This window comes from Pseudomonas sp. AN3A02 (assembly GCF_011765255.1).
Lineage (GTDB): Bacteria > Pseudomonadota > Gammaproteobacteria > Pseudomonadales > Pseudomonadaceae > Aquipseudomonas.
Genome location: NZ_JAARNI010000005.1, coordinates 1 through 57,671 on the forward strand (window position 1 = coordinate 1; position 57,671 = coordinate 57,671).

Below are 57,671 nucleotides of genomic sequence, written 5' to 3' on the forward strand. Positions count from 1 at the left end.
GGGGTGGGGGGTGACATGGGAAGCGGGGACAAAGCGGTTGGCTTTGGGGGCGTGTCGTATTTTTTGGAGTGGTTTGGAGGGGGGCATATCCGTTGCTGCGGTCACTTTTGAAAAGCGCAAAAGTAAGCAAAACGCTCTTGCAGGTATTGAGGAGCGGGTAAACCGGCAGGACGCCGGTTTAGCCGCGCCGGGCCATGGATGGCCCGTCGCGGCGGCCCGCGGAGCAATGCCGGAGCTGAGGGCACACCGAGCCTAGGCGAGGTGCCGACAGGCGGGGCAGAGCGTTTTGGTTACTTTTGCGCTTTTCAAAAGTGACCCGCTGTAAGAGCGGAACCATAAGTAGCCGTTACCTAAACAACGGATATGTACCCAACACCACCCCTCAAATCCTCCGCCTGCGACCAAGCTCCGGAATCCCCACCGCAGGCGCCACCTCCACCCGCTCCACCCTCCTCCCAACTACCCCCGCCAACCCCACCACCGTCGGCTGACTGAACAACGAGCGAGCATCCACCTCCAACCCCGCCTTACGCATCCGCGCCACCACCCCCACAGCCAACAACGAATGCCCCCCCAACTCAAAAAAGTGATCCTGGCGCCCTACCCGGTCCAGCTTCAAAACCTCCGCCCAAACCCCCGCAATCACAGTCTCCACCTCCCCCCGAGGCGGTTCATAGGCACGACTCAAAACCGCCTCAACCCCAGGGTCCGGCAGCCCCTTGCGATCCAGCTTCCCCGCCGGGTTAAGCGGCCACACCTCCACCCGCACAAACGCCGAAGGCACCATGTACTCAGGCAACCCCTCCACCATGTAACGACGCAACGCCTCAAGCCCCGGCACCGCATCACGAACGGTGAAATACGCCACCAACCGCTCATCCCGAATCAACACCGCCACCTCCCGCAACGCAGGATGCGCCGCCAACCGCGCCTCAACCTCCCCCAGCTCCAGCCGCACCCCGCGCAGCTTCACCTGAAAGTCATTACGCCCCAAAAACTCCAGATTCCCATCCGGCAAATACCGCACCAGATCCCCGGTTCGATACAACCGATCCCCCCCCACAAACGGGCTTTCGATAAACCGCTCGGCAGTCATCTGCGCCAACCCCAAATACCCCCGGGCCACGCCTACCCCGCCGATGTGCAACTGCCCACTGCACCCCAGCGGCACCGGGCGGTCATGCTCGTCCAGCACATACAACCGGGTATTGCTGATCGCCCGCCCAATCGGCAACTGCAACCCAGGCACCGACGCACCCGGCTCCAGGGTCCAGGCGCTGCTGTCCACCGTCGCCTCGGTCGGCCCGTAAACGTTGTGCAAACGCACCCCGGGCAACCGCGCCTGAACCCCACGAGCCAAGGCCTCGGTCAACTCGCCGCCGCCGCATAGGACGTCGGTAAGGCTGGTGCAGTGAGCGGACTCTTCCAGCTCCAGAAACTGCTGCAACATCGCCGGCACAAACTTGATCACGCTGATCTGTTGCTCACGAATCACCTGCGCCAGGTACGCCGGTTCACGGTGGCCATCGGGCCGTGCCAGGACCAGGCGCATGCCGTTGGTCAGCGGCCAGAACAGCTCCCACACCGAACCGTCAAAACTGAACGGCGCCCGCTGTAACAACGCGCCACCCTCGGCATTCGGGCACAGTTGCGAGCCCCAGTGCATCAAGTTACCCAGGCCGCGATGCTCGATCATCACGCCCTTGGGCGTGCCGGTGGAGCCGGAGGTGTACATCACGTACGCCAGGTTGCCGACGCTCAACCCCGGCACCAGCGGATTGCCTTCGGGCGCGTGCTGCCAGGCACCGTGGTCGAGGTCGATCACCGGTATCGACACTTCCCCCGGCAAATCGCGGGTCGCGCCGTGTACCAGCAACGCCACCGGCGCGCTGTCTTGCAGCATGTAGGCGAGACGCTCGCGGGGGTAGCCCGGGTCCAGCGGCACATAGGCGCCGCCTGCCTTGAGGATCGCCAGCAAGCCCACCACCAGGTCCAGCCCGCGCTCGACACACAGCGCCACCCGCGAATCCGGCTGCACCCCGCGCTCGCGCAGGTGATAGGCCAGGCGGTTGGCGCGTTCGTTGAGTTGGCGATAAGTCAGCTGTTGCTCACCGGCCTGCACCGCCACCGCGTGGGGTGTTTGCCGGGCATGGGCTTCGAACAGGGCGTGAACGGTCAGGTCCACGGGGTAGTCGGTTTCGCTGGCGTTGAAGTCCACCAGTTGCTGTTGCAGTTCCGTCGCGGGCAACACCTCCACGTCGAATAGCAGCGCTTCTGGGGTCTCCATCAATCCCGCGAGCACCGTGCCGAGGTAGTCCAGCAGGCGCTGGGCACCGACCTTGCGGGGCGCCTTGGCCTTGAGCCGGAAACCGATGGGCAGGTCGTCCACCGTGAGCATCAGCGGGTAGCTGAGGATGTCTTCGCTGCTGAGCAATTCGATGCCGGGCTGCAGCGCCTGGAGTTCCTCGGCCGAGACATGTCGGTAATTCAGCAGGCTATTGAACAACGGCGTGACGCCGCTGCAACGCTGGGCCAACGCCAGCGAGGCTTGCTCATGGGCGAGCAAGGCGCTGAGTTGCTGCTGCGTCTGCTTGATCGCCTCACGCACCGTCAACCCGGCCAGGCGTACCCGCAGCGGCAAGGTGTTGATGAACATGCCCAAGGCACGGTCGGCGCCCTCACCTGCTTGCAAACGTCCCAGCAGCACCGTGCCGAAGACCACATCGTCACGGCCCGAGACGCGCCCCAGCACCTGGGCCCACGCCAAGTGAAACAGGCTCGCCGCACTGACACCCAAGGTGCGCGCCTGCTCCCGCAGCCGCTGGCCGAGTGCGTCGGGGAGCAGCACATCGGCCTCCTCGGTCGCGTGGCGATCCGCCTGGCGCTCCTGTAACCCGAAGGCCAGGGTCGGCTCATCGACATCCGCCAGCCGCTCGCGAAAGAACGCTTCGTGCGCGGCCTGGCGTGCCGGCGAACGGGTCTGGGCGACCACATTGCGATAGGGCACCGGCTCCGGCAGTTGCTGTCGCTGGCCGAGCAGATGTGCCTGGATTTCCGCCATCAGTACCTGAGTCGATGTGGCGTCGTTCACCAGATGATGGAAACGCAACATGCCCACCCAGCGGCGGTTCTGCGGATCTTCGGCATAATCCAGCGCCATCAGCGGCGCCTTGCGCAAGTCCAGTGGGCGCTGGCGTTCGCGCAGCTGTTTGAGGATTGAACCTCCCTGAAGGGCCACCGGTTCCACATCCAAAAGCGCCTTGCGCCACACCACTTGCATCGGTTGCTCGATGGCATCCCACGCCAGGCTGGTGCGCAGGATGTCATGGCGGTCGATCACCTGTTGCAGTGCCTGGGCGAAGGCATCCAGCTGTTCACGGCAAGCAAAGCTGAACATCGCGTGTTGCTGGTACGGATCGCGCTCGTCAGTGATGTGGTGATAGAGCAGGCCTTCCTGCAACGGCGCCAGCGGATAGATCTCCTGCACATTGGCGGCGCCGCCGGGGATGGCGGCGACGATGCGCTCGATCGTCGGTGGGTCCAGCTCGGCCAGTACCAGCAGGTCCGGGGTAATCAATGTGCAACCTGCAGGAACGCGGTTGGCCGGCACATCAAGCTCCGTACCTTTGCCGACCGCTGCCGCCAGCGCGGCCAATGTCGGTTGGCCGAACAGCACCTGCACATCCGCCTGCAACCCGACCTGGCGCATGCGCTGCACCAGCTGCACCGCCAATAACGAATGGCCACCCAACTCAAAGAAGTGATCATGCCGCCCCACCTGCTCGACATGCAGCACCTCGGCCCAGATCTGCGCCAGAGTAATTTCCGTGGCGCCTTGGGGAGCTTCGTAGATTCGGCTGATAAACGCATCGGCACCGGGTGCCGGCAAGGCCTTGCGGTCGAGTTTGCCGTTGGCGGTCAGGGGCAACGCGTCCAGTTTTACGTAGGCCTGCGGCACCATGTAATCCGGCAAGCGTGATCTGAGATGGGTACGAAGCAGGTCAATCGTCACCGGCGCGTGCTCGGTGAACCAGGCCAATAGCTGCCCCTCACGCACCAGGACCACAGCTTCAGTGACCCCCTCATATCCCGCCAGGGCGGATTCGATTTCACCCGGTTCGATACGCACGCCACGGATTTTTACCTGGTCGTCGTTGCGCCCCAGGTATTCGAGATTGCCGTCCGGCAGCCAGCGCGCCAGGTCGCCGGTGCGGTACATGCGGCCCGGGTTGAAGGGATCATCGAGGAAGCGCTCGGCGGTCATTTCCGGACGGTTCAAATAGCCGCGCGCCACACCTTTACCGCCGACGTACAACTCGCCCGCGATCCCGATGGGCACCGGCCGCTGCTGCTCATCCAGCAGGTAGACCGTGGCGTTCGCGACGGGCTTGCCGATGTGCAGCGGCTGCCCGACCTCAACCAGGCCAGAGGTGGCAACTACGGTCGCTTCGGTAGGCCCATAGTTGTTGATCACCGCGAAACTGCGTGCCTTGTTGAACTGGCGCAGGCGGTCGCCACCGATCAGCAACGTGCGCAAGGTCGGATGCTCGATGTTCTGGCTGAAGGCGTACTCGGCCACCGGCGTGGGCAGGAAGCACACGTCCAGCGGCTGAGCGCGCCACCAGTCCAGCAGCGCGTCGATGTCTTCCGCGCCGTCGTGGGCCGGCGGCAGGTGCAAGGTCGCGCCCACGCACAGTGCCGGCCAGACTTCCCAGGCCATGGCGTCAAACCCGAAACCGGCAACGCTGGCGGTATGGCTGCCCGCGTGCAAGTCGAAGGCCTGGCAATGCCAGTCCACCAGATTGGCCACGGTGTGGTGTTCCACCATCACGCCCTTGGGCAGGCCGGTGGAGCCCGAGGTGTAGATCACATAAGCGAGGTTGGCGGGCGTCATCACCACGTGTGGGTTGCTCGCCAACTGCGCCGTGGCTTGATCCAGATTGATCACCGGCACCGTCAGTTCCGGCAAGCGCTCAAGCAAATCCGTCTGCGTCAACACCGCCACCGGCGCGCTGTCATCGAGCAGGTAGTTCAGGCGTTCGGCAGGATGGGCCGGGTCCACCGGCACATAGCAGCCACCGGACTTGAGAATGCCCAGCAACCCCACCAGCGTTGCCAGGCCACGCCGGGCGACGATGGCCACTCGGTCGTCAGGCTTTACCCCAAGCTCCAACAGTTGATGAGCCAAGGCATTGGCCCGTTGATTCAACTCGGCGTAGGTCAGTCGCTGGCCCTGGTACACCGCGGCTACCGCATGCGGGGTCAGCGCGGCCTGGGTTTCGATACGCCCGTGCAGGGTTTGTGCAGCCGGGTACGCTTGGGCCGTGGCGTTCCAACGTTGCAACTGCGCGGTTTCCTCAGGCGTGATCAATGAAAAATCAGCCAGGGGCAGCGCTGTATTTTCCAGGCCCTGTTCCAGCAGATACACCAGACGTTCCGCCAGGGCCTGCACCTCGTGTTCCTGGAAATACGCCTCGTTGTAGACGCAGTGCAGGCACGCCGTGCCGTGGTAGCGATTGCTGCGCAGGTGAATCGCAAGCGGCAATGGCTCATGGTGATTGGAGACTTTGATCGCCCGCGCGGATGCCTGGCCGTAGCGAAATTCATGGTCGTCCTGTTCATAGGACACCGACAGGTCGAACAGCTGGCCACGGTCGGTGCGCAGCAGACCCAGCTCGCGGTTCATCTCGCTCAGGGGGAAGCGCTGATGCCGGAAATCCTGCTTGAGCTGGTCGCGTACGCCACGCACTAACGCGCTGAACGGCAGGTCGTCACTGAACTGCAAGCGCACGGCACTGACCTGAGTGAACAGTCCCAGGGTCGAACGAAAGCGCGCATTGGAACGGTTGAGAATCGGCAGCCCCACCACCCATTCCTGGCGCTGGCCGGTGCGGCTGAAGTACAGGTACATCGCGGCCAATAGCACATGGAACGCGGATGCCTCGTAGTGGTTCGCCACCCGCGCCATACGGTTGAGCAGCGCCGCCGGAAAGGGTGCCACGTAGGTGTTGCTCGGTGCCTGGCCCTTGGCATGGTAACGGGGCGTCAGCAGCGGCTCGGGCAGCGCCTGGTATTTGTCCAGCCAGTAACTGCGGTCGCGGGCGTAACGGGCCGACTCGCGATAGCGTTCATCGCTGTCGATAAAGTCTACATAGGACGGTGCCGACAGGTCTGGTTGCCGTCCCTGCTCCAGGGCGCTGTAGATACCGGCCAGCGATTGCAGCATCTGGCCGAAGCCCCAGCCGTCGAGAATCAGGTGATGGGCCTGGGTGCCGAGGCGGTAATGCTGCTCGTCGAGCTTGACCAGGAAGAAGCGGAACAACGGCTCGTCGACCAGCCCATAGGCCCGGGCCATTTGCGCCTGCAGCAAGGCCTCGGCCGCCGCCTCGGGGTCCGGCTGCCGCGAGACGTCATGCCGGGGCACCGATACCACCATCGACTCGGCAAACGCCTGCCGGGGCAAGCCATCGTCCGCCACCTGCAACACCGTACGCAACGCGTCGTGCTTGGCCACCAGTTGCTCAATGGCGCGCTGGATCAATGCGGGGTTCACCGGGCCTGTGAGGTCGACATACCCGCCGATGTTGTACAGCGGCGAATCGCCGAGGCGCAGTTGGTCCAGCCAGATATCCCGCTGGGCGGCGGTCAGAGGGAAATACGTCATAAGATCCTTCTCATGTGAGGTGTCGATAAGGCGCACAACGCCCCATTGAGGCGAAATCAACGGAATTTAAGCATCGCCCCCAAGGGCCGTATGTCACCCGAAACCCGGACAGCCAGATACCGTGCCGGGGTTGGCTGATGGTTCAGTGCTGAATCGATTAAATGGGTGTAGGAAATTGGCTATCCCTGGCCGCTGCCTTGCAGACGAGACTTTTCCTAAAGACAAACAAAACTGTTCTATATCAACTAGTTAACAAACTCTAAAACACCCTCCCCGTGTAGCCCCGCGTTATTTGCCCGTCAGAAATGACGAAATAATGGCGCGTTTTTTATGGCAGCTTGTGTCCCTCGTTTCCGCTACATACGTAGGACAAATCCCCGTGGCTAAATAAAGCCTCGAGCACCGACCCAGGTTCAAGGAGAACGGGAGGCCTGCAGACGAACGGGGGCAACCGTCGACGGTTTTCGACATCAAGGATGAGATGGCTATGAGTCTGACCAGCAGTATTCGGAATATGGAAAGTCCGCATTTTTATTTCGAGTTGGGGGAATTGATTTCAAGCACTGGCACTGAACACTTCGCAGCGAACATGCTGCAACTGGTCAACAAGCTGGTACCGGTTCACCTGGTGGACCTCAGTGAATGGACCCTCGACGAGCACCAGGCCTGCGTGCTCGACATCACGTTACTCGGCAGCGATGGGTTGAAACAGGACTTGCCGCCACCGCGCACCCTGCATCACCGCGACGATCATCCGCTGCTGAAGAAAATGCTCGGCATGAACGACCCGCTGTTGATCCAGATGAATGCCAAGGCCAACAGCACTCACATCCGCGGCACCTCTCATCAGTGCAACCTGGTCTCGCGCCAGGCCAATCGGCGTTGCGTGATTTCGTTCTATCGGCCCCATACCCAACGCGCCTTTTCCCTGGCGGAGTTGTCGTTTCTCAAGAGCCTTTCGGAAACCTTGCTGCCCTTGATCGAGCGCCACGCGCAGATCAATCGACAGGCGCCGCGGGTGGCTCCCGAGCCCTCTAAAACCCTGTTGGAGCAGTCGCAATTGCAGCGCGAATTCTACAAACGCCTGTCACTCAGTGACATCACCTTATCGGCGCGGGAGCAAGAGGTGTGCCTGGGACTGTTGACCGGCGGAACCGTGCCGCAGATGGCCGAGAAACTCAGCGTGAAAAACAGCTCCATCGAAACCTACCTCAAGCGCGCGGCGGCCAAATTGGGCGTGAGTGGCCGCCATGGCCTGGCCAAATGGATGGTTGGCGCGTGATGAAAAAACTGATGCTCGGCGTGGCGTGTGTGCTTGGCGGGTGTTCGCTGATCCCGGACTATCAGCGGCCCGAGGCACCAACGCCGACGCAGTACCCGGTGTACAACGCGGACAAGATAGGCCCCTCGGCCGCCGGGCCTGACTGGCAACAGTTGTTCCGTGACCCGGTGATGCGGCAGTTGATTGGCCAGGCACTGGTGAATAACCGTGACCTGCGGGTGGCGGCGCTGAATGTCGAAGCGTTCCAGGCGCAATACCGCATCCAGCGTGCGGACCTGTTCCCGGCGGTGTCTGCCACGGGCGCCGAAAACCGGCAGAAAGTCCCACGGCGTGCCACGGGCACCGGCAAATCGACGATCACCTCCACCTACTCTGCAACGCTGGGCGTGAGTGCCTATGAGCTGGATTTTTTCGGCCGGGTGCGCAGCCTCAGTGAGCAGTCGATGCTGCAATACCTCGCCACTGAAGAAGCCAGGCGCAGTGCGCAACTGAGCCTGGTGGCCAACGTGGCCAACGCCTACCTGACCTGGCGCGCCGACCAGGAACTGCTGGCCCTGGCCCAGCAGACGCTGGCTTCGGACGAGCACAGTCTGCGCCTGACGTCGCGCAGCAAAACGGCAGGCAAAGCGACGTCGATCGATGTGATCCAGGCCCAGACCAGCGTCGAGAGCACGCGAGCAAGCATTGCCCGCTACCAGCGCCAGGTGGCCCAGGACCTCAACAGCCTGGCGTTGCTGGTGGGCGGGCCGGTGCCGGATTCTTTGCCGGCACAGCCGCTGTCCGCCGACCTGGTGGCGCGCGTGCCGGCCGGGTTGCCGTCGGACCTGCTGCAACGGCGGCCGGATATTGTTCAGGCCGAATATCAGTTGCAGGCGGCCAACGCCAATATTGGCGCGGCGCGGGCGGCGTTTTTTCCTTCGGTTACGCTGACGGCCAACGCGGGGACCTCCAGCAAGGATTTGTCGGGATTGTTCCAGGGGGGGTCGGGGAGTTGGGCGTTTCAGCCGCAGATCAATCTGCCGATCTTTAATGCGGGGAGTCTGAGGGCGAGTCTGGATTACGCGAAAATCCAGAAGAACATCTTTGTCGCGCAGTATGAGAAGTCGATTCAGACGGCGTTTCAGGAGGTCTCGAACGGGTTGGCGGCGCGCCAGACGTATAACGAGCAACTGGCGGCGCAGCGGGATTTTGTTCGGGCTAACCAGAAGTATTACGACCTGGCTCAACACCGCTATCGCAGTGGGGTGGACAGTAATCTGGTGTTTCTGGATGCGCAGCGGTCGTTGTTCAGTTCGCAGCAGGCGTTGATTGTGGATCGGTTGGCGCAGTTGGTGGCGGAGGTGAATTTGTATACGGCGTTGGGTGGGGGGTGGGATTTGGGTTCCGCTGGGGTTGGGGGTGGGGGTGGGGGCATATCCGTTTCTTCGGTAACGGCCACTTATGGTTCCGCTCTTACAGCGGGTCACTTTTGGCAAACGCCCCAAAAGTAACCAAAAGGTCTTTGCCCCACCACTCGGTGCCTCGCCTTGGCTCGGCATGCCCGCACTCCGGCTCGGTTCCGCGGGCCGCCGCGACGGGCCATCCATGGCCCGGCGCGGCTAAATCGGCTTCCCTGCCGATTTACCCGCTCCACCGTGCCTACTTGCGGCCATCGTGGTTGACGGGGCCCGCAGATCAAAATCAAAAGCAGATCAAGGGCACAGCGGCCTACCGGCCGGCTTGAGTGTTAGAAGCAGAGGCAAGATCCAGAGCGAAAGCAGGGCTGCTTTTCTGTGGGAGCGGGCTTGCTCGCGAAAAACCTGAGAACGCCGCGTTGAATCAGGATACCCGCGTCATCGTTAACCACCTTCGCGAGCAAGCCCGCTCCCACATTTGGACCGTGCCCGCTTTAGCTTCTGATCTTGCTGTTGCTTCACCACACTCAAGCCGGCCTGTAGGCCGCTGTGCCCTTGATCTGCTTTTGATCTTGATCTTAGGCGCCCCGTTAAACCACGCTGGCCGAACGCAGGCTTTGGAGCGTGGGTAACCCGGCAGGACGCCGGGTTAGCCGCGATGGGCCAAGGATGGCCCATCGCGGCGGCCCACGCTCCAAAGCCGGAGTGAGGGCACACCGAGCCTAGGCGAGGTGCCGAGTGGTGGGGCAAGAGCGTTTTGCTTACTTTTGCGCTTTTCAAAAGTGAGCCGCTGTAAGAGCGGAACCATACGCGGCCCTGACCCAAATAACGGATATGCCCCCAACATCAGCAAACCCCTAAGGCTTCACCCGCGCCACCCGCCACACCTTGTTCCCCACATCATCCGCCACCAGCAAAGCACCCTGCCCGTCCAGCGTCACACCTACCGGCCGACCCTGAGCCTCTCCATCACCATTCAAAAAACCGGTCAGAAAGTCAACAGGCTGACCCGAAGGCTTACCATCCCGGAACGGCACAAACACCACCTTGTACCCCGCCTGCGGATTACGGTTCCAAGACCCATGCTCCCCCACAAACACCCCATCAGCGAACCCCGCCGGCATCCCCCGCGCATCCGAAAAGGTCAACCCCAACGGCGCCACGTGAGTCCCAAGGGCGTAGTCCGGCGCGATAGCCTGGGCAACCTTGTCCGGACGCGGCGGCTGAACCCGCGTATCAACATGGGCCCCGTAATAACTCCAAGGCCAACCGTAAAAAGCGCCCTCCCGCACCGAAGTCAGATAATCCGGCACCAGATCGCTGCCGATCTCATCGCGCTCATTCACCACCGTCCACAATTGCGAGGAACCAGGCTTCCACGCCAGCCCATTGGGATTGCGCAACCCACTGGCGAACAGACGCTTCTGACCACTGGCAAGATCCAACTCCCAGATCGCCGCACGCCCGTCCTCGGCCGCAAGCCCGTTCTCACCCACATTACTGTTGGAGCCCACGGTCACATAAAGCTTGGTGCCCTCAGGATTGGCCAGAACGTTTTTGGTCCAGTGATGATTGATCCCGGCCGGCAGATCGGTGACCTTCACCGGCGTGGCATCGATGTGAGTCTGGCCCGGGACATAAGGCACCTTGACCACCGCATCGGCATTGCCGATATACAACGCATCACCCACCAACGCCATGCCAAACGGCGACGTCAGCCCACTCAGAAACACGCTCTTCACCTCGGCATGCCCATCACCATCGGCATCCCGCAGCAGCGTGATTCGGTCTGCACTCGGCGTGTCGGCACCCACCCGCCCCATCACAAACCCCATCGCCGTACGACGCGCCCAAGCGAGCAGGCCGGTGCCGCCATCCGTGGCGCCTTCAGGCATGGGCGGATGGTTACTCTCGGCGACCAATACGTCGCCATTGGGCAAGGTGTACACCCAGCGTGGATGGTCCAGGTTCTCGGCCAATGCCGTCACCGCAAACCCTTCCGGCGCCGTCGGTTGGGCATCGCCTGGCCAACCAACTGCCTTGGACACCTTGAGTGTCGGGATCAGCGATTCGGTGGCTTCGGGCAGTTGCGGGCTTGGCCCTACCCCGGCCTGAAACGGCAGTTTGGAGGATTCGCCACAGGCGCTCAGGGCAGCAGTGGCAGTGATCAGCAGCGCAAGGCGGCTTGGTGCATTCATTGGAAAACCTCGGGACAGCCCATCATTGGGCAGGCAAAATCCCGACGGAGTATTGCGTCATTCCCCGGCACCAAACACCGCCTCCCGCGCAATTGAGTTTTAACTCAGTCGCACGAGTGGCTCGCCAGCACCTCTCAGGTTCTCCAAGGTCCCAATGACAGGCTGTAGGGCGAAAACGCTTCGAACTGCCAACGCAGCGCCAGCGCCGCCTCCCGCCGAACCACATGCTCCACGGTCACCCGCCATAACCGCTCGGCGCCCTGGAACGCCGTCACCTCGGGCCCTTCAAGAATCACCTCGGCACGCCCGGCAACCTGCAACACATCACCCGTGGCAAAATCCACAAACAACAACCCGGCAACCGGGTTGAGCTGCAAATTGCCCAAGGTGTTGAAAAACGAGTTGCCGGTAAAATCGGGAATCGTCAGCACGTCCCCGTCCACTCGCACAAACCCACGGTCGCCACCCCGGTGCGAAACGTCCACCGAACGCTTGGCCGCATCCCCATCCAGGTCCACATAACTGGCGACGAAGAACGTATCCGCGCTACGAATCAGCGCTCGGGCAGACTCATCGAGCGAGTTGGCCCTCTGCACCGCACCTTCAGCAGAACGCTGCCCCCGAACACCCGGGTCCACTGCACGCAACTGGATGTACTTCGGACAATTGCCAAAGGTGTGCACCACGTCCACCGCAAAACCATCAGCGCCAGCCGTCCCCACAACCCCATTCATACGGTTGCGCCGCCGCGTATTCAGATCAATGCCCAACAGCCCCACCGCCGCACCTTTCTTCAGCCCCGCCCCGGCGGGATCAGCCACCGCAGGCAGGCTGTCGATACGCAAGCTGTAGGGGTCGGGCGAATACACAAACCCCGGCGCCCCCTCCAGCAGCGTGGCCCACGCAAGCCCCTGATCATCCACGGCGCCCACCACCAGATAGGGCAACAACTCATAAAACGCCCGATGCTGCTCCGGCAAGTGATCCCGTATGACCTTCGCGCCGATCACCTCCATGCGCTCGGCCACGCCGGCACTTTGCTGCAATTGCCGCTCGCCGGCATGCCATGGCGAGACGGGGGACGCGTCCTGGTAATTCATGATCAAGCCCTCGGTGGATGAAACGCCGGATGTTCACGCAAAGCCGCCACACTGAAATCAACAAAACTGCGCACTCGCATCGAAGCGTTGCGCCCTTCGCGGTAGACCACATGCACCGGCAGCGGCGGCGGTTCATGGGCCTGCAATACCCGACGCAGTTCGCCGCTCGCCAGGTGATCGTGGACCGGATAACTCAAGCACCGGATCAACCCTGCGCCCTGCACCGCCGCATTGATCGCGCCCTGCACGGTGGTGCAACCGAGACGCGCGCGGGCCTTGATGCTGGAGGCCTGGAAATCCCATTGCACCCAGTCCGAATAAGCTTGGCTGGCGACCAGTCGATGCTGTTTGAGCGCTTCGGGTTGCAGCGGTTCGCCATGGGCACGCAGATAGCCAGGGCTGGCGCAGACGATGTTGCGTACATGACCCACGGGCCGCGCAATCAGGGATGAACCGGGCAACTCTCCCACCAGGATTGCCACGTCCAGACCGTCTTCATTCAGGTTCGGATAGTGATCGTAGTAGTGGGCAAACACCCGGACCCCGGGATAGAGATCCAGGTAGTCGGCCAATAGCGGGGCCATCACATAACGGCTGAACAAGAACGGAAAAAACACCCGCAGATTGCCCTCGGCCTGCGCATGCGCGCCCTTGGCAGACGCTTCGGCGGCGCTCACGCCGTCTAGGATGCGTGAACAGTCCGCCATGAACGTCGCGCCGGCTTCGGTGAGGCGAATGCCCCGGGTGCTGCGCTGAACCAATGGCACCCGCAAGCGCGCCTCCAGCCGGTCAATCGCACGAATCACTGTAGGCCCAGAGACGCCCAGGCAGCGGGCAGCCGCAGCAAGGCTCGGCTGCAGGGACAACGCCTGGAAAATCTGCATGTCGCGATAGCGGTCCATCAGGCAGGCTGCTTTATCACGGGGTTGAGCGCGGCGTCCTGCCCGAGCCGACTGACCAGAAAGTCCACGAAGGTATTGATTTTCGCCGGCACCCGGGCGCTGTTCTGGAACACCACCTGGATCGGCAACGCCGGCGGCTCGAAGTCTTGCAGGATGATTTCCAGTGCGCCTGCACGCACATCGCTGGCCACCTGATAAGACAGCACCCGCGTGACGCCCCAGCCCAGGCGCGCCAGGTTGATTGCCGCGTTGTTGGCGGTGACCACCAGGCGTGGCTCAACGGCCACGCTCAATGGCTGGCTGCCCTCCCTGAACTGCCATTCGCTGACCAACTGGCTGGAAGACGAGGTGACAATCTTCGCCTCCCGCAGTTGCCCGGGATGCAGTGGCCGACCGTGCCGCTCAAGGTAAGCCGGCGCGGCGCATACAACGCGGCGCACTTCGCCGACCTTGATCGCCTGCTGGCCGTTTTCCTGCAAATGCCCGATGCGCACGGCCACGTCGACACCTTCGTCGGTCATATTGACCACACGGTCCACCAGCAAGGCGTTGATGCTGACCTGGGCAAACTGGTCCAGGTACTCCCCCAGGATCGGTGCGACGAACAACTCACCAAACAACACGGGTGCGGTGACCGTCAGGTGCCCCCACGGGATCGAGAAGCTGCCGGCCGCCGCCTCTTCGGCCTCGGTCAGTTCGGCGAGGATGCGCCGGCAATCGTCAAGGTAACGCTGGCCTGCCTCGCTCAGGTGCAGGCTGCGGGTAGTGCGCGAGAGCAACTGCGTGCCGATACGCGCTTCCATCGCGGCAACCGCGCGGGTCACGCTGGGGGGCGAGATTTTCAGGCGCCGGGCCGCCGCGGCAAAACCCTGCTCTTCGGCAACTGCGAGGAAAATCTGCATTTCCTGGAAACGGTCCATGAGCCCCCTTAATCGAATGTAGTACACCAAACCAGTGGCTTGGGAGCGTTGTGGCGAGGGAGCTTGCTCCCGCTGGAGCGCGCAGCGCTCCCAGGATTTTGGGGCCGCTACGCAGCCCAGCGGGAGCAAGCTCCCTCGCCACAAAGTCTTCAAGCCTTCGCCAGGCCCACGGCGGTGCGTTGCATACCGACAAAACCCGGCAGCGCCTCGATACTGCCCAGCCAGGCGCGAACCTGCGGATAGTCGTCCAGCGAGACGTTACCTTCCGGCGCATGGGCGATGTAGGTGTAGTGCGCGATATCGGCAATCGTCGGCAGGTCACCGGTGAGAAAACGGCCCTGTCGCAACTGTTGCTCCACCACGTTGAGGAACCCATGGGAACGGCTGATGGTCGCCTCGGCATCCAGTGCGGCACCGAACACAGTCACCAATCGAGCAGCGGCCGGTCCTGTATGCAGCGGGCCCGCAGCCGCCGAAAGCCAACGCTGCACACGGGCCAACGCCAAAGGCTCGGTCGGCAGCCACTGGGTGTTGCCATATTTGCCGGCGAGGTACACCAGGATCGCGTTGGAATCCGCCAGCACCACACCGTTGTCATCGATCACCGGCACCTGGCCGAAGCTGTTGAGGGTAGCGAGGAACTCAGGGGCTTTATGTGCGCCTTGCTTCAGGTCCACCAGCACCAGTTCGGCGGGCACGCCCAGCAGCGACAGCATCAGCTCGACCCGATGGGAATGGCCAGACAAGGGGTAACGGTACAGTTTGATCATGACAGGCTCCGCGATGTGCCAGGGACTCGACCCGGTGATCGTGTCGATGGCGCTATCTTCCGCCGCTACGGCACGCAGCAGAATAGCCAGTTTTTACAATCCAGCATTTCACCGGATGAAACAATCATTCACCAAACAACTCGCAGATCAGGTTGAACACGGTGGTTTTCACTGCGCTGTCGAGTTTGGTCCAGGCCAGGCCGGTCCTGGCCCTGAACGCTCCCAATTCCAGGTGCCTGGATACACAATTGGCCGGCAACGCCCGGGCCGCCTGCTGCGGCAACACCCCCACACCCAACCCGGCCGAGACCAGCGCCAGCATGGTGGTGAATTCGCCGAGTTCAGAGGCGATCTCCAGGGGCACGCCCACGGCCTGGACGAACTCGTCATAGAACCCCGGGGCATACCGTCGGGCCAGGATAAAAACCGGGACTTTGAGCAAATCCGCCGGTTGTATTGATTGCTGCGATGCCAACGGATGATCCGCGGGCAAGGCAACCACAAAACTTTCTTGCAACACAGCGCGGGTCTGCACGCCGGGATAGGCCGCCGGTAAACGCATCAGGCCGAAATCCAGCTGGCCGTTTTTCAACGCCGCCGCCTGGTCCGGGCCGGGCATGTCCTTGAGTTCCAGTTCAATTCGCGGGTAGCGCTGATGCACCGCGCGAATCAACCCCGGCAGCAATTCCGGCAACACCGAGGAGACAAATCCCAGGCGCACTCGGCCGATTTCCCCACGGTTTGAAGCACGGGCGGCATCGGCGGCACGGGCTGCCTGATGCAGCGTGGCCTGGACTTCGGGCAAAAACACCCGACCGGCTTCGGTCAGCGTCACCGAGTGCCGGTTGCGGTCGAGCAGGCGCACGCCCAGGCCGCTTTCGAGCAGCTTGATCTGCATGCTCAGCGCCGGTTGCACGATCGACAGCTGCGCCGCTGCCCGGCCGAAATGCAGTTCCTGGGCGAGCACGACAAAGGCGCGCAGGTGCTTGAGTTCCATCAGAAGGCTCCTGTTATCACGGTTTTTGATCACGGGATCACAAATGAAAATTGGACGCTGAACCCGTGCTGCGGTGAAGTAAGGCCCGTCATGCACGATATGACAGGGTTTGGCCTATAACAATAAGGACGGCGCCCCGTACTCGGATTGTTAGGGTTGATCACTGTCGCAGCCTCCGGAGATTGATCCATGCAAAGCGTTTTAGACAGCTTCCGCCTCGATGGCCGCCTGGCCTTGATCACCGGCTCCAGCGCCGGTATCGGCCTGGCCATCGCCCGTGGCCTGGCTCAGGCCGGCGCGCGGGTGGTGCTCAACGGGCGCAACCGCAGCACCTTGCGTGACAGTGCCGCGTTGCTGGCGGCGGAAGGCCTGGAGGTGCACACCCAGGCATTCGACGTCACCGACGGCGCGGCGGTGCTGGCCGCCGTGGCGGATATCGAAGAGCGCCTGGGCCCGCTGGAAATCCTCGTGAATAACGCCGGCATGCAGCGGCGCGGACCGCTTGAGGATTACAGCGAAACCCACTGGCGCGAGTTGATGAGCACCAACCTCGACAGCGCCTTCCTTGTCGGCCAGGCCGTGGCCCGGGCGATGATCCCGCGCAAGCGTGGGCGCATCATCAATATCTGCTCGGTGCAAAGCGAACTGGGGCGCCCGGGCATCGCCCCGTATGCCGCCAGCAAAGGTGCGTTGAAGATGCTCACCAAAGGCATGGCCATCGATTGGGGCCCACACGGGCTGACGATCAATGGCATCGGCCCCGGCTATTTCAAGACTGAACTGAACGCCAACCTGGTGGCCAACCCCGAGTTCAGTGACTGGCTGGTGCAACGCACGCCGAGCCGGCGCTGGGGCGACGTCGCCGAACTGGCGGGCGCTGCGGTGTTCCTTGCCAGCGACGCGGCGAGTTTCGTCAACGGTCATATCCTGTACGTGGACGGTGGCATCACCGCCTCGCTGTAACCCGGAGAATTCATGCACGCTATCGTCTGCCATGCCTCGAAAGACCTGCGGATAGAACCGCAAACCGAACCTCACACCCTCGGCCCCGACCAGTTACGGGTGCGCATTGCCCGGGGCGGAATTTGCGGCTCGGACCTGCATTACTACCAGCACGGGGGTTTTGGCACAGTGCGCCTGCGCGAGCCGATGGTGCTGGGCCATGAAGTGTCGGCGGTGATCGATGCCGTGGGCAGTGAGGGCGGCCCGTTCAAGGTCGGCCAACGCTTGTCGGTCTCGCCATCGCGGCCTTGCGGGGGTTGCCGTTATTGCCATCAAGGGCTGCCGAACCATTGCCTGAACATGCGCTTTTACGGCAGTGCGATGCCCTTCCCCCACGTGCAAGGCGCGTTTCAACAGTCCCTGGTGATCGAGACGCAACAGGCGCACCTGTTGGCCGATCACGTCAGCCTCGCCGAAGGTGCGATGGCCGAACCGTTGTCCGTGGGTTTGCATGCGATCCAGCGCGCCGGGGCGATCTTCGGCAAGCGTGTGCTGGTGACCGGCTGCGGCCCTATCGGCAACCTGTTGATCGGCAGCCTGCGGGCAGCGGGGGCGGGAGAAATCGTCGCCGTGGACCTGGCCGCCGGGCCGTTGGCCTGCGCCGAGAAAATGGGTGCCAGCCGTACCCATAACCTGGCGGAAGACGCCGACGCGTTGAAGTGCTATACCGCCGAAAAAGGCTACTTCGACGTGATGTTCGAAGTCTCTGGCAGCGCCCAGGCCCTGCGCAACGGCCTGGAATGCATGGCCCCGCGCAGCGTGCTGGTGACCGTTGGCCTGGGCGGTGAAGTCTCGCTTCCGCTGAATATGCTGGTGAGCCGTGAGATCGACCTGCGAGGCACCTTCCGCTTCCATTCGGAGTTCGCCCAGGCGGTGGATTTGCTGAATCGCCAGGTGATTGATGTGCGCCCGGTGATCTCCCACACCGTGCCGTTCAGCGAGGCGGTGACGGCGTTTGAACTGGCGGCGGACAAGAGCCGGGCGATGAAGGTGCAGCTGGATTTCGGTGTGGGTGATTGAACCGGACTGGAACGGCTCCCATGGTGGTCTACGCGCTGACCTGAGTGGAGCAAGGAGTCGTTCCAGTCGCTCCACGGGGGCGTGTCAGCGCCTTATTTGCGCAAGGACAGGTGAAGCTGTGGGAGCTGACAGATATCTACGGAGCTGTTAGGGCTGAGGAAGTGGGTTGGTGGAGATGGACCGGGTGTATATCCGTTATTTGGGTAACGGCTGCTTATGGTTCCGCTCTTACAGCGGCTCACTTTTGAACAGCGCAAAAGTAAGCAAAACGCTCTTGCCCCACCACTCGGCACCTCGCTTGGGCTCGGTGTGCCCTCACTCCGGCTTTGGACCGTGGGCCGCCGCGATGGGCCATCCTTGGCCCAGCGCGGCTAACCCGGCGTCCTGCCGGGTTACCCACGCTCCAAAGCCTGCGTTCGGCCAGCGTGGTTTAACGGGGCGCCTAAGATCAAGATCAACAGCAGATCAAGAGCACAGCGGCCTACAGGCCGGCTTGAGTGTTGTAAATCAACAGCAAAAGCTGAAGCGGGCACGGTTCAAATGTGGGAGCGGGCTTGCTCGCGAAGGTCGTTAACGATGACGCGGGCATTCTGGATGAACGCGGCGGTCTCAGGTTTTTCGCGAGCAAGCTCGCTCCTACAGAAAAGCAGCTCTGCATTCGCTCTGGCTTCTGATCTGGCTTTTAACACTCAAGCCGGCCTGTAGGCCGCTGTGCTCTTGCTTTTGATCTGCTGTTGATCTTGATCTGACTGCCCCATTCAGCCCGAGGCCGAACGCAGGTATTGCGGAGCGGGTAAACCGGCAGGACGCCGGTTTAGCCGCGCCGGGCCATGGATGGCCCGTCGCGGCGGCCCGCGTAGCAATGCCGGAGTGAGGGAACACCGAGCCCAAGCGAGGTGCCGACAGGCGGGGCAGAGCGTTTTGGTTACTTTTGCGCTTTTCAAAAGTGAGCCGCTGTAAGAGCGGAACCATAAGCTGCCGTTACCGCAGCAACGGATATGTACACAGTTCCCGCCTAAAAAATGCTACCCCCTCACCATCAAGGTCACACCCGCTCTTCAAGCCGGTAGCGCAAAAACCGATGCCCCGGAGAAAACAACCGACGGTAGGTAAGCAACACCGCACCTACCGTGCCCAGCGCCGACGCCGCAGCGATCAAAAACATAATCACGATCTGGTAACGCACCGCGTCCACCGGGCTTTCTCCCGCCAGCACCTGGCCGGTCATCATGCCCGGCAGGCTGACAATCCCCACCACCGTCATCTGGTTCAGAGTCGGGATCATCCCCGCCCGCACCGCCTGGCGAATCGCATCCTGCGCCGCTTCCCAACGTGAACCACCCAGGGCCAGGATCATCTCGATGGTGTTGCGCCCCGAGGTCAATTCCTGGGTCATGCGCTCAATGCCCAAGGACACGCCCGTGAGCGTATTGCCGAGAATCATGCCGAGGATCGGAATTGCATACTGCGGCTCGTACCACGGGTGAATCCGGATGATCGCGAACAAGCCGATGGCCGTCACCAACCACGAACTGCCCCACACCGACACAATGCTGTCGGCCCGCTGGCCGGCGTAGGTCCGCTTGCCGCGCCCGGCGGCCGAGAGCCCGGCGATCAGGGTCATCAGGCACATCAGCGGCAACACCACGTACCAGTAGGCGAACTCGAACACCCAGCCCAGCAGGTAACCAATCGCCAGCAGTTGCACCACCGTGCGCACGGCGGCCCAGAACAGCTGACGTTCCAGGCCCAGGCGCAACAGCAGCGACAGCGCGCCGTTGATCAAAATCAGCGAGGCGGCAATGGCCATGTCCAGTGCCGTAAGGTCGTGATAGTTCATGGCTGCACGGCTCCCGTCAGCACGCCGGCGTCCATATGCAGGCGGGTGGTACTCATGCGTTGTGCCTGCTCAAGATCATGGGACACCCAGATATAGGCGTGGTCGTTATCCGCTTCGGCCCAGGCGTTGATCAACGCCTCGACTTCCCGGGATGACGCCGGGTCGAGGGCTGCGGTGGGTTCGTCCAGCAGCAGTACATCGGGATTGAGTTGCAGGGTGCGGATCAGCGAAACCACCTGGGACTCGCCGCCGGATAAATCGCCGGCATTTTTTGCCAGGAAGCCAGGTTCTTTTCCCGCGTGGGCCAGCAGTGCCTTGACCGCATCCGGATCGAAACTCAGGTGGTGCAGGGCCTTTAGGCTGTAGGGGAAACGCAGGTTGTCCTCCACCGAGCCTTCGATCAGTGCCGGGCGTTGGGAGAGGTAGCTGATACGGCTGCGGTACTGCGGGATTTGCGCGTTGGCGATGGGTTGCCCGTGCCAGAAGATGTCCCCTGAGGTGGGCGCGTCGAGCAAGGCAAGTGCCCTAAGGAATACGCTTTTGCCGGAACCGGATGAGCCGGTAATGGAGATGCGGTCGGCACGGTGCAACTGGAAATCCGTAGGCTGCAGCAGTTGAAGCTGACGGCGCTCGTCCATACGCGTGAGCGCACGGGTTTCTACTAATACGCTCATGGACTTGATGATCCTTGTTCCTGATTTATGCGCAATGGTAAGACAGGGTACGTCCCCCGTGGCGAGGGAGCTTGCTCCCGCTGGGCTGCGCAGCAGCCCCAAGAAATTAACGGTGTTTTTTCAGGTGTATCGCAGTGACTTTATTGGGGCCGCTTCGCATCCCAGCGGGAGCAAGCTCCCTCGCCACAACAAGCCCCCTCGCCACAGGTGCCTCAGCGCTTGGGCTCAAGCGACACCAGGCGTGGCTTGAGCGATTTCTCCTGCACCTCAAGCAGCGCCAGGGTCACCGGCAACTTGAAGCGGCGCCGCCCTGCACTGCCTGGATTGAGAAACAACCGCTCACCGCGCCACTCGATCAATGGCTTGTGAGAGTGACCTGTGATCACCAGCCTGATACCCGGATCCAGCGCCTTCGGCACATCGGCGATGTCATGCACCAGCAGTGCCCGCCAGCCATTCAGCTCGAAATCCAGGCGATCCGCCAGATGCTCTGCCCAGGCGGCATCCAGGTCGTTGTTGCCGCGCACCACGTGCAACGGTGCGATCGAGGCCAGCAGCTCAAGAATTTCAGGGCTACCGATATCCCCGGCGTGAACAATCTGCTCGCAGCCTTCCAGGGCCGCCAGGGCCTCGGCACGGAGCAAGCCGTGGGTATCGGAAATCACACCAACTTTCATTTCGCTCTCCTGCTCAACTCAGCCGCGCTATCCACCGCGCGGCTTGCAATCAATCATTGCACTGCCTATATTTCCCGCCTGGCGCCATCTACGCCACCATCCGCGGAAAGGGCTGCGCCCAAGACCTTGACTGAATATCACATTTCTACGACTCCCAACCTTAAAGCGGACAAGGTTTGTGCAAGGAGATCGTATGTCGCAAGCATTCTCGTCCACTAACGGCCGTATCAACCTTGAGCAGCAACGCAAGCGCGCCAAGGAGCTGTTGCGCCGCCTGAAAAGCGCCGATGCCGCCGTTACGCCCACCTTATCCGATGCTCAATGGCTGATCGCCAAGGAACTCGGTTTCCCTAGTTGGCCCAAACTCAAAGCACACATAGATGCAGTGGATTTTGCCGCCCGCCATCCGGGTTTCGAGGCCAGCGACGAGGCCCGCACCACCCACTGGCGCTGCGGCAATGACATTGCCCACAGTTTGGGTGTAGCGGGGTTCAAGGGGCACTTTCGGATGCTGATCGATCCGCTGTGCATGGGCCCGGTCCAGGACTTGCCAGCCGAACAATACCTGGCCGTTCGCAGCCGCTATATCAGCCAGGTGTTCGCGATGGACGAGGCCGAGGTGTCCCGCCGGCATGCAGACGAATACAAACATCTTGAGCAACTGGGCAGCGCCGGTCATAGCGTGTTGTGGTGTGAGGCGGATGCTTACGACCAATTGTTCCTGATTCGGGCGCTGGCCGGGCTTGAGCGTTTGCCTGAAAAGCTCGAGCTGATCGAGGTCGACCGTGTCCCCGGCGTGCAACGCTTTATTGGCATTGGCCAACTGGCACCTGAAGTGTTGGCGTGGCTGTGGCCACAGCGTCGGCGGGTCGATGAGGACATGCTGAAGCTGGCGCGGCAGGCCTGGCTGGCGTACTGCGAGAGTTCGCCGGTCAAGCTGGCGGAACTGGCCCGGGGCAACCACCCATCCCTGCCCTTCCTGGCCCTGGCGTTGCGTCGGCAGTTGCAGGAGTTACCGGGTGTGCGGGACGGTTTGTCACTGACCGAGCGCCTGTCCCTGCACTACGTGGATGAGGCCGGGCCTGTGCCGTTTGGCAGGGTGTTTGCCGAGTTGATGGGCAAGCGCGAACCGCTGCCTTACCTGGGGGACATGATGTTCCATGCGCTGATGCGGCCACTGATTGATGGCGACAATCCGCTGTTGATCGAGTCCGAGACTCAACTGCCGTGGCCTCAACATTTGTTGGCGCTGACTGCGCTGGGTCGCCAGGTTCTGAACGGCAAGGCTTACTGGCCGGACCACGCCAGCCAGGAACGCTGGATCGGTGGGACCTGTATCCGGCCTGGCGAGGGTCACTGGATGATTGATGAGCATCTTGTTCCCGTCTGGCGCAGCTAAAAGCGGCTGAAGCTGAGCGATCCCGGCACACATCACGCCCTCACGAGACTGCAGGTTGGGGTAGCAAGCGATGGTGTCGGTAAAGCATGAACATGGTGTTTATTTCCCAACTGTTGCCAGGCCAACAGTTGGGAAAACATATAACTAAAACAGCGGTTTACAGTACATAAAATCATTAAACATAAAGCCCTTATCGCGTTTAAATATAAAAAATCCCATGGGCATATTTATGAACTTACGTACTGTCGTGACCCTGGGCCTGTCCCTGTTAGTGGCAAGCCCGACGGTGTTCGCCGGAGCCACACTGGATCGCATCACGCAATCCAAACAGTTGGTCGGCGTACTGATGGAGAACTATCCGCCCTTCTCTTTTCTCAATGAACAAAACCAGCTGGATGGCTTCGACGTGGATGTCGCCAAGGCCGTCGCGGACAAGCTCGGCGTCACCTTGAAACTGGAAACACCGTCCTGGGAAGTGATCGCCGCCGGTCGCTGGCAAGGCCGTTATGACGTGTGCATCTGCTCCATGACCCCCAGTGCCGCCCGGGGGCAAGTGTTCAACTTCCCTGTCGAGTATTACGCCTCGCCGGCGGTCATCGTGGTCAACGCTGATGAGTCTTCCATCCACTCGGCCAGTGACCTTTCCGGGAAAAAAGTCGGCGTGGGCAGTGCCTCGACCTACGAAGCCTACCTGAACAAAGACCTGGTGATTGAAGGCGCCAACACGCCCATCGACTACCCGTTCAGCCAGATTCAAGCCGTGCCTTACGACAATGAAATCGTGGCCTTCCAGGACCTCGCACTGGGCACCGGCAAACGCCTGGATGCAATGCTCACCAACCTGGTGACCGCCAACGAACGGATCAAGCACGACCCACGCTTCAAGGTCGTCGGCAAACAGCTGTACAGCGAGCCCAACGTGGTCGCCACCGAAAAAGGCGACCCACAGTGGGACGCCAGGCTGACCCAAGTGCTGGCCGACCTGAAAAGCGACGGCACGCTGACGAAGATTTCCCAGAAATGGATCGGCGCAGACATCACCCAATGAGTGTTTTCCCCACCCCGCCCACCGTGGTGAAACCGCCGCCCGTCAAACGCCAGTGGCTGTCCTTCCAGGTACGCCTGTGGCTGACCTGGGGCGTGATGCTGTGCCTGTTCGCCGGTTTGTTCATGAGCTTCGATCTGAAGTTTGCGATCGTCGCGGCCAAGTGGCAGAACCTGGTGGGCCTGCACCTGTCGCCCAACGGTTTCCTGCAGGGTGCGGCGCTGACGCTGTTCCTGTGTTTCTGCTCGATCTGGCTGTCCCTGGCGCTGGGCTTTGCGACGGCCCTGGCGCGCTTGTCGAACAGCGCGGTGGCATTCGGCATCGCCAGTTTCTATGCCTCGTTCTTTCGCGGCACGCCGCTGCTGATCCAGATTCTGCTTATCTACCTTGGCCTACCGCAACTGGGCGTGGTGCCGGGCGCCATCAGCGCCGGGATCATTGCCCTGTCGTTGAACTATGGGGCCTACCTGAGCGAGATCTTTCGCGCGGGCATCATCGGTGTTTCCCAGGGCCAGCGTAACGCTGCAGCCGCGCTGGGCATGGGCCCCACGGTGACGTTCTGGCAAATCGTGTTGCCCCAGGCGATGCGCACCATCATTCCACCGACCACCAGCCAGTTCATTTCGATGCTCAAGGACTCCTCGCTGGTGTCGGTCATGGGCGTCTGGGAAGTGATGTTCCTCGCGCAGTCCTACGGGCGCTCGTCGTACCGCTACATCGAAATGCTCACCACCGCCGCCGTCATCTACTGGCTGCTGTCCATTGGCCTGGAACTGATTCAGGCCCGCCTGGAGCGGCACTACGGCAAGGCCTACCTTCACGGCCGATAACCTCTTTTTATTTGCAGGAAGCATCATGTCTGATCCAACCCCGTTGTTATTCGGCCTGTACGAACAAGCCAGTGTCGGCTGCGGCGGCGCGCCCAGCCTGTGGACCCACCCGGCGGATGAGCGGCTGGGTATCAACACCCTCAAGTACTGGTCGAACCTGGCCCGCACGGCCGATGAAGCCAACCTCGACTTGATGTTCTTCGGTGATGTACTGGGTTTCTACGATGTGTTCGGCAGCTCCGAAGCGGCGGCGTTGAAATGGGCGGTGGAAGCGCCAGCCAATGACCCGCTGACCATCATCCCGGCACTGGTGGCGCTGACCGAGAAACTCGCGTTTGGCGTCACAGTCAGCACCACCTACGAACACCCGTTCACCCATGCTCGGCGCTTCAGCACCCTGGACCATCTGTCCGATGGGCGTATCGGCTGGAATATCGTCACCTCCTACCTCTCCAGCGCCGCACGCAACTTCGGCCTGGAGCAGATGATCAAGCACGACGACCGCTACGAGCGCGCCGAAGAGTTTCTCGACGTGGTGTACAAGCTCTGGGAAGGCAGTTGGGCGGATGACGCCGTGCTCGCCGACAAACTCGCCCGCTCCTATGCCGATGGCTCGCGCGTACGCCCGATCCAGCATGCCGGCGAACATTACCGGGTGGCCGGGCCGCACCTCACGTCACCCTCGCCGCAACGCACGCCGCTGCTGATCCAGGCGGGTTGGTCGGGCCGTGGCCGGCAGTTCGCGGCCAAGCATGCGGAGCTGGTGTTCATCGCCAAATCCAACCCGCAGGAAATACGCCAGGGGCTCGAAGATATCTGGCGCCAGGCCGAAGCCCGCGGACGCAGGCAACAAGACGTCAAGTCCCTGACCGTGCTGCGCATCGTCACCGCCCCCACCGCCATCGAGGCCCAACAGAAATACGACACCCTGCAAAGCAACTACCACCTGCAAGCGCAGTTGGTGAGCTACGCGGGCGACACCGGCATCGATATCAGCCGCTACGCCGACAATGAAGCGCTGTCCACCCACACCGAAGGCATGACCTCCTATGTGATGAAACCCGATGGCAGCGGCAAACCGTTGACGGCCGGCGAGGTCAGACAGCGCTTCGCCAACGTGACGCGGGGCAGCGATTTGATCCTGGTGGGCACCCCGGAGCAGGTGGCGGAAAAAATTGAGGAACACGCCAGAATCTCCGGTACCAGCGGCTACATGCTCAACCCGTTGATCAGCCCTGGCTCGCTGAATGACTTTGTCGAGCTGGTGATCCCGGCTCTGCAAAAACGCGGCCTGTATCGCACCACACCACAGACCGGCACCCTGCGTTCCCGCCTCGGCGCCGAGGGCAGTGATCGCCTGCCAGCCTCAGCCTATGGGGCTTCGTTCCGCTTTGAGTAAGGTACTCGTGGGCACCTTGCGCCAAGCCTTGCAGCAGCTGGAAGCCGAAGGCCTGGTGTATCGGGAAAACCGTCGCGGCTGGTTTGTCAGCCCCCGGCGCACCCGCTATGACCCGACACGCATCAGCGCCTTCATGGATCATGTGAGTACCTAGGGGCGCTCGCCCCGCACCGAATGCCTGCCGGCGCAGTTGCGCCCGGCAGGCGATGCGTTGTCCAACGTGATGGAGACGCGCTGCCCCGGGACGTGAATTTCACACCCGTGAAAGCTTGTGACTTGTTGCCAACAAACCCGCTTTTACCCGCTTTCAGCCCCTAAGATCGAGTCCTCGTGCGCCCCCTCACATGGACTGAACCGATGATCACCCGTCCCGAAAAATCCGCCTCTCCCCGCGTCGATCAACCCAACGCTCCCGAGCGCGTTTTCGACGCCGTCCTGAACAAAGCCAAAGTCCTGGCCAGCAGCGGACCGGGCGACAAAACCCTTAAGCCCGAGGACTACAAGGAAGTCACCGCCCTGCCGGGCAAACTCGATATCGACAAGCTCAAGGTCATCTCCCAGGACAAAGACGCCGGGGTGATCTACTTCGAACAGGACGGCGCCAAATACAAGATCAGCGCCGAGGGCGCGGCCAACGCCCAGGACGGGTTCGACGTGCTGAAAAACCTGCGCTTCGGCCATGCCGTGGCCCCGGTCAACCAGGGCGGTCCCGACGAAGGCACGCCGTTGTACACCTTCCTCCAGACCCTGGCCGAAACCCAGGGCACCCCGGCCGGCAAGGCCATCGTCGAAAGCCTGAAGAACCCCGACCAGCAACTGCTGCGCGAAGACGGCGACGGCGACGGCGTACGCCTGGCCAATATCAAATCCGTGGGCAAGGCCGAAGACGGCATCCTCAAGGTGAGCCTGGAAAACGGCAAGACCCTGGTCATCTCCGAATTGCTTACGCCTCAAGCGTTCAGCACCTACACCCAGGCTGGGGTGACCAAGCAGGCTCTGAATGACGGCAAGACCAAGGGTTATGAAGCAGTCACCAGCCTGCCGGGAGACCTCGATTTCAGTCAGTTGAAAGTGGTGTCCGAAGACAGCAGCGCCGGGGTGATCCTGTTTGAACACCAGGGCCACAAGTACATGATCAGCAAGTCCGAAGCCGACCTGCCGCAACCCGGCGCCGATCTCAGTAATCCCAACCCCAATGCCGGCGGGACGTTCTACAACTTCCTCCACGCCGTGCACGCCAGTGAAGGTTCGCAAGCCTTCGACTACATCAAGAACGCCCAGTCCCTGCCCGGCCAGGCGCTGCTGCGCAAGGACGAAGCCAGCCTGAAGCTGGGGGACATCAGCAAGGTCGACGCGCCCATGGACGGCATCCTCGTGGTCAACCAGGCCGACGGCAAATTGCTGGTGGTGTCCAAGGACATCACCCCCGAAGCCTTCGCCGCCTACACCACCAAGGGCCAAACCCTGGCCGGCATCGAAAAGGCCAAGGGCGACGGCTATACCCTCGCCGGCCCGGACGCGTACCTGCCCTCCACCGAGGACATCATGAGCGTTGGCGGTGCCGGTGATTATGGCCCCGGCCTGATCGCCTTCACCCAGCACAAGCCGGGGGGCAGCGAAGAGAAAATCGTGGTGTCGGAAGACAGCAACCCACAGCTGTTCGAGCAGATTTCCAGCTACCGCAGCGACATCGCCGCGCAGACCACCGACGTCGACAAGCTGCGCACCGACAATGGCCTGCCGCCCCTCAAGGATGTGTCCGTCGACAACCTGACCACCACCGAAAAAGATGAAAGCGGCAACCCGCTGTCGGTGCAGGACCTGTCGATGAAAACCCTGGTGGACAGCTACCGCGCCGGGGTCAAGGACGGCAGCATCGGCAAGGACGATCCGCGCGCCAAGTTCCTGCGAGCGGTGGAAGCCCGGAGCATGGCCGACAACGGCATGTCGATCATTCCCGAGCACGGTTTCGGCAACCAGGGCATTGCCACCACACCCATCGACGTGACCTCGCGGGACGTGCGCGACAACATCTTCGACACCAAGGCCATCGACCAGACCATCAACGACCTGCTGGGCGACTCGACGATCCAGCACGACATCAAGGCCAACCACGACGCGGCCCTGGGCAAGGTCGACGGCGGCCAGGCCAAGGTCGACGAGACCCGGCAGAAACTGATCGACAGCACCTCCTCGGAGAATTTCACCAAGTACATCAAGTCCTTGCAGGACGGCGGCAAGACCGAACTGGCCACCCAGGAAATCCAGACCGCCTACACCGCCCTCGCCGACATCGACCCGGCCAAGGCCGACAACTTCCTGCAAAACCTGCAAATCGACGGCTACACCGATGCCGTTGAAAAGCTGATGGACGATCCCACCAAGATTTCCGACGACAATACCGCCCTGGCCACCACCGACAACACCATGGCGATCCTGTCGATGCTCAAGGGCGGCGCCGACGGCCTGCCGCGCCAGGCGCTGGGGGTGTATTCGAAATTCGTCGACCAATTGCTCAAGGACAAAAACGCCGCCGCCGACTTCGGCAAGGCGATGATTTCCCTCGGCGATACCTGGCAGAAAAACGGCGTGATCAGCTTCAGCGACATCGACAAGGCGGTGAGCAAGGAAATCATGCCGGGCCTCAGCGAAGAGAACCGCAGCTCCTTCGTGAAGAACCTCAACTTCCTCAAGGACAACGGCGTACTCGGCTCGGTGGGCGGGGCGATCGGCATGGGCCGGATCGTCTACCAACTCGCGGGCCAGGGCGGCAAGCTGGCGGATACGCCGATGAAGCGCCTGGGCATCGCCAACGACTTCCTTGGCTTCCTCGGTACCGGCTCACACTTCGCCACGCTGGGCTTGAAGGTCTACGACAAGTTGCGCGGCACCAACGCCTACAAACTGATGGGCTTCGACCGTTCCTTGCCCGACCTGTGGGCCAAGCCCGGCGAGGGATACCACGCGCTGCCCAAGGACGCCGAAGCGGTGCAAAAGAAGTACTTCGACATCGTCGACCAGGCCATGGACGACGGCAAGGACGTGGGCAAGGCCCTCAACAGTGGCGGCTGGAGCGACGAAGGCGCGAAGAAGGTCCAGGAAGGTATCGAAAAAGGCATCGCCAGCCGCGGCGGCGTGGCAGGTGCCGGGTTTGGCGCGAAGTTCGCCAGCAGCGCGATCAAGGTGATCGGCATGGCCACCGACGTGGCGGGCGGCGTGATCAGTGTGGTCCAAGCGGCGTTTACCTTGCGTGATGGAGTGCGCGAGAAAGACCCGGTGAAAATCGCCTCCGGTTCACTGTCCATGGCCGGTGGCGTCAGCAGCCTGGTAGCGGCTGGCGGCGGCGTGCTCACCACCCTGGGGGTAACCGGGCGGATCATTCCGTTCCTGGGGCCGGTGGGCTTTTTGATTTCCGGCGCGCTGTCGTTTGTCGGGGCGATCCTGAGCACCGTGCAGTCCCACAAACTGCACAAGATCTCGATGCAGAACTGGAACCAGATCCAGGACTTCAAGCAGGACGGGCTGCTCAAGCCCAACGGGGATGAGGCGTATGTGTGGTTGCAGACGTACCTGTCCGACTGGGGCCAGCGGGATGCGCCGCAGGACCAGAGTATTTTTGATTTCCGCAAGGAAGAGTGGGATGCACGCTCGAGCATCCGTGGCGGCGATCATCGGCGGGACCATCCGGATTTTATCGGCGACGGGAACAACCGCAATTCAGAGGACTACAAATACTCACTGAAACCGTCGGAGTGGACCAATGAGAAGCACGACATCATCTGGCGCGTGGGGGATGGGTATGGCGGTGAGTATCATGATGTAGACAAGCCCTGATCGCCCTGACACAAGGTAAAAACCCTGTGTAGCTGAACGGCTCCACAGGGGTTCAGGACCAGGGCGGTGTGCTTAGCGGCGCGCCAGGTGAGCGGATGTCAGTTGAGCATTGCGATAACCGATAATGCCGTCCTGCCTGCCGTTGTCATCGATGGAGTCCAACGCGTGGCTCACATGAGGCCGCTTGACGATTTCTCGGGCAAGCAACGTCATGTTGTCCTCTGCCCAGTTGCCAGACAGCTGACGCCCCGCAATGTTGTAGATCTGCTCAACGTCGGCCACGCCATTTTCCGGTTTGCCAAACGCCTTGTAGTTATTGCCAAAAGCCAGCGCCACGCTGGAGTCGGACATCAGGTCATAAATATTTATAGGCGACGCATGGCACGGGTCGGGACGGCAAGGTTGAGGGTGTGGAGGTGGGCAGCCAGGCGTGGACTTGGACAACTTTTCGGCGGCCAACTTCGGATTCCACCGGCCAATACGGCCATCTCGTGGTGCATTGTTTCGATGGTCCACCGTATCCAGCTCGTTCATTACGTGGTCGCGCTCGACTACCTGCCTGGCCAGCATCGTCAGGTTGTCCTGCTGGGGATTTCCTGTCAGTTGGCGCTGCGCGACTTCACGAATTTTCCCCGACGTTGCATAGGACGTACCCGAGGGCCTGAACGCATCGAAATTTTTATCAAGCGCCAACGCCAAGTCAGAATCCGACAGCCGTTTATAGGGATCCGCAGGGGGACGCTGGGCATGCAGGACCTGACTGTTGAGTTGCGCGCTATGAGCATTAGACGTGAAGTGACGGTGGATTTCTGCCATGAGTTTGTTTTCCTGGATTGTTCGACATTCCCGCTCTGCACTCCTTCAAGAAAACGCAGAGGCAGAGGGCTGTCACTCTGTGGCGACTAACTTTGGATCGGTTCCAGAGACTTACGCTCGACCTAAATCAACCGCGCCGCCACCAACCAATCCGCCACCGCCTGAAACGAAGCATCCGGCACCGGGTCCCCCGGTACTGTCTTCCTGGCAATTGCCTCCGCCAGGTTTTTGTCTGGCGCCTGCGGTATGCCCAGGTCGAACGCCTCCTGCAACATCCCCAACGCCTCCTCCGGCGAAGCCCGGCACACCACCACCGGCACCGGCGTTTCCCCACGCACATAGCGCACACCGATTACCCAGCCGTCGGTGGTGCCGATCATCATCGAAGCCCGGCCCAGCCCCAGCTTGGTGGCCAGCGCCTGCATCTCCTGGCGCTGGCGCCGCCGCTCGCTCTTGATCAGCGGGTCGCCATCGATATCCTTGCGCTCACGCTTGGTCTCGCTGCGGGTCATTTTCATGTCGCGGCCAAACAGCCAGCGTTGCATCAACACGTCTACCCCGCCCACCAGGATGAAGGCCGCCAGTACAGTAAACACCAGCGGCTTGAGCACCAGGAAAAACGTCGACTCGATACACCCCGCGCCACACCGCGACGACTCCATCAACGCCTGCAACGCGTGCCGCCCCACCACGTAGAACGCTACGGCCAGCACATGCACCTTGATCAGGCCCTTGATGAACTCCACAAAGTTGCGCAAGGCGAACAGCTTCTTGAAGCCTTCCGCCGGGTTGATGCGCTTGAACTCCGGCTTGATAGGCTCCACGGAAAACACAATGCCGCGCATGGTGATGATATTGGTCAGGATTACCACCCCGGTGGTCACCGCCATCACCGGCAAAGTGATGCCGATCACCAGTTGCTCGGCGTGGTCCAGCACCCGTGGCCACACCGTGGCGAAGGGTTCGATGTAGATCTGCGCGGTCAGGTCGATCAGCGCGGTGACCTGGGCCTGGGCCCGTGGCGCGAGGATTGAGATGCACAGGGTGCAAAACAGGATGACCATGCCCGAGACCAGGTCCTGGCTCTTGGCGACCTGGCCTTTCTTGCGCGCGTCCTTGAGCTTTTTGTCCGTGGCCGGCTGGGATTTTTCTTCGCTGGTATCACCCATGCCCTACTCCATGCCCGCCAGGGTTTTCAGCAGTTCCACGGTGCCGCGAAACTCAGCCAACTGGTCCAGCATCAAAGGAATCAGGAAGCCGATGTAGATCACCATCAGGATCGAGAAAAACAGGTTTTTCACCGGCAGCGACAGGTCGAAAATATGCAGGTTCGGCGCCATGCGCGACAGGTACGCGAGCATCAGGTCGGTGACCAGCAGCGAGATGATCAGCGGCGAGACCATCAGCACCCCGACGCGCATGATCTGGTCAAGGATCGACAGCACCGCCAGCAACGCGGAGCTGGCAAATACCGGGGTGAACGCGGTGACCGGCCACAATTGGTAGCTGTGGTAATAGCCGTCGACCATCAGGATAAAACCGCCGGACATGAAGAACAGCGTTATCAGCATCACCGTCAGCAACGTGGACATCACACTTGATTCCCCGGTGGACAACGGGTCCACCAGTTGCGCCATGGTCGAGCCGCGCTGCAGGTCGATCAACTCCCCCGCCACTTCCGCCGCCCAGAACGGTATGCCGAACAACAGGCCGATCAGGATGCCGATCAGGAATTCCTTGATCAGCAACCCGGCGATAAACAGGCTGCCGTGGTTGGGCATCGAGGTCATGGCGTCGAACACCGGCATGAACATCGGGATCGAAATCGCCACGGCGACGCAGCCGCGAATCATCCCGGTGAGCCCGAGGCGGTTGAACGCCGGGGTGATCACTACCACGCCCATGGCCCGGCAGGCCGCCAGCGAAGCCGAGCTGATCACCGGGTAGGCGACTTCGAGAAACTGTGCGGTAAGGCTGGCATCCATGGGCGGTCAGCGCGTCCACAACGGGAAGTTATCCAGCACCTGGCTGCCGAGTTCCGTCACTTGCCCGGCCAGCACCGGCCCCAGGAATACGATGGTCAGCAGCACCGCCACCAGCTTCACTACCTGGGGCAAGGTCTGGTCCTGGATCTGGGTCAGCGCCTGGAACAGGCCCACACTCAAGCCGACGATAATCGCCACCCCGAGCGCTGGCGCGGAGAGCATCAGCACGGTCATCAGTGCCTGTTTCATCAATGACAGGAAAACGTCCTGGCCCATGGGTCGTGCCTCAGCCGTAACTCAGAATCAAACCGTGCATCAGGCGCGACCAGCCGCTCAATGACACGAACAGGAAGATTTTCAGCGGGATCGAAATCAGGTTCGGCGAGACCATCGACATGCCCATCGCCATCAGCACGTTGGACACCAGCAAGTCCACCACCAGGAACGGGATATACAGCAGGAACCCGATCTCGAAGGCCCGGGTCAGCTCCGAGCTGACGAACGCCGGGATCAGCACCACCAGGTCGTCATCCCGCAGGTCGGCACGGGCTTCCGGCGACCAGATGGTCTCGGTGGCCTGCACGAAAAAGCCGCGCTCGGATTCATTGGCAAACCGCGCCAGGTGCGCCTGTAACGGCGGGCGCAAGGCGTCGCCAAGGTCCTTGAGTTGCTCGACGTGTTCGATGTTCAGGTCGCGCCCTTCCACCTGGCGGTACATGTCGCCAATCAACGGCGTAGTGACGTACACCGAGAGAATCAGCGCGATGCCGTACAGCACCAGGTTCGGCGGCGTTTGCTGCACGCCCAGGGCGTTGCGGATCAGGAACAGCACCACCGAGATTTTCATGAAGCCGGTAAGGGTCACCACCGCCAACGGGATCAACCCGATGGTGGCAACCACCAGGATGATCTCGATCAGGTTCGGCTGATAACCGGTCATGGGGTGGCGAAACTCAGCAGGCGCACACCCAGGCCGTCACCGATTTTCACCAGTTGGCCCTGGCCGACGCGGCGGCCGTTGACCATCAGGTCCACGCCATCCACCGTCGGCGTATTCAGTTGCAGCAGGCTGCCCGTGCCCAACGCCCGCAGTTGCGCCAGGGTCAGTTCCAGGCTGCCGACCTGGCACACCAGCTTGAGGGGCAAATCGTCCAGGGCCGCGGCGGCATCGACATCAGTCATTGTGTTCTCCATGTCCAAAAGGGGCGATTTCAAAGGTTCCTGTAGCTGCAGCGATGAGCCGTCACGCCGGCAGCGGGCTTGCAGGCGGCCCTCAAGGTCCAGCAGCAGTCCGCTGCCGGCTTCGAGCATCAGCACATCGCCGGGCTGCAGGCTGCGCAACTCACCGAGGCTCAGCCATTGCTGCCCGGTGAGCACCGAGAGTGTCTGGCGCAGCGCGGGTAACAGGTCGGCTTGGACCTGGCCGTGTTGCTCCAGCAACTGCGCCACCAGGAACGCAGCGCTTTCGCTCAGGTCGAGCTGGGCGGCCATTGGCGGGGTGTTGCCGAAGGTCAATGTCAGCGCCAGGTGCACGGGGTAAGACCGCGCCTCGTCACTGGCTTCGAGCAACTGCACGGGGTGGCCGAGCAACGGCTCCAGGCGCTCGATCAGGTCCAGTACAGCCAACTCCAGCAACAGCGAGCGCGGCAATGACGGCAGCACCTGCGCGTCGAACTGCAACGCCAGCGGCACCAGTACTTGCTCCACAGCGGCGGCGGACAGACGCAGGCGCACCGGCGACTGGCCGAGCAACAGCTGCACATCCCGAGGCGATTTCAGCGGCTGGGGATCGGCGGCCCAGGCGACGCTCAAGTCCTGCCCGGCACAACGGCCCTGCCACGCATGGCGCCGGCGGTGCAGCTGGTTATGCACGGTGAGCAGCGCCGGGTCGTGGTGTTCGAGCCAGGGGCCCAACGGGTCGGCAAGGGCGACGATCATGTGCCGAGCCCTTGTTCTTCACGCAACTCACCGGCGACCCGCTCGCAGCTTTCACGCCCGTCCAACAGGCTTTGCCAGGCATCGGACTGGCGCTGGCGGCTCAGGCGTTCCTGGCGAAACAGCTCACGCTCGCGCTCCTGGGTTTGCAGGGTGCTGGACACGTGGGTGACGTCGCCCTCAAGCAAGCGCTCATCGTCGGACAAGCCCCGCAGGCGATCCTGGGCGGCCTGCCAACTGGCCACCGACAAGCCCTCTGTGAGTGAGGCGTAAATCTCGCCGGCCTCACGGGCAACGGCTTCGCGGTGCAGGCGCAATTGCTCCTTGGCATCAGTCAGGGCGCCGTGGGTTTGCGCGCAGCGTTGCTGCTGCGCCGCCAACTGGCTGGCCGCCCGTTGTTCCCGCAGCACCCGCAGGGTTTGCAGAGTGCGCAGTTGTTCAGTCTTCATCGGTTCTTTTCTCCATCGTCATACCAACAGCGCACTCACTGAGTGCATGAAGATTGAATGTGGGAGCTGTCGAGCTACGGCGAGGCTGCGATAGCGATGTCGGCAGTGCTGACGCCATCGCAGCCTCGCTGAAGCTCGACAGCTCCCACACTGGATCTTGCTGCGCTTTCGGGCTCATGCCAGCACCTGGCGCATGCGGGTCAAGGTGTGTTCGGGGCTGCTGGGTTCGTCGGCGTTCTGGCGCAGGAAGGCTTCGATCGCGGCATGGCGGGCGATCGCTTCGTCGGCCAGGGGGTCGCTGCCGGCGGAGTACTCGCCGACGCGGATCAGCATTTCGATTTCGCCGTATCGCGCCATCAATTCACGGATGCGCATTGCCAGGCGTTTGTGTTCGTCACCCGCCACCTGCTCCATCAACCGGCTGCGACTGCGCAGCACGTCCACCGCCGGGAAGTAGTTGCGCTGAGCCAGTTCGGCGCTGAGGGCGATGTGCCCGTCGAGGATCGAACGTGCTTCCTCAGCCACCGGATCGCTGGCGGCGTCGCCTTCGGTGAGCACGGTGTACAACGCAGTGATGCTGCCGGTGGGCCCCGGCCCGGCGCGCTCCAGCAACTTGGGCAAGGTGGCAAAAAACGACGGCGGATAACCGCGACGTGTCGGTGGCTCACCCACGGCCAGGCCGATCTCGCGCTGGGCCCGGGCGAACCGTGTGAGGCTGTCCATCAGCAGCAGTACGTTACGGCCCTGGTCGCGGTGGTACTCGGCCAGGGTGGTGGCGACAAACGCCGCACGTACCCGCTCGGCCGCCGGGCGATCCGAGGTGGCAACCACCGCGACGGTACGCGCGCGGGCCTGGGCGTCCAGTTGCACGTCCAGCAGTTCGCGCACTTCCCTGCCCCGCTCGCCAATGAGGCCGATGACAATCACATCGGCTTCACTGTTACGGATGATGCTCGCCAACAATGAGGACTTGCCCACCCCGGGCTCGCCAAAGATGCCCATGCGCTGGCCTTGTGCAAGGGTCAGCAAACCATCGATGGAGCGAATGCCCAACGCCATGGAGCGTACGATCAGTTGCCGTGAGAACGGTGCCGGAGGCTCGGCATGCAAGGGATAGGTCTGCAAGTTCAGGGTCGGCGATACACCATCACCGTCGAGAAACTCGCCCATGGGACTGATCACTCGTCCGAGTTGCGCATCGCCTACCGCCACACCGAGGCTTTCGCCGGTGGCGATGATTTGCGTGCGGGTCGACAGGCCTTCCATGGAGCCGATGGGCGACAGGATCGCTTCATCACCATCAAAACCAATCACCTCGGCGCTGAGGCTGCGGCCACTGACCGGATCGCGCAAATGACACAGCTCGCCGATGCTCGCCCCCGCCACGCTGGCCCGCAGCAACACCCCGCGAATACTCAGCACCGTGCCTTGCATCGGACGCAAGCGGGCCAGGGACAGGCGCTCGGTCAGGCGCGGCAGCAGTTGATTGAGGTTCATGCCACGCCCTCTTCGGCAAAGGGCAACAGGCTCCGGCGCAGGGATTGCAACTGCGCTTCCAGCCCCAACTCAACCGAGCCCGCCGGGCTGCTGAGGCGGGCCTGGCCAGCGCTCAGTTGCGCATCGGCCTCCACGGCGATGCCGTCCTTCAGCAACTGTTGGCGCAGGGCATTCACTTCGGCCGGTGGCACCCACAAGGTCAGCGCCTGGCCCTGACGAAACGCGCTCAACGCCTGGCGCGTGCAGCGCACCACGCGGTCGGTGTCGTCCAGCTCGCCGAGCACTTCACGCACGATGCCCAGGGCCAAATCCGCCAGCGATGCTTCAAGCCCGGCCAGGTATTGCTGAACCTGGGCCTGGGCTTCCAGCAGCAACTGCGCGACCTGTTCGGCGCCTTCGCGCCGCGCGCTTTCAAAGCCTTCGGCACGTGCGGTGTGCAGCCACTGGTCGCTGTCGGCCTTGATCTGCTCGGCGTGTTCCTTGGCGGCTTGCACGAAGGCGAAACCATCGGTCCACAACGCCGCTTCATCGGCGCGCAAAATCCGCGCAGCAGGACGGCTGGGTAATTCACTCATGGGCAAGCTCCTCGGCGAGTAACCGGGCGGCGACGGTCTGGACAATTTCCAGGTCGCGGGGCAAGCGCCCGCTATAGCCTTTGGGTGCGACAAAACGCAGGGGCAGCCAGCCCTGCAACTCGGCGGGCTGGGCCTGCAGCCAGGCGGCGACACAGGTGAGGCCATCGCGGTCGATGGCGTCGATCAACTCGGCGGGCTCGCGCAGCAGGTCGGCCGCGCCGCCCAACTGCCGGTTCGCCAGGGCCAGGGCAAAGGCTTCCTGACCGAGGCCTTCGCGCAGCTCGTTGACTACCTCGCGGCGGATCTCCCGGCTCAAGGTCGAGGCATGCCAGATCGCACCACACAGCCTGGGCAGGCGTTCAAATTGCGCCGGGCTCAGCAGCAGTACCGGCAAATCAGCGGCCGGCGGCGTGACCAGATGCGCCAGCGGCGCCAACTGATAATGGCTGGCCAGCAACTGCTCCAGGCGCGACCGAAAACGTGGCTGCCCGTGCAAGGCTTGCAGCACCTCCGCCGGCAGGCCTTCGCCGAAACACTCACCGAGGCTTTGCTCGCGCACAAACTGCAACGGCTGGGCGATCAGGCCCTGCCAACGCTCAACCAGGCTCATTCACCCTCCTTGAGCACATACAACGCCTGGGACTGGCGCCGCGCCCACTGTTGCCGGGCCAGCACGCCGCACGCGCCGAGGGCGAGCAGCAGCAAACCGCCAAACAGCAACCGCGCCTGGTTCAGGTTGTCTTCCAACAGCCACAGGCCCAAGAAGCGCGCCAATCGCGGTTGCGCCGGGTTCTGGCTGATGGACACGGCGGCCTTGATCGCCGTCACCGAGACGCCGTCATAGCTCAGGCCGGAAATACCGTTGGCCACCAGGGTCTTGATCTGCGGGATCAGCGTATTGATATCGGTGCCCGGGTCGTAGCGCACCAGTACCGAGGCCGACGACGGCGAGATCACTCGCTTGAGCAGGTCATTGTCCGGCAGCACCACATGCACTCGCGCCGAGACGATGCCGTCGATCTGCGACACCGAGTGGGACAGCTCTTCGCTCAAGGCGTAGATCATCTGCGCCCGCTCCTGCACCGGCGACGACACCAGGCCGTTGCCCTTGAACACCTCGCCCATGTTGGAAAAGCTCTGCTGCGGCAGGCCGGCGTTGTCCAGCAGGGTCATGGCTTCGGCGAAGCGCTGTTCGTCGACCACCACTTTCAGCTGGCCGTTGTCCTGCACCTTGCGCGTCGCCGGGATGCCGTCGCGCAGCAGCACCGCGACCATGGCGTTGGCGTCGCGCTCGCTGAGGTTGGTGTAGAGGTCCATGTCGCAGGCCTGCAAGAGGCTGGCGAGCATGCCGATCAGCAGCAGGCGCAGGGCACGGTTTGGGCTTGGCATGGCGTTATTGACCCTTGAGCAGCGTGTTGGCGGAACCGGAAATCTGCGTCGCACCGCGCACCACCATCTGGGTTTCGATGGAGTAGTCGAACATCTTGCCCAGTGAATGGACGATCTGGTCGACCTGCTGCTCGGCGACTTTCTTGCCCGGTTCTGCAGTGGGCGAGGCGCCCGAGGTGCGGATATCTGCAGCGGCCACTGGCGGCGGCGCCGACGGGTTATTGGTGAGCAAATCGGCGCGCTCGGAAAAGGTCCGGGAGCGGTCGATAAAACTGTTCAGGCGCTCCATCAGGCCCGAGCCGATCTGATGGGGGCTGGCGCCCTCGGGCATGCCCTTGGCCGTATTGGCCATGTGCTCGAACAGATTCTGCGAGGCCCCGGCGGGCCCCGCGCCGGCGGACGGCGGCAAGGCCGTGGCGCTGGCAGCGAGACTGATGGTCATGGGTGCGCCCTACTCTTCGTCGTCATCGGACATGGCGTCATTCAGCATTTCCTGCGCCTTGGGCATGATGATGAATTGACCGCCGATGGTGACCGCCTGGGTGATCAGGGCATCGGTGAATTCGGCGTCGGTCATCTCCGGTTTGTCGGCGCTCTTGGCGTTATCCACCGCGGCGTTGAACTTGGCTTCAGGGCTGGCGCCACCGGGGGCGAGGTTGCTGTCTACGGCGGTTACGGACATGGTCATGCTCCTTTACTGGGGTTGGGGTGAATCAAGGGGTTTCAGTGCTCACCTGGGCACCGCGAAACACTCGCACGCCGTGCTCGCGCGCGACGACGGGCGCCGCGGCCTTGGGTTGCAGGTGATCCACATGCTGCTGAACCAGCGCCAGGTACGGCGGCGGCCCGGACACAAAGACTTCATCGCCCTCGGGACCATTGCGCATCGACAACTGCTGGCCGAACACATCGAGGTTGTTCAAATACGCCTGCAACTGGTCCAGGTTCAGGGCACTGGCCTTGAATAGCTTGGTGGTGATTTCGTCGCTGGCATTGAGGTACAACAGGTTGCCGTCGAAGTACCAGGTCAGGCCGTTGGTGCTGCACAGCGTCTGCAAAAACTCCCCGGCGGTGGCGGCGCGCACGGTGCTGCGGGCCTTGCCACGCACCTTGTCCGAGAGCACCAGCGGGATGTCGAGGTTGTGGCCGAACTCCTCGAGGGCGGCGCGCACGTCCTGATCCACCAGTACGTAGGCGTAGGGTTTGGCAAACCATTCGGGCTCTTCGTCGGCGTGGGCAATCGAGGCGCCAAACAGCACCGACAGACATAGGAGCGCCATGGAAAATATGCTTACATGACGTCCGCCTTCGCCCAACGAGTTGTGACGATGACCAAACACTTTTTGCTTGCCGGCAGCCTGTTGCTGGCCGCCTGTTCCAGTACTGCGCCGAGCGATACCGATCGCTCGGTGCAACTGGCCAACGACCTGAACAAACGCGGCGACTACGCCAGCGCGGCGGCGCTGTACGAACGTGCGGCCCAGCAACCGGGCGCCGGCATCGACCTGTGGCTCAAACTCGGCCAGGCGCGGCTCGACGGCAACGACGCGCCCGGTGCTGAACGCGCCTTCCAACAAGCCCTCGGCCTCCAAGCGCACAACGCCGACGCCTTGCTGGGACTGGGCACCGCGCAACTGCGCCTGGGCAAAACCCAACGCGCCGTGACGGCCCTGGGCCAAGCCGCAGAGGCCAACCAGTCGCCGGTCGCGTACACCCGACTGGGCATCGCCCAAGTGCTGAACGGCCAGGCGGTGGCGGCACAAACCGCCTTCGGTAAAAGCCTGAACCTGCAACCCGACGACCTCGACAGCCGCTGCAACCTGGCCCTGGCCTACGCCCTTGGCGGCCAGTCGCAACAGGCATTGGACACCATCGCCCCCGTCACCCAATCGCCCCGCGCGTTGCCACGGCATCAGCGAAATGAATTGTTGGTGCTGGTATTGGCGGGATACGAACAACGAGTGGCCGGTTTGCCGCTGGACGATATACCGGCGGCTGAGCGTCCACGCCTGATCACAGAAGCCAACCGCATCAAAGCCATCAGCGATCCGGTCGCGCAAGCGCGTGAATTGGGATTGGTGGACACGCACTAAACCCAACTGCTGTTGCTGTTGCTGTTGCCCTGCTTTTGATCTTGCTTTTGATCTATCAGGCCCCGTCAACCACGATGGCCGCAAGCAGGCACGGTGGAGCGGGTAAATCGGCAGGGAAGCCGATTTAGCCGCGCCGGGCCATGGATGGCCCGTCGCGGCGGCCTGCGGAGCCGGGCCGGAGTGCGGGCATGCCGAGCCTAGGCGAGGCACCGAGTGGTGGGGCAAAGACCTTTTGGTTACTTTTGGGGCGTTTGCCAAAAGTGACCCGCTGTAAGAGCGGAACCATAAGAAGCCGTTACCGCAGGAATGGATATGTACACGGTAAGCTTCAAGATCCCGGTCGCCTGCCAGACCGCTTTCGCGAGCAAGCCCGCTCCCACATTTGGGCAGTGGTGGGACAGACATATCTGCTGGGCCTGGAAAACCGCTATCGCAGGCAAGCCAGCTCCCACAGTTAGTCTGTGGTGTGACAGATGGATCTGCTGGACCTGGAATACCGCTATCGCAGGCAAGCCAGCTCCCACAGGGGGAATGCGTACGCACGGTCATTGCTCCGCTCCCGGAGCGCCCGCCTTGGCCTCTTGCTGAGCCTGACGCCGCTGCAACTGCTCCCGATCAAACCCCTCGATATACACCTGCGCCGCCCGCCCAACCGGCGCCGCCATCGCCGGCCCGGTGGCCCGCCCCTGATTCAAATCCTGCCGCTGCTCCACCATCTGCATCAAATTCAAATTGTTGGCACACCCCAACGGCAAGGTCGCCTTGAAATCCTCATCCAGCCCAATCTCATCCTTGGCCGGCGGCTGCTGGCACTGGCTCGGCAACCCATCCGCCTGATACTGCGGCGAGTAATACACCGGTGCCAAATGCGTCTTGCAGCCCACCACCAACAAGGGCAAACACATCAACAAACGCGAAACTTTCATGACATGCCCCCTCATCAATTCATGTAAAAACCGAACGCCCCACCACTGCGCGGCCCCGCCGCTGCGGCGGTTGCAGGCTGCGCATCCAGCGGCGTGGCCAACGTGCGGCTGCGCACCGGCTCCACCAGATACGGCGTGATCAAAATCACCAACTCGGTTTCGTTGCGCTGAAAACGCTTGGAGCGAAACAGGTTGCCCAGGATCGGCAAGTCCCCCAGCAACGGCAGCTTCTCGATGTCCTGGCTGCTCTCACGCTGGAACAAACCGGCAATCGCAAACGTCTGCCCGCTGCCCACTTCCACCCGCGTATCGGCGCGGCGCACGCTGAACGACGGCACATGGAAATTGCCGAAATCCACCGTCCCGCCACTCACCACACTGCTGACCTCCGGGCGCACTTGCAGAGCAATACGTCCGTTGGGCAGCAAGGTCGGGTTGAACAGCAGCGACACGCCGAACGACTTGTATTCAATGCCCACCAGATCCCGATTCACCGGCACCGGAATCGCCACTTCGCCGCCCGCCAGGAAGCTTGCGGTCTGCCCGGTCATCGCGGTGATATTCGGCTCGGCCAGGATTTGCAGAATCCCGTTGGCCTGCAACGCGTCGAGCATGCCGTCGATATTGGTGTTGCCCGAACCGCTGCCCGCCGCCGCCAAGCCACCTGCGGTCGCCGCTGCCAATGGCCCACCGGTGATCAGCCCGAAGGAAAACGTGCCGTTGCTGAACATGGCGTTCCAGTTCACGCCGTAGTGCAGCAGCTCCGAGCGGGACACTTCAGCGAACCGCACGCGCAAATTGACCTGGGCCGCACCGGCATATTCAGTGGTGTTGACCGCGCTCTGGAAACCCTGGCCCTGGGGGTTGAGCAAGGCATTCAAATCCGTCGCCTCGCCCACGCTGCGCACCGTGCCCTTGGCGATCAAGCGGTTGCCCGCGCCGCTGATCTGCGCGCCATTGCCGGGATGCAATTCCTGCATCGGCGCGGTCACTGCCTGGGTCGCGCTACTGACCGCCAGGCTCAGGCTGGCAAGCTGTTTGCCGTCGCTGCCCAGGGCAATCAGGCTGGTATTGCCCGGGGCCTTGCCGAAGATATAGATCACACCGGGCGACACCACTTGCAGGTCGGCAATCCCCGGTTCGGCCACCAGCACCGACTCCACCGGGGCCACAAAATGCAGGATCCGGCCTTCTCCGGAGGCCAGGCTGATGGAGCCTTGGGCGCCATTGGCAATGTCCTGGGCGCTGCACAAAAACGACGCCAACGTCAGCAACAACAGAGAAAAACGGATCATGAGGCAGACGCCAGGGAAGTGACGGAAGCCGCGGCAGGTGCACGGCGGTTGGAGATATCGGTGAGGCTGATGGTCACCAGCGCTTGCAGGTTGTATTCGGTGGCCAGTTCGCGAAACGACAGCACCGCCAGCTCCAGTTCACCGCGCAGCACCAAGCGACGCAGGCTGCGGCGCAATTCCGGATGCACCAGCAATACCGCGCTGTTGGCCTCGAGGGTTTTGTCGCAGGCCTGGCGCAGTTGGGCGAGCAAGGCGCGGTTGACCTCCTCCGGGATCACTTCGCGGCTCGGCTCCTGGCGCCGCAGGGACGCGCGCAGTTGGTCTTCCAACCCCGGCGCCAGTACCAAGGCGCCAATCACCCGATTGCGGTCGGCGTATTGATGGCTGATCTGCCGCGCCAACGCGGCGCGCAGGTGTTCGGCGAGGCGGCCGGCGTCGGTTTCCCGGGCGCCCCACTCCACCATGGCTTCGAGCAAGGCCCGTTGATTGCGGATCGACACGCCCTCTCCCACCAGCAGGCGCAGGGTCTCGGCCACCCGCTGCAACGGCACCAGGCGCAAGGCTTCCTTGACCAGTTCACCGTAGGTGGCTTCGGTGCGTTCAAGCAGCAGGCGGGTTTCCTGAATGCCAAGGAAATCCGCGGCATAGCGGCGCAGGCTGCGCTCCAGCACGCCGCGCAGCACCTCATCCGGTAGCAGGAAACCGATGCCGGCGGTGCGCAACGCGTCTTCGTGCTGGCGCTCGATCCAGTGTGCGGCGCGGCCATTGAGGGGCGAATCGGCTTGCAGGGTGGCGATGTCCAGCAGTTGCACGTGCACCGGATCGTCCTGCAACAACAGGCAGTTGATCGGCATCTCGCCTTCGCTGACCGGCACGCCTTCCAGGGACACGCGGAAGCTGCCCGGCGTGGCCTTGGCGTCCACGTGAATGCCCGGCACCGGCATATCGACGCCGAGGTCGCTGCGAATGTCGTGACACAGCGCTTCGATGCGCTGGCTCAACAGCTGGCGCGGTGCGCTGAGGGCCAAGGCGCTGCCGAGGGTCAGCAGCACCCGCGTGTCGGGGGCCACGCCATAATCCTGCTCGGCCTGCACTTCCACCTCCGGTTCCAGGGTCTCGATCAGCGCCTCGGGTTCCACCTGATTTTCACGGGTATGGCGGCGGTACATCACGAACGCCGCGCCACCAAATACCAGTGACAAACCCAGGAATACCCAGGTCGGAAAGCCCGGGATCACGCTGACGCCGACCATGATCAATGCGGTCAGGCCGAGGGCCCGGTAGCTGGCGCCCAACTGCTTGAGAATCTCGCTGCCGAGGTCACCCGCCTCGCCGTCGCTGTTGACCCGCGTCACCACGGTGCCCGCCGCGACGGAGATCAGCAGCGCCGGGATCTGTGCGATCAAGCCGTCGCCCACGGTCAGCAGCGAATAGGTGTGCACCGCCGCGCCGAACGCCATGTCGCGCTCGATCATGCCGATCAGCATGCCGCCCAGCAGGTTGACCGCGAGGATCACCAACCCGGCAATCGCGTCGCCCTTGACGAACTTCATCGCCCCGTCCATCGCGCCGAACATCTGGCTCTCGCGCTCCAGGCGTGAGCGCCGGCGACGGGCTTCGGCCTGGTCGATATCGCCGTTGCGCAGGTCGTTGTCGATGCTCATCTGTTTGCCGGGCATCGCGTCCAGGGTGAAGCGCGCCGCCACTTCGGCAACCCGCTCGGCGCCCTTGGTGATCACCACGAACTGGGCCACGGTGATGATCAGGAACACCACCATGCCCACCACCACCTGGCCGGCAATCACGAAGTCGCCGAAGGCCTTGACGATGTGGCCGGCGTCGCCGTGCAGCAGAATCAAGCGGGTGGTGGTGATGGACAGCGACAGGCGAAACAGAGTGCTGAGCAGAATCAGCGGCGGCAGCGCCGAGAATTCCACCGAGTGGCCGATGTAGAAGGCGACGATCAGGATCAGGATGCTCAGGGCGATGTTCAGGCCGATCAGCATGTCCACCAGGTAGGTGGGCAACGGGATGATCATCATCACAATCGCCATCAGCATGAACGCGACGATGATCACGTCGGTACGCTGGGCGGCCATGCGTGCGATGCCGTTCAGGCGGTTGAGCAGGTTCATGGCGCCACTCTCCGTGCAGCCAGGTAGCGTTTGAAGCACTGGCGCGCTTCGTCCTTGCGTTCGCCGTACCACAGCGCCCGAGCGCGCAGCAGCAACAGGCTGGCGGACTCGCCTTCCAGCGCCACCAGGCGGTCCAAGGCCGTGAGTGCGCGGGTAAAGTCGCCGCTGTCGGTGAACGCCAGCACCAGCGAGCGCAGCAGCAGGCCGTCGTCGGGCGCCACGCTCACGGCAATCAGCAACATCACCAGCGCACGCTGAGACTGGCCGTTGCGCCGGTAGAGCTCGCCAATGCCCTTGAGCAATTGCACCGCGTCATCGTTATCCCGGGACATCAGGCCTGGACCTCCGAGCGTTGTTGTTCGAGGGTGCGGCGCATGTCGATTTCCTCGCTGATCAGGTCATGGGCCAGCGCCTTGATCTGCGGCTCGGCGTCGAGGTTCGGCAACAGGTGCTGCATCACGTGATCCAGCAACTCCAGGGAACGTGCGCTGCCGAACAGCAGCGAGTCGACGCCGGCGGCGCTGGTGAGTTCTTCCAGGTCACTGCGCAGGGAGCGGCGGGACTGGACCTTGCGGGTTTTCAGCACGGCCTCGAAGGCGGTGGCCTGGCGCGAATTGACCGGGCGGATCGCCTCGACCGGCGCGCTGCGCACATCACTGGGAATCAACGGACGGGGTTCGACTTTCATCCCGGGGCCTTAGCTGAAAAAAGCAGCGTCATAGGGTGAAGGTGAAGCGTTCTTCGCCACGGGCGAGGATCACCTGGTTGTTCTCGATGCGTTCCAGTACCCAGTTGTCGGCCAGGGCCGCGCCGGGGTACAGGCGCTTGCCGCTGTCGTTGATCACATAGGGATGAGTGCCGAACCACACCGCCTGAAAGCGCACCCGGGGTCGGGCCGCATCCGCACGCACCGCGACCCGCGGGTTGAGCACAATCTGCTGGCCATAACGCTGGTCGAAGGCTTGTTGCAAGGCCACCCACTGGGGCTTCTGTGCCCGCTCGAAAGAGCCGACGGCATTGAGCTGGCCGTCGACGTCGCTGACCTTCACGGCGTCCAGGTGGGCGGCTTGTAATTGCCCTTCGAACCAGGCCTTGGCCTCGGCACGGGAAGGCTTGGCTGCGGTTTTTTCGGTGACCGGCTGTACGGCTTGCGCTTGCGGTGGATCGTTGCGAAATGCCAAGGCACCTGCGCACACGAACAGCAAGGCGCTGGCGATGATCCACGGGGTGAATGTGCGTGTTGCCACAAGCGGTTTTTCAGAGCTGCCCGGCAGCACCAGGCTCACACCCGCCGTGCCGATGCGCAGTTGCAGCGGCAGCCGCGCGCGATGGCCGCTGCCTTGGGGAATACGGATATCACCGGCAGTGCCAGTGATCAGGACATCACCGCCAAGGGCTTCGACGGCCACCTGTGCACCTTCAAAACGCAGGCGCAGATGCAGCTCGGCGATTCCGGGATCGCTGAGCAGAAGGTCGGCAGCCAGCGCGGCGCCAAGGGTGTAGACCGGCTGGTCGAGCATCAGGGAACTGCCCTGGTGCAAACCGTGGGTCACGAGCAGGGTCGGCGCGCCGTTCGCGGCGGGCAGGCCCAGGGAAATCAAGGCTGTCATGGTTGGGTTTGCCCCCTTGAGAATCACAGGTCGCAACCACACCTGTGCCGATCAACAACGGTGCAACGGGGTAACGCAGGTATACGGGCAGCGCCGGCGCTGCCCGTATGGCGAATCAGTTCTGCGGACGCTGTTTGGTGGCGTCGAGCTCTGCTTTTTTCGCGGTGCTGATCTCGGTGATCTTGGCCGACTTCTCGATGGCCATGTTGAAAGTTGCTTCCATCTTCGCGATAGCGTCGTCGGCGCCGCCTGCACTTACTGGTGGAGTAGTAGCCATGTTCAATCTCCTTGCATCGATAGGGAAGTTAAGCCGCATGCAAACCGAACCGAACTCCCAGCGTCAGACAATGAGTTGGCAATGCAGCTGTCGGTTTGCATGGGACCCATACTACTCACGAATAAAACGCCTTCGCTGTGAAAGCTTGTGAAACGTTCGCGGTGGGCGCTGTGAAAAATCCGGCTCAACCTGCCGTTGAGAAAATCTCATCCCCAGGCGAGCGTGGAACTTTTGTTAAAAATCCAATACATGAAGAAACCCAATGATTACGGGGCCTTTCGCTTAATCATGAACGGTTTTGAACAATGCGGAAGCCAATAACGCCAGGGCAAAAACGTTGACTACCCAACAATTTATGAAAATAACGCAAACAACTTCACACTTTTACCTAATAGCCAATTGCCCAACTTTGCAGATATTGCCATTTGTAACAAAAGCGACTTGATCATCGCGTTTGATAGCTCGGCGCGGGCTTGTTCAATAACACTTCGCAACTTTCGCCCGCCCCAGTTAGTGCACTTGCACTAAATATCGATTGATATAAGACAACTTCCAGGTGATCTATGACTGCGATCCCGAATGGCCTTGATCCTGCTGACAACAAGGGCCCGGATGGCTCCCGGAGCACGTTCGAAAAAGCCCTGTTCACCGCCGTCGACCGGCCGGTATTCGACCCCTCGAAAATCCGCGGCCCGTCCATCCCGCTGCCTTACCAGAACGTGCAGGCACCGGTGAACAACAGCATCACCTACACCCCGCTGGGCAGCGACAAGCCGGTGACCCTCAAGCAGGTCGACAACCCCCGGCTGTTTGAGCAATTGGTCAACCAGTACAACGCGCAGCAAAGCGACGCGACGCTTGAGAAGAACCTGGCTGACAGCAAAAGCGCCGGCTACAAGGAGGCCGACGCCAGCACCGTGGCGCCCGGCTTGGGCAATTACAAGGCGATCGGCAGTACCACGGAATTGGGCCCGGGGTTGATCCGCTACGAGACCAGCGCCGGCGACAAAATCGTGGTCAGCCAGAAGGAAACGCCCGCGCTGTTCGCTCAGGTCAGCGGCGATTCGGCCAAGCTCTTCGCGATCAACGCCAGCCAGTCCGAGGGCTACCGCCTGGCCGGCCCCACCGAAACCATGGACCCGGCCGCGAAGATCGGCCCGCCCGAGGAAGTCGGTCCAGGCCTGATTCGCTATACCACCGCCGCAGGCGAAAAGGTGATCGTGTCCCAGGACATCACCCCCGCGCTGTACGACCAGGTGGCCAAACTGTATGCCGGCAGCACCGGCGCCGCGGGTGCCTCGGACACGTCCTGGATCGACACGTCGTCGTTCGGCGTATCCGGCGCCAAGGACTGGGACACCATCACCGGCAACACCAGCGGCACGCCGACCAAGGAAGAACTCGACCTGAACCGGCCGAAGGCGGCCGCGCAATTGCTCTCGCAAAACTGGGACGCCTGGGGCCTGCACGGCGCGCCGATCGACTTCGCCAACCCGCCGACGACCCTGCCGCCCGAAGCCCAGGCCGTGCTCAAGTACGTGGCCAGCAGCCCGAGCCTGATGGCCGCGCTGGACACCGGCGGGCGCGGCAAGGCCGACAACGTGATCACCCATTCGGACGTCGACCACTTCATCGACAACGCCGGCAAGGACCTCGGCGCCGCGTCGAAATCCTATGGCAGTTTCCTCGGCAGCCACCCCGGCGACCTGGCCAAGGCCAACGCCAAGTCGGCGGCGATCCTGATGGCCAACGAGAGCCTGGCTGCCGGCGCGGGTCCGGCGATGCGCCCCGGTGACGCCAACCAGCGCAGCAACGACGGCATGCTGCGCACCGACAACCTGCAAGCCTTGGGCAGCGATTCGGCACTGAGTACCGAGCTGACCGGCGCGGCGGCCATGTGGTCCAGACCCGGGATGTTCCATGCCCTGGAAACCGGTGGCGACAACCCGGCCACCGGCAAGTCGGACGGCATCGGCACCCGCGACAACATCGGCGCCTGGCTGGAAAAACAGGCACCGAAAACCGACAGCGACACCCTGACCTTCCTCGACGGTGCCGCCACCCGGGATGCCGTCGCCGGCGTCGACACCTCGGGCCTGACCGCCGACATCCTGGCCAACCCGCAGAACTACAGCGGCGAACAGAAAGCCGCAGTACTGGTGCAACTCACCGATGCGCAAACCCGCCTGCTGGTGAGCGACTACGTACCCCACTCCGGGCTGATGGACAAGTACACCTCGCCCCACTACGGCCTCAACCCCAACGAAGACAAGATCAAGGCGCAGCTGCAAAGCGGCATCGAAACCCTCTCGGCCGATCCGGACGTGCAAGGCTTCCTGCAAAACAATCGCGGCCCGGCACTGGCCGACATCGTCGACAGCAACCCGAGCCTGAAAGTCGCGATGCAGGACTACTACACCAATAGCATCGAGACCGGCAAAAACCTCAACGACAACCTCAACGCCAAGGACCAGAACGGCAAGCAGATCGACATGGGCATGGGCCTGCAAAACGCGGCCAACGACACCACCATCGCCAACCTGGCGCTGGGGGGCAACGGCCACGTGGACCTGACCGGCATCGCCGACAAGGCCGGGCAAAGCGACAACGTCCAGCAGTATTACAAGACCGAACTGGTGACCGGCAAAGCCTTCACCGACGCGGTGGCCGGTGGCATGGACCCGACCGTCGCGGCCAGCAGCTTCGCCGCCAGCACTGCCTCGGCCCAGGCCTTCCTCGGCGACAAAGCCTCAGCAGAGGACGCCGCCACCTTGCAGGTGAACTTCAACGAAGCGCTTGGCGATGCGCTGCTCGGCGGCGCCACCACCGACACCCTGAACATCACTTTGGGGGACGGCAAGGGCAACTTCGACGAAGCCAAAGTCACCGCGGCGATCAACGACGCCCAGCAGAAAGACCCGCAGATGTTCGTCACCTCGGACGGCGGCAAGATCGACCCGGCGCAAGTGGTGTCGATGCTGCGTTCGGTATGGGACATCGGGCGTCAGGGCGACAAGATCGCCGACGCATTGCCCAAGGCCATCGAAGGCATGAAGTTCGGCGACGTCAGCCCGGCGTTCAAGCAAGGCCTGCTGCACATCGGCAGTGCGGTGTTGATGAGCGGCGTGCTGATGGCCCGTTCGGCCAGCGGCAGCAACACGCCGGTGGCGGACGCGAACCGGGTATCCGCCGGCCTGCAATTTGCCGGGTTGTTGATGGAGGGTGGCACCAAATACGCCAAGGAGGCGGGTTACGGCATCACGTGGGTCAATCGTCCGGACGGCGGCACCATCGGTGACTTCCCCGGCAAGGTGCCCGTGGGCAAGGGCCCGCTGAGTCCGCAGCAAATCGCCAATCTCGGTGCGGTCGGGAAGATTATCGGCTCGGCGGGCGGGATTATCGGCGGCGTGATCGGGGTGATTGGCGGTGTCGACTCGTTGAAAAAAGGTGATTACCTGAGCGGCAGTTTCTCGGTGGCCACCGGTGTGCTGGGCACGGGTGCGGCGGTGGCCGGATTGGTGGAGGCCGGGGCCGGGTTGTATGGCGCTACGGAAATCGGCGCGGTGGCCGGGACCATCAGCGGCATCCTCGGTGGGGCTACGGCGATTCTCGGCGGGATCGGCAGCGCCTTCCTGCCCTTCGCCCTGGCCGATGCTCATGGCAAGGCGCAGGACGCGTTCTATGGGCAGCTTGTGCCGGTGCTCAAGCAATATGGTTTGACTGGCGGGCCGACGGAACCGGGCGATTATCCGGAAGATCCGATCCCGGCGATCAACACCTGAACCTTCTTTGCAGCCTTGCGTGAAAGGGAGGCGCGTGGGGCTGTGTCTTGAACGAGCATAAAGGTTAATCACATGACGTATTCACAACGCAGCCGACTTGAAGACAGCGCTTTTGAAATTCACTTTGGGCCTTATCGCCTGCTGCCCAAACGTCATCTGCTGCTGAAAAACGGTGAGCCGGTGAGTTTGGGGAATCGGGCCCTGACGTTGCTGATTGCCCTCGCCTCCCGGCCTGGTGAGCTGTTGGAGAAGACCCAATTGCTGGACATCGCCTGGCCACGGTTGGTGGTGGAGGAATGCAACCTGCGGGCGCAGATCAAGGCGATCCGCCGGGCGTTGGGGGATGAAGATTCGGTGTATATCGCGACGGCGACGGGCCAGGGGTATCGGTTTGTCGCGCCGACCTGGGTTGAGCGTGAGGCGCTGAAAAAGCCCGTGGTGTTGGGGGTTTATAGCTGTCGGCGTTGTTTGGGGGGTGATTTGGATCGGGGGCATATCCAGTATTTGGGTAACGGCTGATAGGGGTTCCGCTCTTACAGCGGGTCACTTTTGAAAGGAGCCCAAAAGTAACCAAAAGGCTCTTGCCCCACCACTCGGCACCTCGCTTAGGCTCGGTGTGCCCTCAGCTCCGGCAGCACGAAGCGGGCCGCCGCGACGGGGCGTCCCTGCCCCGTCGCGGCTAAACCGGCGTCCTGCCGGTTTACCCGCTCCGTACTACCTGCGTTCGGCCAGCGTGGTTTAACGGGGCGCCTAAGATCAAGATCAAAAGCAGATCAAGGGCACAGCGGCCTACCGGCCGGCTTGAGTGTGGTGGAGCAACAGCAATAGCAAGATCAGAAGCTAAAGCGGGCACGGTCCAAATGTGGGAGCGGGCTTGCTCGCGAAGGTCGTTAACGATGACGTGGGCATCCTGATTCAACGCGGCGGTCTCAGGTTTTTCGCGAGCAAGCTCGCTCCTACAGAAAAGCAGCTCTGCTTTCGCTCTGGATCTTGCCTCTGCTTCTAACACTCAAGCCGGCCGGTAGGCCGCTGTGCTCTTGCTTTTGATTTTGATCTGACTGCCCCATTCAGCCCGAGGCCGAACGCAGGTATTGCGGAGCGGGTAAACCGGCAGGACGCCGGTTTAGCCGCGCCGGGCCATGGATGGCCCGTCGCGGCGGCCCGCGGAGTAATGCCGGAGTGAGGGAACACCGAGCCTAGGCGAGGTGCCGACAGGCGGGGCAGAGCGTTTTGGTTACTTTTGCGCTTTTCAAAAGTGACCCGCTGTAAGAGCGGAACCATAAGTAGCCGTTACCTAAATAACGGATATGTACCCAATCAAACCACCACAGCCTGCCGCACCTGCTTCTCCAGTTCAGCCTTCAACCCAGGCTCCAACTTAAGCTGCCGCGCCAACTCATCGAGATACGACTTCTCCATGAAGTTCTCCTCATCCACCAACATCACACTGGCGATATACATCTCGGCAGCCAACTCCGGAGTGCTGGCAGCCCTAGCCACATCTGCCGGATCAAGAGGCTTGTTCAGCTCAGCATGTAACCACTGCTGCAACTCACGATCACTGTCCAGCTTCAAAAACTCCCCTTCGATCAACGCCCGCTCCCGCTCATCCACATGCCCGTCAGCCTTGGCCGCCGCCACCAACGCCTTCAAAATCCCCTGGCTATGCTGCTCGACTTGCGCCGGCGGCAGGCGGTCGATGGTCTGCGGCTCGCCCTGAGGCGCATTGGCCTGCTGCGCCTGCCAGTTGCCATACGCCTTGTAGGCAATCACCCCCAGCGCCGCCAACCCACCGTAGGTCAGCGCCTTACCGCCAAACTTGCGGGCTTTCTTGTTGCCCATCAACAGGCCCATGGCACCAGCCGCGAGGGCCCCACCACCGGCACCGCCGAGCAAGCTACCCAACCCGCCGCCGCCCAGCAGGCCGCCAAGGGCACCTTTGTCATCTGACTTGCGCTGCCCGCCAGCCTTGTTCTGCAACATGTCCTGCCCGGATTTGAGCAGTTGATCGAGCAATCCACGGGTATTCATTCACAGCCTCCAGAAACTAGGGTTCACAGGACCAATAGGCTCCCAGCGTAAAACTAAGTGCCAAAAACCCCCGATCTAGAGTGCTTCCAGATGTAACGCGCTTACCCCTCAATTAAAACGATATACACTCGAACAAATCTATAAAAACACCCCACTGGTAATTCCAGCATGATGACCTTGCGTCAGATCCGTCACTTTATCGCCGTGGCCGAGACCGGCTCGATCTCCGCCGCCGCCCAGACCGCCTTCATCTCCCAGTCCACCCTGACCCTGGCGATCCAGCAACTGGAACAGGAAATCGGCGTCAACCTGTTCAACCGCCACGCCAAGGGCATGACCCTGACCCACCAGGGCCACCAGTTCCTGCGCCAGGCGCACCTGATCCTTGCCACCGTCGACAACGCCAAGCGCAGCCTGCAACAGAGCACCGATCAGGTCGCCGGGCAATTGATCATCGGCGTGACCAGCCTGGTCGCCGGCTACTACCTGGCGGATTTGCTCACGCGTTTCCAGCGCGCCTACCCCAATGTCGAAATCCGCGTAATGGAAGACGAACGCCCCTATATCGAACACTTGCTGGTCAGCGGTGAAATCGACGTTGGCGTGCTGATCCTCTCCAACCTCGAAGACCGCCACGCCCTGCAAACCGAAGTGCTCACCCACTCGCCCCATCGTTTATGGCTGCCCGCCCAGCACCCGCTGCTGGAACACGACAGCATCAACCTCGCCGACGTTGCCCGCGAACCGCTGATTCAACTGAACGTCGATGAAATGGGCCACAACGCCCAACGCATGTGGACCGGCGCCGGGCTGCAACCCCGCGTCACCTTGCGCACCGCCTCGACGGAAGCCGTACGAAGCCTGGTGGCCGCCGGCCTCGGCGTGTCGATCCAGCCGGACATGACCTACCGCCCCTGGTCCCTGGAAGGCGACATTATCGAAGCCCGGCCGATTGCCGACCTTAGCCAAACCCTCGACGTGGGCCTGGCCTGGCGCCGGGGCACGGCGCGCCCGGCGTTGGTGGACCCGTTCCTGACGGTAGCCCGTGAACAGCCCCACCCACGCAAGCCATCTATTTAATCGAATGCTGCTTTCAGTATTTAGTATTTGTTGACCTCGCGCCTGACCTCTAGTCTCTGCTCATCCCATAAGAGAAGGTCAGGCGCCTCGTAAGAGAACAGCCATGACCACACAAGAAAAGAGATCGCGAAAAATGTCTGGCGCGCCCACACCGCTGCTCACTGCGTTGCTGATCGACGGCGAACTGGTCGCAGGCGAAGGTTTTGTCGAGCCGATCATCAACCCGGCCACCGGCGAAATCCTCACGCATATCGCCGAGGCCAGCACCGAACAGGTTGAAGCCGCGATTCTCGCCGCCCACCGCGCCTTTGCCGGTTGGTCACGGACCACGCCCCAACAGCGCTCGAACATTCTCCTGGGCATCGCCGATGCCATCGAAAAACAAGCCGACTACCTCGCCCGCCTGGAATCGCTGAACTGCGGCAAACCGTTGCACCTGGCGCGCCAGGACGATTTGAGTGCCACTGTCGATGTGTTCCGCTTCTTTGCCGGTGCCGTGCGCTGCCAGACCGGGCAGCTCAGCGGTGAATACCTGCCGGGCTACACCAGCATGGTGCGCCGCGACCCGATTGGCGTGGTCGCCTCGATTGCGCCCTGGAATTACCCGCTGATGATGGCCGCCTGGAAGATCGCCCCGGCCCTGGCCGCCGGCAATACCCTGGTGTTCAAGCCTTCGGAACATACGCCACTGTCGATCCTGGCCCTGGCGCCCGTGCTGAGCCAGCTGTTGCCGCGCGGGGTGATCAACATCCTGTGTGGCGGCGGCGAAGGCGTCGGCAGCCATTTGGTCAGCCACCCGAAGGTGCGCATGGTGTCGTTGACCGGCGATATCGTCACCGGGCAAAAAATCCTCCAGGCCGCCTCCAAGACCCTCAAGCGCACCCACTTGGAACTGGGCGGCAAGGCTCCAGTGATCGTGTGTAACGACGCCGACCTGCAAGCCGTGGTCGAAGGCGTGCGCGCCTACGGGTATTACAACGCCGGCCAGGACTGCACCGCCGCGTGCCGCATCTACGCCCAGGCGGGCATTCACGACAAGTTGGTGGCCGACCTCGGCGCCGCCGTCAGCAGCCTGCGGTTTGCCGGCAAGCGCGATGCCGACAACGAACTCGGCCCGCTGATCAGCACGCGCCAGCGCGACCGGGTGGCCAGTTTTGTCGAACGCGCCCTCGGCCAGCCACATATCGAACGCATCACCGGCGCCGCCGTGCATTCCGGTGCCGGCTTCTTCTACCAGCCAACCTTGCTGGCCGGTTGTAAACAGAATGATGAAATCGTGCAGCGCGAAGTGTTCGGCCCGGTGGTCACCGTGACCCGCTTCGACGAGCTGGAGCAGGCCGTGGACTGGGCCAACGACTCGGAATACGGCCTGGCCTCCTCCGTCTGGACCCAGAACCTGGACAAGGCCATGCAGGTGGCGTCGCGCCTGCAATACGGCTGCACCTGGATCAACAGCCATTTCATGCTGGTCAGCGAAATGCCCCACGGCGGCTTGAAGCGTTCGGGGTATGGGAAAGATCTGTCCAGTGATTCGCTTCAGGACTACAGCGTGGTGCGGCACATCATGGCGCGCCACGGCCAGCATCTTTAAAACAACAACTACGCTCTCGCATCACCTGCTGCAAAAACTGCCCCGACCATAATTAAAGAAGAGGGAACCCCCATGTCTGCGCACAAGACCGCACTGCTCAGTGCCCTGACCACCGCGCTGCTGGCCAGTGTCAGTATCCAGGCCGCCGAACCGCTCAAGGCGGTCGGCGCCGGCGAAGGCCAGTTGGATATCGTCGCCTGGCCCGGCTATATCGAACGTGGCGAAAGCGACAAGAACTACGACTGGGTCACCGGTTTCGAAAAAGAGACCGGCTGCAAGGTCAACGTCAAGACCGCCGCCACCTCTGACGAGATGGTGAGCTTGATGGCCAAGGGCGGCTACGACCTGGTCACCGCGTCGGGCGATGCCTCGCTGCGCCTGATCGGCGGCAAGCGCGTGCAGCCGATCAACACCTCGCTAATTCCCAACTGGAAGAACATCGACCCGCGCCTCAAAGATGCGCCGTGGTATGTCGTCGGCCAGCAAACGTACGGCACGCCGTACCAATGGGGCCCGAACGTGTTGATGTACAACACCAACGTGTTCAAGACCGCGCCCACCAGCTGGAACGTGGTGTTTGAAGCGCAGAACCTGCCGGACGGCAAGCCAAACAAAGGCCGTGTGCAGGCCTATGACGGCCCGATCTACATCGCCGATGCGGCTTTGTACCTCAAGGCTACCAAGCCGGAACTGGGCATCCAGAGCCCGTACGAACTGACCGAAACCCAGTACAAGGCCGTGCTCGACCTGTTGCGCGCCCAGCAACCGTTGATCCACCGCTACTGGCATGACACCACCGTGCAAATGAGTGACTTCAAGAACGAAGGCGTGGTGGCGTCCAGCGCGTGGCCGTACCAGGTCAACGGCCTGGTCAACGAGAAACAGCCGATTGCCTCGACCATTCCGAAGGAAGGCGCTACCGGCTGGGCGGACACCACCATGTTGCACGCCGAAGCCAAGCACCCGAACTGTGCCTATAAGTGGATGGATTGGTCTCTGCAGCCGAAGGTCCAGGGTGACGTGGCCTCGTGGTTCGGTTCGTTGCCGGCGGTTCCCGCTGCGTGCAAGGAGAGCGAATTGCTCGGCGCAGAGGGTTGCAAGACCAACGGTTTCGACCAGTTCGAGAAGATCGCCTTCTGGAAAACCCCGCAGGCTGAAGGCGGCAAGTTTGTGCCGTATAGCCGCTGGACCCAGGATTACATCGCGATCATGGGCGGCCGCTAGCCCGCCCTAGTTGATCGTTCCCACGCTCCGCGTGGGAATGCAGCCCTGGACGCTCCGCGTCCGCTTTTAACGTCGTGACGCAGAGCGTCACAGGAGGCGTTCCCACGCTGAGCGTGGGAACGATCACCTCTACCTCCGATTTAATTTTCACAAGACGCGCCTTTTTTGGAGCACCGCACGATGACGCTTGCAGTCCAATTCACCCACGTTTCCCGTCAGTTCGGCGAAGTGAAAGCCGTTGACCGGGTTTCCATCGATATCCAGGACGGCGAGTTCTTTTCCATGCTCGGCCCTTCCGGCTCGGGCAAAACCACGTGCCTGCGCCTGATCGCCGGTTTCGAGCAGCCGAGTGCCGGCTCCATCCGCATTCACGGTGAAGAAGCCGCCGGTTTGCCGCCCTATCAACGCGACGTGAACACCGTGTTCCAGGATTACGCGCTGTTCCCCCACATGAACGTGCGGGACAACGTGGCCTACGGCCTGAAAGTCAAAGGCGTGGGCAAGACCGAACGCCTTGACCGTGCCGAAGAAGCCCTGGGCATGGTTGCCCTCGGCGGCTACGGCGACCGCAAGCCGGTGCAACTCTCTGGCGGCCAGCGTCAACGGGTGGCCTTGGCCCGTGCGCTGGTCAATCGTCCTCGTGTGCTGCTGCTCGATGAGCCCTTGGGCGCTCTGGACCTGAAGCTGCGCGAGCAGATGCAAAGCGAACTGAAGAAGTTGCAGCGCCAGCTCGGCATCACTTTCATCTTCGTCACCCACGACCAGACCGAAGCGCTGTCAATGTCCGACCGCGTGGCGGTGTTCAACAAAGGCCGTATCGAACAGGTCGACACCCCGCGCAACCTGTACATGAAGCCCGCCACCACCTTCGTCGCAGAGTTTGTCGGCACCTCCAACGTGATTCGCGGCGAGCTGGCGCAACGCTTGAGCGGCAACCCGCAGCCGTTCTCGATCCGCCCGGAACACGTGCGTTTCGCCGAAGGCCCGCTGGGCAGTGGCGAAATAGAAGTCAGCGGCCTGCTGCACGATATCCA

General features: G+C 62.4%; 48 protein-coding genes and 1 pseudogene (1 of these 49 running past the window's edge). 17 read left to right on the forward strand and 32 right to left on the reverse strand.

The features are described 5' to 3' along the window. Positions 1–382 precede the first annotated feature (382 nt). Positions 383–6,664, reverse strand: a complete 6,282-nt coding sequence (locus tag HBJ59_RS19380) for a non-ribosomal peptide synthetase (RefSeq protein WP_167664468.1) — start codon at positions 6,662–6,664, stop codon at positions 383–385. A 487-nt stretch (positions 6,665–7,151) separates the two neighbouring features. On the opposite strand from HBJ59_RS19380, the gene HBJ59_RS19385 reads away from it, so the two are divergent. Together HBJ59_RS19385 and HBJ59_RS19390 are read left to right on the forward strand one after the other, a co-directional pair. Next, a complete protein-coding gene (locus HBJ59_RS19385; protein ID WP_076016691.1) occupies positions 7,152–7,946 on the forward strand; it encodes a helix-turn-helix transcriptional regulator in 795 nt (264 codons plus the stop codon). Then, positions 7,946–9,436: an efflux transporter outer membrane subunit gene (locus tag HBJ59_RS19390; RefSeq protein ID WP_256670862.1), complete on the forward strand. Its 1,491-nt coding sequence runs from the start codon at positions 7,946–7,948 to the stop codon at positions 9,434–9,436. Before HBJ59_RS19385 ends, HBJ59_RS19390 begins: the two co-directional genes overlap by 1 nt. A 761-nt stretch (positions 9,437–10,197) precedes the next feature. On the opposite strand, the gene HBJ59_RS19395 is transcribed toward HBJ59_RS19390, so the two are convergent. The 6 genes from HBJ59_RS19395 to HBJ59_RS19420 all read right to left on the reverse strand — a co-directional run bounded on the left by HBJ59_RS19395 (position 10,198) and on the right by HBJ59_RS19420 (position 16,227). Beyond that, positions 10,198–11,538, reverse strand: coding sequence for a sorbosone dehydrogenase family protein (locus HBJ59_RS19395; protein WP_167664469.1), 1,341 nt, complete (start codon positions 11,536–11,538; stop codon positions 10,198–10,200). A 134-nt stretch (positions 11,539–11,672) separates the two neighbouring features. Continuing rightward, positions 11,673–12,638: a pyridoxamine 5'-phosphate oxidase family protein gene (locus HBJ59_RS19400; RefSeq protein WP_167664470.1), complete on the reverse strand. Its 966-nt coding sequence runs from the start codon at positions 12,636–12,638 to the stop codon at positions 11,673–11,675. A gap of 2 nt (positions 12,639–12,640) precedes the next feature. Then, a complete protein-coding gene (locus HBJ59_RS19405; RefSeq protein ID WP_167664471.1) occupies positions 12,641–13,540 on the reverse strand; it encodes a LysR family transcriptional regulator in 900 nt (299 codons plus the stop codon). Then, positions 13,540–14,460 carry a LysR family transcriptional regulator gene (locus tag HBJ59_RS19410; RefSeq protein ID WP_167664472.1) on the reverse strand — a complete coding sequence of 307 codons (921 nt, stop codon included), beginning with the start codon at positions 14,458–14,460 and terminating at the stop codon, positions 13,540–13,542. Before HBJ59_RS19410 ends, HBJ59_RS19405 begins: the two co-directional genes overlap by 1 nt. A gap of 149 nt (positions 14,461–14,609) precedes the next feature. Continuing rightward, positions 14,610–15,230, reverse strand: a complete 621-nt coding sequence (locus tag HBJ59_RS19415; protein ID WP_167664473.1) for a glutathione S-transferase family protein — start codon at positions 15,228–15,230, stop codon at positions 14,610–14,612. 124 nt (positions 15,231–15,354) lie between these two features. Next, positions 15,355–16,227, reverse strand: a complete 873-nt coding sequence (locus tag HBJ59_RS19420) for a LysR family transcriptional regulator (RefSeq protein WP_167664474.1) — start codon at positions 16,225–16,227, stop codon at positions 15,355–15,357. Between the two features lie 189 nt (positions 16,228–16,416). Here HBJ59_RS19420 and HBJ59_RS19425 point away from each other — a divergent pair, with 189 nt between their 5' ends. Together HBJ59_RS19425 and HBJ59_RS19430 are read left to right on the forward strand one after the other, a co-directional pair. After that, positions 16,417–17,190, forward strand: coding sequence for a glucose 1-dehydrogenase (locus tag HBJ59_RS19425; protein ID WP_076014130.1), 774 nt, complete (start codon positions 16,417–16,419; stop codon positions 17,188–17,190). Positions 17,191–17,202: 12 nt separating this feature from the next. Beyond that, entirely contained in the window at positions 17,203–18,249 is a 1,047-nt protein-coding gene (locus HBJ59_RS19430) for an L-idonate 5-dehydrogenase (RefSeq protein ID WP_167664475.1), read from the forward strand. 1,045 nt (positions 18,250–19,294) lie between these two features. Here the strand turns inward: HBJ59_RS19430 and fetB are convergent. The 3 genes from fetB to HBJ59_RS19445 all read right to left on the reverse strand — a co-directional run bounded on the left by fetB (position 19,295) and on the right by HBJ59_RS19445 (position 21,440). Next, a complete protein-coding gene (gene fetB / locus HBJ59_RS19435; protein WP_076014132.1) occupies positions 19,295–20,089 on the reverse strand; it encodes an iron export ABC transporter permease subunit FetB in 795 nt (264 codons plus the stop codon). Then, a complete protein-coding gene (locus tag HBJ59_RS19440) occupies positions 20,086–20,763 on the reverse strand; it encodes an ATP-binding cassette domain-containing protein (RefSeq protein ID WP_167664476.1) in 678 nt (225 codons plus the stop codon). The genes fetB and HBJ59_RS19440 overlap by 4 nt, the downstream gene beginning before the upstream one ends. 212 nt (positions 20,764–20,975) lie before the next feature. Further along, positions 20,976–21,440, reverse strand: a complete 465-nt coding sequence (locus HBJ59_RS19445; protein ID WP_167664477.1) for a metallophosphoesterase family protein — start codon at positions 21,438–21,440, stop codon at positions 20,976–20,978. 193 nt (positions 21,441–21,633) lie between these two features. On the opposite strand from HBJ59_RS19445, the gene HBJ59_RS19450 reads away from it, so the two are divergent. The 6 genes and pseudogenes from HBJ59_RS19450 to HBJ59_RS19475 all read left to right on the forward strand — a co-directional run bounded on the left by HBJ59_RS19450 (position 21,634) and on the right by HBJ59_RS19475 (position 29,947). Further along, the gene (locus tag HBJ59_RS19450) at positions 21,634–22,839 is read left to right on the forward strand and encodes a DUF1835 domain-containing protein (protein ID WP_167664478.1); all 1,206 of its coding nucleotides are present in this window, start codon (positions 21,634–21,636) and stop codon (positions 22,837–22,839) included. Between the two features lie 229 nt (positions 22,840–23,068). Continuing rightward, positions 23,069–23,887 carry an ABC transporter substrate-binding protein gene (locus HBJ59_RS19455; protein WP_076014136.1) on the forward strand — a complete coding sequence of 273 codons (819 nt, stop codon included), beginning with the start codon at positions 23,069–23,071 and terminating at the stop codon, positions 23,885–23,887. Continuing rightward, the gene (locus HBJ59_RS19460) at positions 23,884–24,714 is read left to right on the forward strand and encodes an amino acid ABC transporter permease (protein ID WP_167664479.1); all 831 of its coding nucleotides are present in this window, start codon (positions 23,884–23,886) and stop codon (positions 24,712–24,714) included. The genes HBJ59_RS19455 and HBJ59_RS19460 overlap by 4 nt, the downstream gene beginning before the upstream one ends. A gap of 25 nt (positions 24,715–24,739) precedes the next feature. Further along, positions 24,740–26,113, forward strand: a complete 1,374-nt coding sequence (locus tag HBJ59_RS19465) for an LLM class flavin-dependent oxidoreductase (protein ID WP_167664480.1) — start codon at positions 24,740–24,742, stop codon at positions 26,111–26,113. A 13-nt stretch (positions 26,114–26,126) separates the two neighbouring features. After that, positions 26,127–26,339 (forward strand): annotated as a pseudogene (locus tag HBJ59_RS19470) (GntR family transcriptional regulator); the annotation flags it as partial. A gap of 131 nt (positions 26,340–26,470) precedes the next feature. Further along, on the forward strand, positions 26,471–29,947 hold the full coding sequence (locus tag HBJ59_RS19475; RefSeq protein WP_167664481.1) for a hypothetical protein: 3,477 nt from the start codon (positions 26,471–26,473) through the stop codon (positions 29,945–29,947). A 72-nt stretch (positions 29,948–30,019) separates the two neighbouring features. Here HBJ59_RS19475 and HBJ59_RS19480 read toward each other — a convergent pair whose 3' ends face one another. The 14 genes from HBJ59_RS19480 to HBJ59_RS19545 form a co-directional block, all read right to left on the reverse strand. Beyond that, positions 30,020–30,763 carry a hypothetical protein gene (locus HBJ59_RS19480; protein WP_167664482.1) on the reverse strand — a complete coding sequence of 248 codons (744 nt, stop codon included), beginning with the start codon at positions 30,761–30,763 and terminating at the stop codon, positions 30,020–30,022. Between the two features lie 122 nt (positions 30,764–30,885). Next, a complete protein-coding gene (locus HBJ59_RS19485; RefSeq protein WP_167664483.1) occupies positions 30,886–31,932 on the reverse strand; it encodes an EscU/YscU/HrcU family type III secretion system export apparatus switch protein in 1,047 nt (348 codons plus the stop codon). A 3-nt stretch (positions 31,933–31,935) separates the two neighbouring features. Continuing rightward, a complete protein-coding gene (sctT, locus tag HBJ59_RS19490; protein ID WP_003208312.1) occupies positions 31,936–32,748 on the reverse strand; it encodes a type III secretion system export apparatus subunit SctT in 813 nt (270 codons plus the stop codon). 6 nt (positions 32,749–32,754) lie between these two features. Further along, on the reverse strand, positions 32,755–33,024 hold the full coding sequence (sctS, locus tag HBJ59_RS19495) for a type III secretion system export apparatus subunit SctS (protein ID WP_167664484.1): 270 nt from the start codon (positions 33,022–33,024) through the stop codon (positions 32,755–32,757). A gap of 10 nt (positions 33,025–33,034) precedes the next feature. Continuing rightward, complete coding sequence (gene sctR / locus HBJ59_RS19500) at positions 33,035–33,688, reverse strand: type III secretion system export apparatus subunit SctR (protein WP_003208316.1); 654 nt, start codon at positions 33,686–33,688, stop codon at positions 33,035–33,037. Next, on the reverse strand, positions 33,685–34,686 hold the full coding sequence (sctQ, locus tag HBJ59_RS19505; RefSeq protein WP_167664485.1) for a type III secretion system cytoplasmic ring protein SctQ: 1,002 nt from the start codon (positions 34,684–34,686) through the stop codon (positions 33,685–33,687). The genes sctR and sctQ overlap by 4 nt, the downstream gene beginning before the upstream one ends. Then, the gene (locus tag HBJ59_RS19510) at positions 34,683–35,132 is read right to left on the reverse strand and encodes a hypothetical protein (protein ID WP_076014143.1); all 450 of its coding nucleotides are present in this window, start codon (positions 35,130–35,132) and stop codon (positions 34,683–34,685) included. The genes sctQ and HBJ59_RS19510 overlap by 4 nt, the downstream gene beginning before the upstream one ends. A gap of 174 nt (positions 35,133–35,306) precedes the next feature. Next, a complete protein-coding gene (locus tag HBJ59_RS19515; RefSeq protein ID WP_167664486.1) occupies positions 35,307–36,629 on the reverse strand; it encodes a FliI/YscN family ATPase in 1,323 nt (440 codons plus the stop codon). Beyond that, positions 36,626–37,204, reverse strand: a complete 579-nt coding sequence (locus HBJ59_RS19520; protein ID WP_076014145.1) for a FliH/SctL family protein — start codon at positions 37,202–37,204, stop codon at positions 36,626–36,628. The genes HBJ59_RS19515 and HBJ59_RS19520 overlap by 4 nt, the downstream gene beginning before the upstream one ends. Beyond that, positions 37,197–37,814: a type III secretion protein gene (locus HBJ59_RS19525; protein ID WP_076014146.1), complete on the reverse strand. Its 618-nt coding sequence runs from the start codon at positions 37,812–37,814 to the stop codon at positions 37,197–37,199. The genes HBJ59_RS19520 and HBJ59_RS19525 overlap by 8 nt, the downstream gene beginning before the upstream one ends. After that, positions 37,811–38,593 (reverse strand): type III secretion system inner membrane ring lipoprotein SctJ, encoded by a 783-nt coding sequence (gene sctJ, locus HBJ59_RS19530; protein ID WP_076014147.1) that lies wholly within the window; start codon positions 38,591–38,593, stop codon positions 37,811–37,813. Before sctJ ends, HBJ59_RS19525 begins: the two co-directional genes overlap by 4 nt. A gap of 4 nt (positions 38,594–38,597) precedes the next feature. Then, positions 38,598–39,035 (reverse strand): hypothetical protein, encoded by a 438-nt coding sequence (locus HBJ59_RS19535; protein WP_167664487.1) that lies wholly within the window; start codon positions 39,033–39,035, stop codon positions 38,598–38,600. A 9-nt stretch (positions 39,036–39,044) separates the two neighbouring features. Continuing rightward, positions 39,045–39,275, reverse strand: coding sequence for a hypothetical protein (locus tag HBJ59_RS19540; RefSeq protein WP_003208330.1), 231 nt, complete (start codon positions 39,273–39,275; stop codon positions 39,045–39,047). A 31-nt stretch (positions 39,276–39,306) separates the two neighbouring features. Further along, positions 39,307–39,873, reverse strand: coding sequence for a type III secretion protein (locus HBJ59_RS19545; protein ID WP_076014149.1), 567 nt, complete (start codon positions 39,871–39,873; stop codon positions 39,307–39,309). A gap of 48 nt (positions 39,874–39,921) precedes the next feature. Between HBJ59_RS19545 and HBJ59_RS19550 the strand changes: the two genes are divergently transcribed. Next, the gene (locus tag HBJ59_RS19550; RefSeq protein ID WP_167664488.1) at positions 39,922–40,686 is read left to right on the forward strand and encodes a tetratricopeptide repeat protein; all 765 of its coding nucleotides are present in this window, start codon (positions 39,922–39,924) and stop codon (positions 40,684–40,686) included. Positions 40,687–41,231: 545 nt separating this feature from the next. Here HBJ59_RS19550 and HBJ59_RS19555 read toward each other — a convergent pair. The 7 genes from HBJ59_RS19555 to HBJ59_RS19585 form a co-directional block, all read right to left on the reverse strand. Beyond that, positions 41,232–41,612, reverse strand: a complete 381-nt coding sequence (locus HBJ59_RS19555) for a hypothetical protein (RefSeq protein WP_076014152.1) — start codon at positions 41,610–41,612, stop codon at positions 41,232–41,234. Between the two features lie 14 nt (positions 41,613–41,626). Next, positions 41,627–42,907: a type II and III secretion system protein family protein gene (locus tag HBJ59_RS19560; protein ID WP_076014153.1), complete on the reverse strand. Its 1,281-nt coding sequence runs from the start codon at positions 42,905–42,907 to the stop codon at positions 41,627–41,629. After that, on the reverse strand, positions 42,904–45,042 hold the full coding sequence (sctV, locus tag HBJ59_RS19565) for a type III secretion system export apparatus subunit SctV (protein ID WP_167664489.1): 2,139 nt from the start codon (positions 45,040–45,042) through the stop codon (positions 42,904–42,906). The genes HBJ59_RS19560 and sctV overlap by 4 nt, the downstream gene beginning before the upstream one ends. Then, positions 45,039–45,374, reverse strand: coding sequence for a lipopolysaccharide assembly protein LapB (locus tag HBJ59_RS19570; RefSeq protein WP_167664490.1), 336 nt, complete (start codon positions 45,372–45,374; stop codon positions 45,039–45,041). Before HBJ59_RS19570 ends, sctV begins: the two co-directional genes overlap by 4 nt. Further along, entirely contained in the window at positions 45,374–45,730 is a 357-nt protein-coding gene (locus HBJ59_RS19575; RefSeq protein ID WP_167664491.1) for a hypothetical protein, read from the reverse strand. Before HBJ59_RS19575 ends, HBJ59_RS19570 begins: the two co-directional genes overlap by 1 nt. Before the next feature lie 28 nt (positions 45,731–45,758). Next, complete coding sequence (locus tag HBJ59_RS19580; RefSeq protein WP_076014156.1) at positions 45,759–46,652, reverse strand: FHA domain-containing protein; 894 nt, start codon at positions 46,650–46,652, stop codon at positions 45,759–45,761. A 115-nt stretch (positions 46,653–46,767) separates the two neighbouring features. After that, positions 46,768–46,929 carry a hypothetical protein gene (locus HBJ59_RS19585; protein WP_003207273.1) on the reverse strand — a complete coding sequence of 54 codons (162 nt, stop codon included), beginning with the start codon at positions 46,927–46,929 and terminating at the stop codon, positions 46,768–46,770. Positions 46,930–47,492: 563 nt separating this feature from the next. Between HBJ59_RS19585 and HBJ59_RS19590 the strand changes: the two genes are divergently transcribed. Next, on the forward strand, positions 47,493–50,711 hold the full coding sequence (locus tag HBJ59_RS19590; RefSeq protein WP_167664492.1) for a type III effector HrpK domain-containing protein: 3,219 nt from the start codon (positions 47,493–47,495) through the stop codon (positions 50,709–50,711). Between the two features lie 72 nt (positions 50,712–50,783). Beyond that, entirely contained in the window at positions 50,784–51,230 is a 447-nt protein-coding gene (locus HBJ59_RS19595; protein ID WP_167664493.1) for a winged helix-turn-helix domain-containing protein, read from the forward strand. 798 nt (positions 51,231–52,028) lie between these two features. Here HBJ59_RS19595 and HBJ59_RS19600 read toward each other — a convergent pair. After that, positions 52,029–52,742, reverse strand: coding sequence for a tellurite resistance TerB family protein (locus HBJ59_RS19600; protein WP_076017495.1), 714 nt, complete (start codon positions 52,740–52,742; stop codon positions 52,029–52,031). Between the two features lie 168 nt (positions 52,743–52,910). Between HBJ59_RS19600 and HBJ59_RS19605 the strand changes: the two genes are divergently transcribed. From HBJ59_RS19605 to HBJ59_RS19625, 4 genes are all read left to right on the forward strand, one after another. Further along, positions 52,911–53,822, forward strand: coding sequence for a LysR family transcriptional regulator (locus tag HBJ59_RS19605; RefSeq protein WP_003209548.1), 912 nt, complete (start codon positions 52,911–52,913; stop codon positions 53,820–53,822). A gap of 133 nt (positions 53,823–53,955) precedes the next feature. Then, positions 53,956–55,413 (forward strand): gamma-aminobutyraldehyde dehydrogenase, encoded by a 1,458-nt coding sequence (locus HBJ59_RS19610; protein ID WP_172834529.1) that lies wholly within the window; start codon positions 53,956–53,958, stop codon positions 55,411–55,413. A 72-nt stretch (positions 55,414–55,485) separates the two neighbouring features. Further along, positions 55,486–56,637 carry a putative ABC transporter substrate-binding protein YdcS gene (gene ydcS / locus HBJ59_RS19615; RefSeq protein WP_076017496.1) on the forward strand — a complete coding sequence of 384 codons (1,152 nt, stop codon included), beginning with the start codon at positions 55,486–55,488 and terminating at the stop codon, positions 56,635–56,637. A 180-nt stretch (positions 56,638–56,817) separates the two neighbouring features. Continuing rightward, positions 56,818–57,671: the 5' portion of an ABC transporter ATP-binding protein gene (locus HBJ59_RS19625; RefSeq protein ID WP_167664494.1), read on the forward strand. Its footprint extends 181 nt past the window's final position; 854 of the gene's 1,035 nt are visible here — the first part of the coding sequence; it begins with the start codon at positions 56,818–56,820; its stop codon lies off the right edge, out of view.

Coding starts and splice junctions, on each gene's coding strand:
- HBJ59_RS19580 (WP_076014156.1), bottom strand. CDS start 46,652: ATGACAGCCTTGATTTCCCTGGGCCTGCCCGCCGCGAACGGCGCGCCG.
- HBJ59_RS19380 (WP_167664468.1), bottom strand. CDS start 6,664: ATGACGTATTTCCCTCTGACCGCCGCCCAGCGGGATATCTGGCTGGAC.
- sctR (WP_003208316.1), bottom strand. CDS start 33,688: ATGACCGGTTATCAGCCGAACCTGATCGAGATCATCCTGGTGGTTGCC.
- HBJ59_RS19595 (WP_167664493.1), top strand. CDS start 50,784: ATGACGTATTCACAACGCAGCCGACTTGAAGACAGCGCTTTTGAAATT.
- HBJ59_RS19555 (WP_076014152.1), bottom strand. CDS start 41,612: ATGAAAGTTTCGCGTTTGTTGATGTGTTTGCCCTTGTTGGTGGTGGGC.
- HBJ59_RS19610 (WP_172834529.1), top strand. CDS start 53,956: ATGTCTGGCGCGCCCACACCGCTGCTCACTGCGTTGCTGATCGACGGC.
- HBJ59_RS19395 (WP_167664469.1), bottom strand. CDS start 11,538: ATGAATGCACCAAGCCGCCTTGCGCTGCTGATCACTGCCACTGCTGCC.
- HBJ59_RS19425 (WP_076014130.1), top strand. CDS start 16,417: ATGCAAAGCGTTTTAGACAGCTTCCGCCTCGATGGCCGCCTGGCCTTG.
- HBJ59_RS19440 (WP_167664476.1), bottom strand. CDS start 20,763: ATGAGCGTATTAGTAGAAACCCGTGCGCTCACGCGTATGGACGAGCGC.
- HBJ59_RS19605 (WP_003209548.1), top strand. CDS start 52,911: ATGATGACCTTGCGTCAGATCCGTCACTTTATCGCCGTGGCCGAGACC.
- HBJ59_RS19515 (WP_167664486.1), bottom strand. CDS start 36,629: ATGAACCTCAATCAACTGCTGCCGCGCCTGACCGAGCGCCTGTCCCTG.
- ydcS (WP_076017496.1), top strand. CDS start 55,486: ATGTCTGCGCACAAGACCGCACTGCTCAGTGCCCTGACCACCGCGCTG.
- HBJ59_RS19550 (WP_167664488.1), top strand. CDS start 39,922: ATGACCAAACACTTTTTGCTTGCCGGCAGCCTGTTGCTGGCCGCCTGT.
- sctJ (WP_076014147.1), bottom strand. CDS start 38,593: ATGCCAAGCCCAAACCGTGCCCTGCGCCTGCTGCTGATCGGCATGCTC.
- HBJ59_RS19600 (WP_076017495.1), bottom strand. CDS start 52,742: ATGAATACCCGTGGATTGCTCGATCAACTGCTCAAATCCGGGCAGGAC.
- HBJ59_RS19455 (WP_076014136.1), top strand. CDS start 23,069: ATGAACTTACGTACTGTCGTGACCCTGGGCCTGTCCCTGTTAGTGGCA.
- HBJ59_RS19415 (WP_167664473.1), bottom strand. CDS start 15,230: ATGATCAAACTGTACCGTTACCCCTTGTCTGGCCATTCCCATCGGGTC.
- sctQ (WP_167664485.1), bottom strand. CDS start 34,686: ATGATCGTCGCCCTTGCCGACCCGTTGGGCCCCTGGCTCGAACACCAC.
- sctS (WP_167664484.1), bottom strand. CDS start 33,024: ATGGGCCAGGACGTTTTCCTGTCATTGATGAAACAGGCACTGATGACC.
- sctV (WP_167664489.1), bottom strand. CDS start 45,042: ATGAACCTGCTCAACCGCCTGAACGGCATCGCACGCATGGCCGCCCAG.
- HBJ59_RS19575 (WP_167664491.1), bottom strand. CDS start 45,730: ATGAAAGTCGAACCCCGTCCGTTGATTCCCAGTGATGTGCGCAGCGCG.
- HBJ59_RS19540 (WP_003208330.1), bottom strand. CDS start 39,275: ATGTCCGTAACCGCCGTAGACAGCAACCTCGCCCCCGGTGGCGCCAGC.
- sctT (WP_003208312.1), bottom strand. CDS start 32,748: ATGGATGCCAGCCTTACCGCACAGTTTCTCGAAGTCGCCTACCCGGTG.
- HBJ59_RS19585 (WP_003207273.1), bottom strand. CDS start 46,929: ATGGCTACTACTCCACCAGTAAGTGCAGGCGGCGCCGACGACGCTATC.
- HBJ59_RS19400 (WP_167664470.1), bottom strand. CDS start 12,638: ATGAATTACCAGGACGCGTCCCCCGTCTCGCCATGGCATGCCGGCGAG.
- HBJ59_RS19525 (WP_076014146.1), bottom strand. CDS start 37,814: ATGAGCCTGGTTGAGCGTTGGCAGGGCCTGATCGCCCAGCCGTTGCAG.
- HBJ59_RS19410 (WP_167664472.1), bottom strand. CDS start 14,460: ATGGACCGTTTCCAGGAAATGCAGATTTTCCTCGCAGTTGCCGAAGAG.
- HBJ59_RS19385 (WP_076016691.1), top strand. CDS start 7,152: ATGAGTCTGACCAGCAGTATTCGGAATATGGAAAGTCCGCATTTTTAT.
- HBJ59_RS19485 (WP_167664483.1), bottom strand. CDS start 31,932: ATGGGTGATACCAGCGAAGAAAAATCCCAGCCGGCCACGGACAAAAAG.
- HBJ59_RS19445 (WP_167664477.1), bottom strand. CDS start 21,440: ATGAAAGTTGGTGTGATTTCCGATACCCACGGCTTGCTCCGTGCCGAG.
- HBJ59_RS19520 (WP_076014145.1), bottom strand. CDS start 37,204: ATGAGTGAATTACCCAGCCGTCCTGCTGCGCGGATTTTGCGCGCCGAT.
- fetB (WP_076014132.1), bottom strand. CDS start 20,089: ATGAACTATCACGACCTTACGGCACTGGACATGGCCATTGCCGCCTCG.
- HBJ59_RS19510 (WP_076014143.1), bottom strand. CDS start 35,132: ATGAAGACTGAACAACTGCGCACTCTGCAAACCCTGCGGGTGCTGCGG.
- HBJ59_RS19590 (WP_167664492.1), top strand. CDS start 47,493: ATGACTGCGATCCCGAATGGCCTTGATCCTGCTGACAACAAGGGCCCG.
- HBJ59_RS19560 (WP_076014153.1), bottom strand. CDS start 42,907: ATGATCCGTTTTTCTCTGTTGTTGCTGACGTTGGCGTCGTTTTTGTGC.
- HBJ59_RS19450 (WP_167664478.1), top strand. CDS start 21,634: ATGTCGCAAGCATTCTCGTCCACTAACGGCCGTATCAACCTTGAGCAG.
- HBJ59_RS19535 (WP_167664487.1), bottom strand. CDS start 39,035: ATGACCATCAGTCTCGCTGCCAGCGCCACGGCCTTGCCGCCGTCCGCC.
- HBJ59_RS19480 (WP_167664482.1), bottom strand. CDS start 30,763: ATGGCAGAAATCCACCGTCACTTCACGTCTAATGCTCATAGCGCGCAA.
- HBJ59_RS19465 (WP_167664480.1), top strand. CDS start 24,740: ATGTCTGATCCAACCCCGTTGTTATTCGGCCTGTACGAACAAGCCAGT.
- HBJ59_RS19390 (WP_256670862.1), top strand. CDS start 7,946: ATGAAAAAACTGATGCTCGGCGTGGCGTGTGTGCTTGGCGGGTGTTCG.
- HBJ59_RS19420 (WP_167664474.1), bottom strand. CDS start 16,227: ATGGAACTCAAGCACCTGCGCGCCTTTGTCGTGCTCGCCCAGGAACTG.
- HBJ59_RS19405 (WP_167664471.1), bottom strand. CDS start 13,540: ATGGACCGCTATCGCGACATGCAGATTTTCCAGGCGTTGTCCCTGCAG.
- HBJ59_RS19430 (WP_167664475.1), top strand. CDS start 17,203: ATGCACGCTATCGTCTGCCATGCCTCGAAAGACCTGCGGATAGAACCG.
- HBJ59_RS19475 (WP_167664481.1), top strand. CDS start 26,471: ATGATCACCCGTCCCGAAAAATCCGCCTCTCCCCGCGTCGATCAACCC.
- HBJ59_RS19545 (WP_076014149.1), bottom strand. CDS start 39,873: ATGGCGCTCCTATGTCTGTCGGTGCTGTTTGGCGCCTCGATTGCCCAC.
- HBJ59_RS19460 (WP_167664479.1), top strand. CDS start 23,884: ATGAGTGTTTTCCCCACCCCGCCCACCGTGGTGAAACCGCCGCCCGTC.
- HBJ59_RS19570 (WP_167664490.1), bottom strand. CDS start 45,374: ATGTCCCGGGATAACGATGACGCGGTGCAATTGCTCAAGGGCATTGGC.